Here is a 45424-nt window from a genome sequence, read left to right as displayed (position 1 = left end):
TACTGTTGTATTTATAAGAAAAAGGACGCATGAAAAAACTTTCGTTTTTTCACACGCCCCTTTTTTAGTTCTATTTTTCTCCTGCCTTCCATATACATTCTTTAAAGAGAGGTGGACAAGATGAGAAGAGAAAAGAAAGATCAAATTCTGGCGGTGCTTCCGGAGAAAATCCGAGGGATCCTGTTGAATCATGGACTGGATTTTGAGAAGATTCAGGAGATCCGGCTTCGGGAAGAGCAGCCGCTTGCAGTGAAAAAAGAGGGAAAGGAAGAACTTTTTACCCATCGGGTGACAAAAGAAGAACTGCGTGAAACGATGGAATATGTATCCAATTATTCCCTGTATGCCTATGAAAATGAACTGCGCCAGGGGTTTCTGACGATTGAAGGAGGGCATCGGGTCGGAATTTCCGGGAAAATTATTTCGGAAAAGGAACAGATCCGGAATTTTCAGTATATTACATCGATCAATATCCGAATCTGCCATGAGATTACAGGTTGTGCGAATAAGCTGTTTCCTGTGATCCTTGAAAAAGGAAGACTTTGCCATACCATGATCATTTCCCCACCAGGTGGAGGAAAGACTACACTTTTGCGGGATCTGGTGCGGCAGATTTCGGATGGGAACCGCTGGGTGGAAGGAAGAAATGTGGGTGTGGTGGATGAACGTTCAGAGATTGGAGGATGCTATCGTGGCGTGCCACAGAACCAGCTTGGGATGCGGACAGATATTCTGGACAACTGCCCGAAAGCAGAAGGAATGATGATGCTGGTGCGGTCTATGGCGCCGGAGGTGATCGCGGCAGATGAGATCGGGACAGCGAAGGATGTAGAGGCGATCGAGTACGCCATGCACTGTGGGGCAACCATGCTGACGACGGTGCATGGTTCCAGTATGGATGAGATCCGTGAAAAGCCACTGGTCAGCAATCTGGTAAAGGAAAGATGCTTTGCCAGATATGTTGTGGTGAAATCCGGGAAACATGTAGGAGAAATTGAAGGGATTTATAACGAACGGGGAGAAAAACTGTGTATCTGAAAATGGTCGGATGCCTGGGAATTGTGGCGGCGACATCCGGCTATGGATACAGCAGGGGAATGGAATATCAGAGGCAGATCACGGATACCGGAGAGCTGCAAAGAGTGATAAGGCAGCTTGCGGGAGAAATGGAGTATACTTATGCACCACTCGCCCAGGTATGCGCTTCTGTTTCCCGAAGATGCAGTCAGAACTACAGGATCTGGTTGGAACATCTGGCAAAAGAATTGGAGATGCCGTCAAGAAGTCTTGCAATAATCTGGGAGAGGTGCTGCGAAAGTGATCTTGAATGTCTGCTCCTTGGCAGGGAGGAAAGGGTACGTCTGCATGAGCTTGGGAGGCAGCTTGGCAGCCTGGATAAGAAGCAGGAAACGCAGATTTTCTTGCAGTATGCAGAATTTCTGGAAGAAAAAAGAGGCGGTCTTTTAAAAGAAATTCAGGAAAAACGGAGGCTTTGCAATCTGCTGGGTGTTACAGCAGGGCTTTTCCTGACAATTTTGATTCTGTAAATAGGAGCGAAACATGAGTGTAAATCTGATATTTAAAATTGCGGCAGTCGGGATTCTGGTTTCTGTCCTGGGACAGGTGCTGAAACACAGCGGAAGAGAAGAACAGGCATTTCTCACAAGCCTTGCAGGACTGCTCCTGGTTTTATTCTGGATCCTTCCTTATATTTCAGATCTGTTTGACGATATCAGACGGCTCTTTGCTCTGTAAAGGAGGGAAAAGATGAGTATCCTTAAGGCAGCCTGCATCGGGATTGCAGGAACTTTCCTGGCATTACAATTTCAAAATACCAGAAAAGAGTATGGGATCTATCTGGGGATTGCGGTCAGCATTTTCCTTTTTCTCGGAATGAGCCGGAATCTGTCGGTGATCCGGGAAACTTTGGAATTGGTTGGCAGCTTTGTAAAGATCGATGCGGTATATCTGACGGCAATGCTGAAAATCCTGGGTGTGACCTATCTGGCGGAATTTGCGGCAGCAATCTGCAAGGATGCCGGTTATCAGACGATCGCCGGGCAGATCGAGGTCTTTGCAAGGCTCAGTATACTTGCAATAGGAATGCCGATATTAAAAGCACTGCTTCTTGCAATCCGCGAACTTGGACAGTAAAAGGGAAGAAAAATGAAACATTATTTTCAGAAATATGGCATAGCATGCATGATCGGACTTGTAATCTTCGTACTGATACTGCCGGTACAGGTATTTGCGGCAGGGGAAGATTCCTCTTCGGAAAACAGCCGGACAGAAGATAATATGACAGAAACGGATCTGGAAAAAACACAGGAGGAAACAGAGCAGAAAATCTGGGAGCTGACAGAGGTAAAGGATCTGGATACGGCAATCCGAAAACTGTTCCCGGAAGAAAAACTGCATTTTCAGGATCTTGTTGAGTCTGTGATCCGGCAGGATGAGAACCTGTCTGCCGGACAGATCAGAAACTTTGTGACGGATCAGTTTTTCTATGTGCTGAAGGTCAATAAACCGGTGCTTGCATCTATCATTTTTCTGGTGCTGATCGCAGCGGTTTTTTCCAACTTTTCGGAAATGTTTCAGAACTGTCAGATCTCACAGACCGCCTTTTTTCTGGTATACCTGTCTGTGATTACAGTCGGCATACGGAATTTTCAGGCAGCAGCCGTAGAGGTACAGCATGGACTCGAAAATCTGATCGTCTTTATGCGAGTACTCTGTCCTGTCTACTTTGTCTGTATGGCAGTCGCAGTGGGAAGTATTTCTGCGATCGCATTTTATAATCTGGCGCTTTTCCTGATCTTTCTTGTGGAACTTGTGATTTTGAAATGGATCGTTCCGTTGATCCAGATCGCACTTCTGATGGAAATCTTGAACAATCTGACGGAGGAGGAATTTCTTTCTAAGGCAGCGGAACTTTTGCGACTTGTAATCGGATGGAGTCTGAAAAGTCTGCTTGCCCTGGTGACGGGGATCGGGTTTATCGAGCGGATAATCAGTCCGGCGGCAGATCAGGTGAAAAGGAGTGTCTGGACAAAGGGCGTGGGAATGATTCCAGGAATCGGTGATGTAGTCAGCGGGACAAGCGAAGTCGTGCTTGGAAGTGCGGTCCTTTTAAAAAATGGAGTTGGAATTGCAGGGGCACTGCTTGTAACGGGAGTTGTGATGATCCCGGTCATCAATATGGGAATTCTGACGCTTCTTTACAAAGGAACGGCGGCACTTATCCAGCCGGTGTCTGATAAACGGATTGTGGAGGCCATCAGTTTTACCGGGGAAGGTTATCATATGCTGCTAAAGACGGTGCTTGCGACGGCGGTCCTGTTTCTGGTGACACTTGCAGTTGCGGCATCGGCAGCTTCGTAGGAGGGATAAAATGATACAGCTGGTTTACAGGTGGATGCAGAATCTCGCCGTTTATATGCTTCTTGTAACCGCATTTTTGCAGGCACTTCCAGAGAATAGCTACCGGAAATATGTCCGTTTTTTCTGCGGACTTCTTCTGACAGTTCTGCTTGCCCAGCCGGTTCTGGACCTTATGGGGGAAGCCGGACAGGTAACGGAGCTGTATCGGACGGCGGAGTATGAGCAGATGATAAAAGAGATGGAGTATGCGGCGGATTTGCTCGAAAAGGGCGGTGAATGAAGATGTTTGAAATCCGTAAAATAAAAAAAGACAAGTGGCTGATCATATTACTTGTCGGACTACTTCTGGTTGTGATCGCGATGCCTGTTTCCGATATAAAATCAGACCAGACACAGGATGAACAGCAGATGCAGAAGGCGGAAAATGCATCGGAGGATACTTATGCAGATGCACTGGAAACACGGCTGGAAAATGCACTTGCAAAAGTAGAAGGAGTTGGAAATGTAAAGGTGATGATCACTCTGGCTTCTTCCTCGGAAAAGGTAGTGGAAAAGGATCAGGAGATGACAAGTGAGGTGCAGGAAGGGGAGAACGGAGGAAAAAATACCAGTTCTTCAGAGACGGCAGTTTATGCAAACGGAAATGGAGAAGAAACGCCATATGTGAAACAGGAATTAAGTCCCCGGATAGAAGGTGTTCTCGTAATTGCAGATGGCGGAGATAATGCCATCGTGATTGAAAATATCACAGAGGCTGTGCAGGCATTATTCGGAGTAGACACGCATAAGATAAAAGTAATGAAGCATAACTAAAAAAGAATCTTATAGGAGGAAGGCTAGTGAAAAAAGTATTTAAGAAAAATCAGATTGTGATTGCGGTTCTTGCGGTGATGATCGCTGCGGCAGGATATCTGAACTATTCCGGAAAAATTTTCGGCTCAAAAAACAAAACAGCAGAGACGGGAAGTGAGATGGCAAATAAGGAACTTCTGGATATTTCGGATCAGGATACAGGAGGTGACAGCTCCCTCCAGACAGCGGATAACGATCAGGTGGACGGAAATCCGGGAGAGGCGGTGCTGACAAATGGATCGGTCAGTGCGCTTGTAGCACAGGCAAAAGTGAACCGGGAGCAGGTGCGGGCAAAAAACAAAGAAACCCTGCAGGCGATCATTGATAATGCAGATATCGCAGAAGACCAGAAAGCAGATGCAGTTGCGCAGATGGTGGAGATGACACAGCGCGCCGAACAGGAGGTCGCAATTGAGACTCTGCTTGCCAGCAAAGGCTTTCAGGATGCGGTGGTAAGTCTTACCGAAGAATCCGCAGATGTGGTCGTTGATGTGGCGGATCTGTCGGATGCAAAACGGGCACAGATCGAGGATATTGTCACACGCAAAGCAGAGGTAAATGCTGCAAATGTGGTGATCACACCGATCCATGAAAGTACAAATACGAGTGAATCAGGGGATTGATATTATAGCAAAAATACCATATAATAAGAGTTTGAGTGACATTGAGAAAATAGTAGGAGTAGAATAACATGGCAGATTTTACGAATGAGATAAAGAAAAGAAGAACATTTGCGATCATTTCCCATCCGGATGCAGGTAAGACTACCCTGACAGAGAAGTTTCTGTTATATGGTGGGGCAATCAATCAGGCAGGTTCTGTAAAAGGAAAGGCAACAGCGAAACATGCGGTTTCAGACTGGATGGAGATTGAAAAAGAAAGAGGTATTTCGGTAACATCTTCTGTCCTGCAGTTCCAGTATGACGGTTATTGCATCAATATTCTGGATACACCGGGACATCAGGATTTCTCGGAAGATACTTATCGTACTCTTATGGCGGCCGATTCGGCGGTTATGGTGATCGATGGATCAAAAGGTGTGGAGGCACAGACAAGAAAGCTGTTCAAAGTCTGCGTCATGCGTCATATTCCGATTTTTACATTTATCAATAAAATGGACCGTGAAGCGATGGATACCTTTGAATTACTGGATGATATTGAAAAGGAACTGGGGATCGCTACCTGTCCGATCAACTGGCCGATCGGTTCCGGAAAAGAATTCCGCGGCGTATTTGACCGGAACAGCAGAGAGCTGGAAATTTTCTCAGATACCAAGAAAGGAACCTCGATCGGGGAAGTTGAGAAGGTTTCCATCGACAGTGAGGAAGCAAAGAGCATCGTAAGTGAAGCACAGTTCGCACAGCTGGAAGAAGAGATTGAGCTTCTGGACGGAGCGAGTGCGGAATTTGACCAGGAGATGGTCAGCAAAGGAGAACTCTCTCCGGTATTTTTCGGATCAGCTCTGACCAACTTCGGTGTGGAGACCTTTCTTCAGCATTTCCTTAAAATGACGACTTCGCCGCTTCCGAGAATGTCCGACAAAGGATTGATCGATCCGATGAAAGAAGAAGATTTCTCCGCATTTGTGTTTAAGATCCAGGCAAATATGAATAAGGCACACCGGGACAGAATCGCATTTATGCGTATCTGTTCCGGCGAGTTCAAGGCAGGCATGGATGTCTTCCATATCCAGGGAGGCAGGAAAGTCCGTCTGTCACAGCCACAGCAGATGATGGCGAGTGAACGCCACATGATCGATACTGCTTATGGTGGAGACATCATCGGTGTATTTGATCCTGGTATCTTCTCCATTGGGGATACACTGACCAATTCAGCGGAAAAATTTGCATATGAAGGAATTCCGACTTTCGCACCGGAACATTTTGCCAGAGTGCGTCAGGTGGATACGATGAAGAGAAAGCAGTTCATCAAGGGAATCAACGAGATCGCGCAGGAAGGCGCGATCCAGATTTTCCAGGAATTCAACACTGGTATGGAAGAGATCATCGTCGGTGTAGTCGGTGTCCTGCAATTTGATGTATTAAAATACCGTCTGGAAAATGAATATAACGTGGAGATCCGTCTGGAACCACTTCCATACGAACATATCCGCTGGATCGAGAATGAAGAAATCAATATGGACAAGCTGGTCGGCACATCCGATATGAAGAAGATCAAGGACCTGAAAGGCAGACCGCTTCTTCTGTTTGTCAACAGCTGGAGCATCCGTATGGTGCTGGAACGAAACGAAGGACTGAAACTTTCCGAATTCGGACGTTCCTAAAAAACTTTCCAATAAGGATCTTTTATGTTACAATGAACGCATAGCGACGAGCGCAGGGAAGGGAAGAAAGAGATCGGCTGCTCGCAGACGAATCACTTTCAGCCCAGACCTATGTGAGTGCAACGAACATCGAGGAAGCGAAAGGTTCCGAGATGAGCGCGAGGAGCGGAAGAACCGCAGACAGGAGGACTTATAATGAGTAAAGAAGAGAGAAATACCTATAAGATAGAATCAGATGAGAACCTCGGAGAAGTACAGATTGCTGATGAAGTAGTTGCAATTATCGCAGGGCTTGCAGCAATGGAGGTAGAGGGGGTATCTTCCATGGCAGGAAATGCAACCAGAGAACTGATCGCAAAGCTTGGAATGAAGAGCCTTTCCAAAGGAGTAAAGGTAGACGTGCTGGAAGGTATCGTTACCGTATCCCTTGCCCTAAACCTCAAATATGGTAGCAGTATCAAAGATACTACTTTAAAGGTACAGGAAAAAGTAAAGGCAGCAATCGAGAATATGACAGGTCTTACCGTTGCAGACGTAAACATCCGTGTTGCAGGTGTGGACATGCCGGAAGAAGAATAATTGGAGAGAGAACATGCGAAGAAGTAAAGTCAGAGAACATATATTTAAAATGCTCTTCAGCATCGGATTTGATGCGGCTGATGCAGACGAACAGATCGAACTGTATCTGGAACAGGTAGAAGAAGCAAGTGAGGAAGAACGCGGATATATGCGCAAAAAGGTCAAAGATATCGCAGCACATGAAGAAGAAATCGATGCGATGATCAATGAACATACAACCGGTTGGAAAACCGGACGTATGAATAAAGTGGATCTTTCTGTTCTTCGTCTTGCCGTATATGAGATGAAGTGGGATGACGAAGTGCCGGTCAAAGTAGCGATCAATGAAGCAGTTGAGCTGGCAAAGAATTTTTCAGGAGATGAGGGACCGGCATTTGTCAACGGTGTACTCGGAAAACTTGCATAAGAATCAGAAATCATGCGAAATGTATATACTGTAAAACAGGTCAATGCGTACATTAAGAATATGTTTACGCAAGACTTTATGTTGAATCGAATTTATATCAAAGGGGAAGTGTCAAACTGTAAGTACCATACTTCAGGACATCTGTACTTTTCACTGAAAGATGAGTCCGGAACGATTGCCTGTGTTATGTTTGCCGGGCAGCGCAGCGGGCTTTCTTTTCGTATGCAGGAAGGGCAGCAGGTAATCGTGCTTGGAAGCGTCAGCGTCTATGAAAGAGATGGCAGATATCAGGTTTATGCAAAGGAGATCGTACTGGATGGCGCGGGACTTCTTTATGAAAAATTTGTAAAGCTCAAAAAAGAGCTGGAAGAAATGGGAATGTTTGCGCCGGAATATAAAAAGCCGATTCCGAAATATGTGCGGACAGTTGGTGTTGTAACGGCACCAACCGGAGCGGCAGTGCGCGATATTATCAACATTACCAGGCGGAGAAATCCATATGTGCAGATCCTTCTGTATCCGGCACTGGTACAGGGGGATGGCGCGTCTGAAAGTGTGGTACGGGGAATCCGTGCACTGGAGGAAGCAAAGGTTGATGTGATGATCGTTGGCAGAGGCGGGGGGTCTATTGAAGATCTGTGGGCATTTAACGAGGAAAATGTAGCGCGCGCAGTTTTTGAATGCAGTGTACCGGTTATTTCGGCAGTAGGACATGAGACGGACACGACGATCATAGATTATGTAGCGGATCTTCGTGCACCGACGCCTTCTGCTGCGGCAGAGCTTGCAATCTGTAATTACCGGGAACTTCTGGAAACGATCCGGACAGAACGGGAAAGGATGCACCGAAGTATGAGGAGAAAGTTGGAGGTCGCATCACTTCATACAGCGCGGTATGCAGAAAAATTCCGTTACTTAAGTCCGTCAGGGAAACTTAAGTCCATGCGCCAGCAGCTTGCAGACTATGAGGAGCAGATCCCAAAAGCCATGCATCAGCGGTTGGAACAGGAACAGGAGAGGACTCGGAAAGTGCAGGAGATGCTGCCGCTTCTGATGGAGCGGAATCTGCGGGAAAGCCGTCAGCAGCTTGCAATCCGGATCGAACGGATGAAGGGACTTTCTCCGCTTGCCAAGCTGAACCAGGGCTTTTCCTATGTACAAGGATCGGAAGGGACCGTAAAGAAAGTAGCGGATGTAAAAAAAGGAGACTGGCTTCGGATTTATGTGACAGACGGGCAGATCGAGGCACAGGTAACAGATACCAAGAAGGAGTAGGAAAATGGCAGATAAGAAAAACGAGATTGCAGAAGAAATGCCGGAAGAATCTCTGGAAGAGCTTTTTGCAAAGCTGGATCAGGTGGCAAAAGAGCTGGAATCGGGAGATACTTCGCTGGAAGAGTCCTTCGGACTGTATCAGAAGGGCATGGAAATGCTGAAGCTTTGTAATGAGAAGATTGATACAGTAGAGAAAAAAGTGCAGGTGCTGGAAGAGAATGGAGAAATACATGACTTTTAAAGAAGAAATGAAAGAAAGAACAGAAGTGATTGAAAAGCTTCTTGTAAAATATCTGCCGAAAGCAGAAGGTTACCAGAGCCAGATCATGGAGGCGATGGAGTACAGTGTGATGGCAGGCGGAAAGAGACTCCGCCCAATGCTGATGCAGGAGACATACCGCCTTTTCGGAGGAGAAGGAAAAGAAATCGAGCCGTTTATGGCAGCAATGGAGATGATCCATACTTATTCCCTGGTGCACGATGATCTGCCGGCAATGGACAATGACGAGTACCGTAGAGGAAGAAAGACAACGCATATCGTATACGGGGAAGCAATGGGAATTCTTGCCGGGGATGCACTTCTGAACTATGCGTTTGAGACGGCGGTAAAGGCATTTGAAATCGCACCTGAAAAGAGTCTTCTGATTGGAAAAGCTTTAAAAATCCTTGCAGAAAAAGCCGGTATTTACGGGATGATAGGCGGTCAGGTCGTGGATGTGGCTTCCTGCGGTGTGGGACTTGATGAAGGCATGCTGAACTTTATCTATGAACTGAAAACCGGAGCGCTGATTGAAAGTTCGATGATGATCGGGGCACTTCTTGCAGGTGCAGAGGATGCAGAGCTTGAGAAAGTGCAGAAGATCGCATCGGATGTGGGGATTGCTTTCCAGATCCAGGATGACATCCTGGATGTGACAAGTACTACAGAAGAGCTTGGCAAACCGGTCCACAGCGATGAAAAGAATGAAAAAACAACCTATGTTACATTAAAAGGTCTGGAAAAAGCAACCAGAGATGTGGAAGTTATTTCACAGGAAGCACTGGAGCTGCTTTCCGGGCTGGACAGAGAAAATACGTATCTGACACAGCTGATACAGGAACTGATACACAGGAAAAAATAAGCGGGGTGGATGAAGTGTATCTGGAGCAGATTCACGAAGCGAATGATATTAAAAAATTAAATGAACGGGAACTGGCAGGGCTTGCAGAAGAAATCCGTACCTTTCTTGTTGAGAAGATCAGCAAGACAGGAGGGCATCTTGCGTCCAATCTGGGTGTGGTAGAGCTTACCATGGCAATGCATCTCAGTTTTCAGCTTCCGGAGGATAAGATGATCTGGGATGTAGGGCATCAGTCTTATACGCATAAGATTCTGACCGGAAGGAAAGAAGGATTTGATGGTTTGAGAAAATACGGCGGTATGAGTGGTTTCCCGAAGAGGAAAGAAAGTGACTGTGATGCCTTTGATACCGGTCATAGCTCCACTTCGATTTCGGCCGGACTTGGATATGCCAGAGGGAGGGATATCCTGGGACAGGATTATTCCGTGATCTCTGTTATCGGTGATGGATCACTGACCGGAGGAATGGCTTATGAAGCACTGAATAATGCTGCGGAGATGAAGACGAATTTCATCATCGTACTCAACGATAACCATATGTCTATTTCCAAAAATGTCGGTGGAATGTCCAGTTATCTCGGGGAGCTGCGCACTGCCCAGGCCTATACCAATCTGAAGGATACCGTGGAAAATGTACTTGGCAGTATTCCGTTTGGCGGTGAAAAGATGGTGCGGCATATTAAGCGCACCAAAAGCAGCATCAAGCAGCTTTTGGTTCCGGGAATGTTCTTTGAAGATATGGGAATCAAGTATTTAGGACCGGTGGACGGGCATGACCTGAAGGCGCTGCGCCGTGCGTTTACCGAGGCAAAAAGGGTAAAAGGACCGGTGCTTGTCCATGTACTGACGAAAAAGGGGAAAGGGTATCTCCCGGCAGAAGAAAACCCTTCCCGTTTCCATGGAACAGGTCCGTTTGATATCCAGACAGGAGAGCCGATTTCCAAAAGTGGAAAGGATTCCTGTACAGATGTGTTTTCCAAGGTTATGCTGGATCTGGCAAAAAAAGATGACAGACTGGTAGCAATCACGGCGGCAATGGAAGACGGTACCGGTCTGGCAGCATTTCACAGATACTATCCGGACCGCTTTTTTGATGTGGGGATCGCAGAGGGACATGGCGTGACCTTTGCGGCAGGACTTGCTGCGGCAGGACTGCATCCGGTATTTGCTGTATATTCTTCGTTTTTACAGAGAGGATTTGACCAGATGATCCATGATGTCTGTCTGCAGAAGCTTCCGGTCGTATTTGCTGTGGACAGGGCAGGACTTGTGGGAAGCGACGGGGAGACCCATCAGGGGATCTTTGATCTTTCTTATCTGTCAATGATTCCGAATATGACCGTCCTTTCTCCGAAAAATAAATGGGAACTGGCGGACATGGTGCGGTTTGCGGTGAGACTTGGAGCACCGGCAGCAGTGCGCTATCCAAGAGGCAGCGCATTTGACGGATTCCGTGAATACAGAGCACCGATTGAGTATGGAAAGAGTGAGCCGGTCTATGAAGAAGAGGATATTGCGATCATCAGTGTCGGACATATGTTTGAGCAGGCAGTTCAGGTTCGGAAGCGTTTGAAAGAGATTGGATATAACTGTACCCTGATCAATGCCCGGTTTGTAAAGCCGGTGGATGAGGAGATGCTCCGGAAACTGACGGTGGAACACCGGCTGATCGTGACACTGGAAGAGAATATCCGCAGAGGCGGATTCGGAGAATTTGTGACTGCTTATCTGGCAGGTCTTGAGACAGACACAGAGGTTCTGAATCTGGCACTGCCGGATGACTATATCGAACACGGAAGTGTAGACCTACTTCGCAGTGAGGTGATGCTGGATATTGAATCCTGCGTGGACAGGATTATCACTGCATATATAGCAGAAGAGAGCAGGAGGGATAGATAGAGAATGAAAGAACGGTTGGATGTATTACTTGTAAAGAGAAATCTGGCATCCTCCAGAGAAAAGGCAAAAGCGATCATCATGTCCGGCAATGTATTCGTGGACGGGCAGAGAGAGGATAAAGCGGGAACTTCCTTTTCGGAAGAGGTTCAGATCGAAGTCCGTGGACATGCACTTCCGTATGTCAGCCGCGGAGGACTTAAGCTGGAAAAGGCGATGAAGAATTTTGATGTATCCATGGAAGGAAAGGTATGTACCGATGTGGGATCTTCGACAGGAGGATTTACAGACTGCATGCTGCAAAATGGAGCAGTCAAGGTGTTTGCCATCGATGTGGGACATGGTCAGCTGGACTGGAAATTACGTCAGGATGAAAGAGTGGTCTGCATGGAAAAGACCAACATCCGTTATGTACAGCCGGAAGATCTGGGAGAACCGATTGATTTTTCATCGATTGATGTTTCTTTTATTTCGCTGACGAAGGTACTTCTCCCAATCCGCAATTACCTGAAAGAGAACGGAGAGATCGTTGCGTTGATCAAGCCACAGTTTGAAGCCGGACGTGAGAAGGTTGGGAAAAAAGGTGTGGTAAGGGAAAAGAGTACCCATATCGAGGTCATCGAAAAAGTAACCGATTATGCAGTATCGATCGGCTTTGAAGTAGCAGCACTTGAATTTTCACCGATCAAAGGACCGGAAGGGAATATCGAGTATCTGGTACATCTGAAAAAAAGGTCGGAGGAAGAGGCAAGGATTGTGGAGAGCGTAGACATTCGGGGGACTGTCGATGCTGCTTTTGACACACTTGCAAAAAAGGATCCGGCTGAGGAGAAGAAATAAAAAGACATGGAAAAGTTTTACATTATCACGAATGATATGAAGGATGCAAATCGGAAGATCACCGTGAAAATCAAAAAATGCATTGAATCCTACGGGAAGAAATGTTATCTGGAAGAGCAGCCGGAAGAAGGAAATTTTTCAAAGATCAAGATTCCAAAGGATATTGATTGTGTGTTGACGGTAGGCGGAGACGGAACCTTTATCCAGGCATCCAGACGTCTGTTCGGGCGGGATCTTCCGATGCTTGGAATCAATATGGGCACCCTTGGCTATCTGACCGAGGTAGAGGTGCAGAATGTAGAAGAGGCTGTAAAACAGCTCGTAGAGGGCAATTATACGATTGAAGAGAGAATGATGCTGTATGGATCCGCTGCATACCGCAATGTAAGGGATGTGGCACTCAATGATATTGTCATGACAAGATCCGGCAGCATGAAGATTGTTCATTTTAATCTCTATGTTAACGGAGAGTTTCTGAACTCCTATGATGCGGACGGATTGATCGTGTCCACACCAACGGGTTCTACTGCGTACAATCTGTCTGCAGGAGGACCGATCGTGGAGCCGACAGCGTCATTGATCGTTGTGACACCGATCTGCTCGCATGCACTCAATTCCCGCAGTATCGTTTTCGCGGACAAAGATGAGATCGTGATCGAGATTGGTGCAAAACGGGAAAATCAGATCGAGGAAGCAGTGATTGCATATGATGGTGCGGATGAAGTCACGCTTCATACCGGTGACCGGATCCGGATCAAAAAGGCATGGGAGACAGCGAAAATCGTAAAACTCAGCAAAGTGAGCTTTCTGGAAACATTACGTGAAAAGATGAAAGGAAACTAGAAGATGAAAGTAAACCGACATGCCAAAATTGTAGAATTGATCAACAAATATCAGATTGAGACACAGGATGAGCTTGCCGAGTATCTGAATGAAGCGGGATTTAAAGTGACGCAGGCAACGGTATCCAGAGACATCCGCGACTTAAAGCTCACCAAGGTTCCGGCAGAAAACGGCAGGCAGAAATATGCGGTACTCCAGAGTGCACAGAACGGAATGACTGAAAAATATGTGCGCATTTTGCGGGATGGATTCAGCTCTATGGATATGGCTCAGAACATTCTGGTACTGAAAACGGTATCCGGTATGGCGATGGCAGTGGCTGCGGCACTGGATGCGATGAACTGGAATGAGATCGTTGGCTGTATTGCCGGGGATGATACGATCATGTGCGCTGTGCGGACCGTAGATGATACGATTCTACTGATGGAAAAGATCAAGAAACTACTGGAACAATAGACAGGAGAAAGAATGTTACAAAATTTGCATGTAAAAAATCTGGCGCTAATCGATGAGGCGGAAGTGGATTTCTCTGGTGGACTCAATATCCTGACCGGGGAAACCGGTGCCGGAAAATCAATTATCCTGGGGAGTGTCAGTCTTGCCCTGGGCGGAAGATATTCAGCAGATATGCTTCGTAAGGGAGCCGATAAGGGACTTGTAGAACTGACCTTTTATGTGGAAAATCCGGAAACGGTACGGAAGCTGGAAGAGATGGATCTTTCGCCGGACGGAGGGCAGATCATTATCACCAGACGGTTTAACGGAAACCGAAGTGTGAGCCGGATCAATGGAGAGACTGTGACACTGGGGCGGCTAAAGGAAGCAGCCCAGGTTCTGATCGATATTCACGGACAGCATGAGCATCAGTCACTGTTATATAAAAAAAATCATCTGGCAATTCTGGATGCATTTGCAAAAGAAGCCGGAGAATGGAAGAAAAAAGTGGCGGATTCATACAAGGAATACCGCCGGCTGGAAAAAGAACTTAAGGAAGCCGATAAAGACGAGGCTGAGAGAACCAAAGAGATTTCTTTTCTTGAATTTGAGATTGATGAGATTGAAAATGCAGGAATCACTGCGGCAGAATGCCAGTCGGTAGAAGAAGATTACCGGCGGATGATGCAGGGGAAAAGAATCGCAGAGAATCTGGAAGAGGCGTATCTGTATACAGCAGGAGAAGGCGGTATAAGTGCGGCAGAAGCGATCGGACGGGCAGTGCGTGCGGCGGCTGTGGCGGCAGAACATGATGACAAATCGGGAGAACTGTATGAACAGCTGGTCGAAGTGGAGAATCTGATCGGGGATTCCGGGCGCGAGCTTCGCTGTTATCTGGACAGTCTTTCCTTTGAACCGGAACAGTTCTATGAGACGGAGAGCCGGCTGAACCAGATCAATCATCTGAAGGTCAAATACGGAGATTCGGCAGAGGCAATCCTGCAGCATAAGGCGGATGACGAGGAGCGCCTCCTGATTTTAAAAAATTATGATGAATATTTAAATGAATTAAAGGGAAAACTGAAAAAATCAGAGGAACGTCTGCAAAAAGAATGCGAGGGTCTGTCGGAGATCCGTAAAAAAGAGGCAAAGCTTTTGCAGGCAAAGATCGCAGAAGGACTTCAGGATCTGAATTTCCTGGATGTCTGCTTTGAAATTCGGTTTTCAAAAACCTCCGGGTACACAGTAGAAGGAACGGATGAGGTGGAATTTATGATCTCCATGAATCCGGGTGAACCGACAAGACCGCTTGCAACTGTGGCATCCGGCGGTGAACTTTCCCGCATCATGCTTGCAATCAAGGCAGTCATGGCGGATAAAGATGAGATCGAGACACTGATCTTTGATGAGATTGATGTGGGGATCAGCGGTCGTACCGCACAGAAGGTTTCCGAGAAGATGTGCCTGATCGGCAGGAAACATCAGGTGATCTGCATTACGCATCTGGCACAGATCGCTGCAATGGCAGATACTCATTACCTGATTGAAAAACGGGTGGAAGATCAGATGACAAAGACCAAGATCCGGCAGCTTGACGGGGAAGAATCTGTGCAGGAGCTGGGAAGGATCCTTGGAGGCGCAAAGATTACGGATGCGGTGCTGGAAAACGCACGGGAGATGAAAATTCTGGCATCCGGTTTGAAAAAATAAGATTGAGCACATACTAGAGGCAGGAGAAAAAATCCTGCCTTATTTTTTGCGGAATTTTAGGGAGGAAAAAGGGGTGTGTAATGTCGGTTAGAAGTTATCGGAAAATGTTAAGTGTGTTATTAGCGGTAATCGTGGTTATAGGAGGCGGCTATTGCTACAGGGAATGGCGGGCTGAGAAAGCGGAGAGGGAGGCTTCGGTCAGTGAACTTTCGGGAAACCTTCTGATTCCGGGAGGGATGCCGGTTGGGATCTATATGGAGACGGATGGCGTGATGGTGCTGGGGACGCAGGAAATTAAGGGAAAAGATGGGATCGGTGTGAATCCGGCGAAGCATCTGGTGAAGGAGGGAGATTATATTGTCGGAGTTGATTCTGACAGTATTTATAATAAATCTGAGCTTATCGAACGGGTTAAAAAATTATCGAATAAGTCCGTTATCTTACACATTCGTCGAAAAAAAGTGTATATTGATGTACAACTTCATCCGACAAAAGATGAAGGCGGGGCATATAAACTTGGAATCTGGGTGCGTGATAACGCGCAGGGACTCGGCACAATCACTTTTCTGAATGCGGATAGTGAATACGGTGCGTTGGGACATGGAATACATGATGTAGATACCGGCAAACTGATCGAAATGTCAACGGGAAGATTATATGATACCAGCATTCAGAATATTAAAAAAGGTGAGAACGGAAATCCCGGAGGGATGGAAGGGATCATTGTCTACAATCATTACAATATTTTAGGTTCGATTACTACAAACACAGAGACAGGGATTTATGGGAAATTAGACAGGATTGAGAGAATATTTGACAGCAAAGAAGCTTATCCGGCTGTGGCAAAGGAAGAAATTCAGGTTGGAAAGGCGTATATCCGCTGTGCAGTAAGCGGAAAGACAGAAGATTATACAGTCAGAATCACAAAAGTTGACCTGGATGCCAGGGAGGTGAACAAGGGGATTGAAATTCAGGTTACTGACAAACGGTTACTTAAACTGACCGGTGGGATTGTGCAGGGAATGAGTGGAAGCCCCATCATGCAGAATGGAAAGATTATAGGTGCAGTGACACATGTTTTCGTACAGGATGCGACAAAAGGATACGGAATATTTATCGAAAATATGCTGGAAAATCTGAAAAAAGATTGAAATATGCGAACCTTGTCAGATTTCTGCGACACCATTTGCTTGTATTCGCAGAATACAGAAGGTTATAATAGGTTACATTCCAGTGCAAATTGTCACTTTAAGGAGGGGAAAGGCTTTATGGAAAAACTGAATGTAGCGATTGCTGACGATAACGAAAGAATGTTGAATTTACTAGGAGAAATTGTAGAAAGTGATAAAGATCTCAAACTGGTGGGAAAAGCCAGGAACGGAGAAGATATTTATCACATTATAAGAGATAAACAGCCTGACGTTGTACTTCTTGACCTGATCATGCCGAAAATGGATGGAATCAGTGTGATGGAAATGATAGGCGCAGATAAAACAGTAAAGAAACAGCCGAATTTTATTATTGTAACTGCGATTGGACAGGAGAGGATCACGGAAGATGCCTTCGAAAAAGGAGCAGCCTTCTACATCCTGAAACCATTTCGCAATGAAACAATCCTTCAGCGGATCAAAAGCTCCGGACATGCGGAAAAGAGTGTAGCGCCTTACACAGATTATACCGTATATGCGGAACCTTCTGAGGAGGACCTGGAAACACAGGTGACAGAACTGCTCCATGAAATCGGAATCCCGGCACATATAAAAGGGTATCATTATCTGAGGGATTCCATTCTGATGGCGGTTGACGATATGGAAGTTTTAAATGCGATCACAAAGATCCTGTATCCGACAGTCGCGAAAAAGAACCAGACCACATCGAGCCGTGTTGAACGGGCGATCCGCCATGCGATCGAGGTTGCATGGAGCAGGGGAAAGCTGGATACCTTAGAAGCTCTTTTCGGTTATACAGTAAGTAACGGGAAAGGAAAACCGACCAATTCTGAATTTATTGCTCTGGTCGCAGACACGATCAGACTGAAATCAAAGCGCAGATAATTCTTTTCAAACGAATGAAATTGAGGTATAATTATAAATAAGCCGCGAGAGTAAGGAGGGTGTTAAATGAAAAAAGTATTATTTGTGTCATCTGAAGCAGTTCCGTTTATCAAAACAGGAGGATTAGCCGATGTAGTGGGATCACTACCAAAATATTTTGATAAGAACAAATACGATGTACGTGTTATGCTTCCAAAGTATATGTGCATGAAAGACGAATGGAAAGATAAACTTTCTTATAGACTTCATTTCTATATGGATCTGAACTGGAGACAGCAGTATGTAGGGCTTCTTGAACTTCAGTACGAAGGAATCACTTTTTATTTCATAGACAATGAATATTATTTTAATGGTTCGAAGCCATATGGTGATATTGCATACGATATTGAGAAGTTTGCATTTTTTTCAAAAGCAGCCTTAAGTGCACTGCCACTTCTGGATTTCAGACCGGATATCATTCACTGTCATGACTGGCAGACCGGGCTTGTTCCGATTTATCTGGATAATTTCCGCTATAACAATGAGTTTTTCCGTGGAATCAAGACTGTGATCACCATACATAACCTCAAATTCCAGGGTATCTGGGATAAGAAGACGGTTATGGATATCACCGGACTTCCGGCATACTATTTCTCACCGGATAAGCTGGAAGCATATGACGATGCCAACTATCTGAAAGGCGGAATTGTCTACGCTGACCGTGTGACAACGGTAAGCAGCAGTTACGCGGAAGAGATCAAGACACCGTTTTACGGGGAGAAGCTGGAAGGACTGATGCAGGCAAGATCAAACTGCCTGTCAGGAATTGTCAATGGTATTGATTACGATGATTTTAATCCGGCAACAGATACCAACATTGCAAGAACTTATTCTGTCGAAAACTTCCGCAAGGAGAAAGTGAAAAATAAAATGGCGCTGCAGGAAGAACTCGGACTGGAGAGAGATCCGCACCGTATGATGATCGGTATCGTATCCAGACTGACCGACCAGAAGGGCTTTGACCTGATTGACTGTGTGATGGATGAACTTTGCCAGGATGCGGTTCAGATCGTCGTACTCGGTACCGGAGATGAGAGATACGAGAACATGTTCCGTCATTTCGCATGGAAGTATCCGGATAAGGTATCTGCACAGATCTATTATTCAGAGCCGATGTCTCACAAGATCTATGCATCCTGTGATGCATTCCTGATGCCGTCATTATTTGAACCATGTGGACTGAGCCAGCTGATGAGTCTGAGATATGGTACGGTGCCGATCGTAAGAGAGACAGGCGGACTCAAAGATACTGTAGAAGCTTACAACGAATACGAGAAGACCGGAACCGGATTCAGCTTCACCAATTACAATGCGCATGAGATGCTTGCAACTGTAAGATATGCAGAACAGATTTACTATGACAAGAAGCGTGACTGGAACAAGATCGTAGAGCGTGGTATGGAAAAAGACTTCTCATGGAAGAATTCAGCCAAGCTTTACGAAGAACTTTACGAAAATATGTAAAATGCATTCTGGTAATTTACCGGAAAATATGGTATCATGAAATGAAAAAATTTACAGAGGAGAAACATTCGTTATGAGGATTATAGACAAAATTAAAGCAGACGGAGTACATATTTCCTTTGAAGTGTTTCCACCGAAGACGGATGCGGGCTTTGAATCCGTGTTAAAAGCAACGGATGGGATCGCAGAACTTACCCCGTCATTTATCAGTGTTACCTATGGAGCCGGTGGTGGAACCAGTAAGAATACGGTTAAGATTGCAAGTCATATCAAGAATGACCTGAAGATTCCGGCACTTGCACATCTGACCTGTGTGTCCTCAACCAAGGAAGAGGTACATAAGGTTATCGGACAGCTTCAGAAAGAAGGGATTGAGAATATCCTTGCACTCAGAGGAGATATCCCGCAGGATGGACAGTTTCCGCTTCCGGGACAGTATTCTCATGCCTGTGAACTGATCGAAGACATCAAAAAAATGGGAGACTTCTGCATCGGAGCTGCATGCTATCCGGAAGGACATGTAGAGATGGAACACAAGAAAGATGATATCCGTTATCTCAAAGAAAAGGTAGATTGTGGAGTGGATTTTATTACCACACAGATGTTTTTCAATAATGATATTTTCTATAATTTCCTGTATCGTATCCGTGAACAGGGAATCATGATACCGGTGCTTCCGGGAATCATGCCGATCACAACGAAAAAGCAGCTCGCAAGAAGCTGCGCCCTTTCAGGAACTGCTGTTCCGCAGAGATTCCGTGCGATCGTAGATTATTTTGGAGATGATCCGGCAGCGATGAAGCAGGCGGGAATTGCATATGCGACCGACCAGATCATTGACCTGATCGCAAATGGAGTTCGCAATATCCACGTATATTCGATGAATAAACCGGAAGTAGCTGCTGCAATCATGCAGAACCTTTCAGAAATCGTAAAATAAAGGAACATAAGAAAGATGACAGATGCCAGAACGAAAGAAGCAATTCGTTATCTGGGATATGGAAGACATGCGGTAGATGAACAGACGCTTGCGCTGATCGATGTTTCCTTCGGGGAACTCGATCAGACTACGCAGGCAAAATCCGTCTATCGCATTTTTGACTGTAAAGTTACAGGAGAAGACCAGGTGACGATCGGAAAAATGAATATTAAAAGCAGAAGTCTCGGAAAGAATCTCAGAGGTTGCAAAGAGGCAGTTGTATTTGGCGCAACACTCGGTACCAGTGTCGATATACTGATGAAACGTTATTCACTGACAGATATGGCGAAATCTGTCGTATTGCAGGCATGCGCAGCTGCATATCTGGAGGAGTACTGTGACGATCTGCAGCTTTCGATCGGAGAAGAGTTAAAAGCACAGAATAAATGGCTCAGACCGAGATTCAGTCCGGGGTACGGTGATTTTGATATCCATCATCAGGACGATATCTTACGGATGCTGGATACGGCAAAGAAGATCGGACTTACCATGACAGACAGCTATATGCTCACACCGACAAAATCGGTGACTGCAATCATTGGGATCAGTGATACGCAGGAAAAATGCCACATCAAAGGCTGCGAAGTGTGTGAGAAGAAGGACTGCATTTACAGAAGAAATTAAGGAGCGTAGGGTATGAATATCAGAGAACGTTTGGGAAAAGAACTTTTATTTTTAGATGGAGGAATGGGAACTCTTCTGCAGGCAGAAGGACTTGCACCGGGAGAGCTTCCGGAGACCTGGAACATCGAACATCCGGAAAAGGTGGAAGCGATTCACCGCAGATATTATGAAGCAGGAAGTGATGTGGTTCTTGCAAATACCTTTGGCGCTAATGTCTGCAAATTTCATGATGACAGATATACGGTTGAAGAAGTGATCCGTGCAGGGATTGCAAATGCAAAAAGAGCAGGGGAGCAGATTGGAAAAGAGACTTATGTGGCACTGGATATGGGACCGACCGGAAAGCTATTAAAACCAATGGGAGATCTGGATTTTGATGATGCTTATGAAGCATTTGCAGAAGCCGTCCGCTATGGAGAAAAGTACGGTGCAGACCTGATCCATATCGAGACCATGAGTGACACCTATGAAGTAAAGGCAGCCATTCTTGCAGCAAAAGAAAATTCTTCTCTTCCGGTATTTGTAACCATGATCTTTGATGAAAGAGGAAAGCTTCTGACAGGTGGGGATGTCCCTTCTGTTGTGGCAATGCTGGAAGGACTCCGCGTAGATGCACTGGGGCTGAACTGTGGACTTGGGCCGAAACAGATGCTTCCAATCCTGAACGATTTAAGAAGATATACCTCCCTTCCGATCATTGTGAAGCCAAATGCCGGACTTCCTAAGCAGAAGAACGGGGAAACGTATTACGATGTAGAGCCGGATGAGTTTGCCCGGATCATGCAGGAGGTTGTAAAAGGAGGAGCCTGTGTGATCGGCGGATGCTGCGGAACGACACCGGAGCATATTAAAAAGCTGGTAGAAGAATGCAAAGATCTTCCGCTGCGTGAGATCGAGAAAAAGCATGATACGATCGTATCTTCTTATGGACAGGCTGTGATCCTGGATGATATGCCGCGTATCATCGGAGAAAGAATCAACCCGACCGGAAAGAAAAAATTCAAAGAAGCATTGAAAAATGAAGATATGGACTACATCCTGAAAGAAGCGATCACGCAGCAGGATAAGGGCGCGCACATTCTGGATGTCAATGTAGGACTTCCGGATATTGACGAAGTTGCCATGATGGAAAAAGTTGTAAAAGAACTGCAGAGCGTGACCAGTCTTCCACTTCAGATTGACACAGTAGATGGAAAGGCTATGGAACGTGCAATGCGCATCTACAATGGAAAGCCGATGATCAACTCTGTAAACGGAAAGCAGGTTTCTATGGACGAAGTATTCCCTCTGATCCGGAAATACGGCGGTGTGGTTGTCGGACTGACCATTGATGAAGAGGGGATTCCGAAGGACGCAGAAGGCCGTGTGCGTGTTGCGGGTAAAATCATCAACGAAGCAGCCAAATACGGAATCGACAAGAAAGATATTGTGATCGACGTGCTGACCATGACCATCAGTTCGGAAAAAGACGGGGCAAAGGTTACTCTGGAAGCACTGAAGAGAGTACGGGAAGAATTCGGGGTCAGAACCGTTCTTGGAGTATCGAATATTTCTTTTGGACTTCCAAGGCGCCCGATCGTCAACAGCTATTTCTATGCGATGGCAATGCAGAACGGACTGACGGCAGGAATCATCAATCCATCCTCAGAAGATATGATGAAAGCTTATCGTTCTTATAATGCACTGATGGGCTTTGATGAAAATTGTACGAATTATATCAGTACTTATGCGGGAACCACAGAGACGGTGACAGTCCAGGCATCGCAGGCAGCTGCAGCAGCCGGAAATGCACCAAAAGCTGCAGGCGTTGAGATGACACTCAAATATGCGATCGAGAGAGGGCTGAAAGAAGAGGCACATCATATCACCCGTGACCTGATCGGTACGAGGGAACCGCTGGATATCATCCAGGAGGAACTGATCCCGGCACTCAATGTAGTCGGTGAAGGTTTTGAAAAGGGAACCGTCTTCCTTCCGCAACTTCTGATGAGTGCGGATGCTGCGAAGATTGCCTTTGCAGTTATCAAGGATGTGCTTGCTTCATCCGGACAGGAAGAAGAAAAGAAGGAGAAGATCATCCTTGCTACCGTGAAAGGTGATATCCATGATATCGGAAAGAATATAGTGAAAGTTCTTCTTGAAAATTATGGTTTTGATGTGATCGATCTCGGAAAGGATGTGCCGCCGGAGGCAATCGTAGAAAAAGCAGTTGAGGAGAATGTCACTTTGGTAGGCTTAAGTGCGCTGATGACCACAACTGTAGTCAGCATGGAAGAGACGATCAAACTCTTAAGAGAGAAAAAACCGGACTGCAAAGTCATGGTAGGCGGGGCTGTTCTGAACCAGGATTACGCGGATATGATCGGGGCAGATTTCTATGGAAAAGATGCCATGCAGTCCGTACACTATGCGCAGAAATTTTTTGGCATGGTGGAGTAGGAACTGCAAGGCAGATACAAAAGGTCGAAATTGTATGTGAAAACGCTAAAAAAGTTTGGAAAATTTTTTTGTATATGCTATAATATGCATAAATCAAGGAGAAAAGAAAATGATAGCATGGGAGGCATGACAAGATGGCATTTTTTTCAACACTGATTTCTACGGTATTGAAAATGCTCTTTATCGGAGTGTTTGCAGTCGGAGGGGTTTTTGCAGGCAAGAAGCTTCGCGAAAGAAAAGACGCAAAGAATTCAGAGACTAAGTAGAATGGAAAAAAGAAGGAATCGCAGAAAATGCGGTTCCTTTTTAAATTTCATTATATTGACAAGCCATCAAAATCTCTTTATAATTAGAATTTAGCTGATAGAAGCGAGGAGGATAAAGATGAAAGCTTACGGAGTTAACGAACTTAGACGCATGTTTCTTGACTTTTTTGAGAGCAAAGGTCATTTAAAAATGAAAAGCTTTTCGCTGGTGCCGCACAATGATAACAGCCTTCTGCTGATCAATTCAGGAATGGCACCGCTGAAACCATATTTTACAGGACAGGAGATCCCACCGAGACGCCGTGTGACAACCTGTCAGAAATGTATCCGTACAGGAGATATCGAGAACGTAGGAAAGACTGCACGTCACGGTACTTTCTTTGAAATGCTTGGTAACTTCTCATTCGGTGATTACTTTAAGACAGAAGCAATCCACTGGTCATGGGAATTCCTGACAGAAGTGGTTGGACTGGATCCGGATCGTCTGTACCCGTCCGTATATGAAGACGATGATGAGGCATGGAAGATCTGGAACGAAGAGATTGGTATTGCACCGGAGAGAATTTTCCGTTTTGGAAAAGAAGACAACTTCTGGGAGCATGGATCAGGTCCGTGCGGTCCGTGTTCAGAGATTTACTATGACCGTGGAGAAAAATACGGATGCGGTAAACCGGGATGTACAGTAGGCTGCGAATGTGACCGTTATATGGAGATCTGGAACAACGTATTTTCACAGTTCGACAATGATGGACATGGAAACTACAGCGAACTGAAGCAGAAGAATATTGATACCGGTATGGGACTTGAGAGACTTGCATGTATCGTACAGGATGTAGATTCTATGTTCGATATTGATACTTTAAAAGCACTGCGTGACCAGGTATGTGAGATCGCAGGAGTATCTTATGGAGATAATGAAAGCACAGACGTATCTCTGCGTGTAATCACAGACCATGTGCGTTCTGTATCTTTCATGATCTCTGATGGTATTATGCCGTCTAATGAAGGAAGAGGATATGTTCTTCGCCGTCTTCTCCGCCGTGCATGCCGTCACGGAAGACTTCTGAACGTTGCACCGGGATTCCTTACAGATCTTGCTGCAACTGTGATCGAAGGCTCTAAAGACGGATATCCGGAGCTGGAAGAAAAGAAAGACTTTATCATGAATGTCATCCGCAAGGAAGAAGAGCAGTTTGAGAAGACCATCGACCAGGGGCTTGTCATTCTGAATGAGATGAAAGAAAAGATGGCAGAAGAAGGAACAAAGACTCTGTCCGGAGAAGATGCGTTCAAATTATATGATACCTATGGATTCCCAATCGATCTTACCAAAGAGATCCTGGAAGAAGAAGGTATAGATATTGATGAAGAGGGATTTAAAGCCGCAATGGAAGTTCAGCGTCAGACTGCAAGAAAAGCACGTAAGGCAACGAACTACATGGGAGCAGATGCAACCGTATACGAATCCATCGATCCGTCTGTAACTTCTAAGTTTGTCGGATACGAGCATCTGGAATATGAATCGAAGATTACGGTACTTACCACAGAAGATGAGATCGTAGACGCTCTTTCTGACGGTGAGAGAGGAACCATCTTTGTAGATGAGACTCCGTTCTACGCAACAAGCGGTGGACAGGAAGCCGACCACGGTGTGATCAAATGCGGTGACGGTGAATTTGTTGTGGAAGATGTGAAGAAGATGCTTGGTGGCAAGATCGGTCATATCGGTTATATGGCAAAGGGTATGATGAAGGTTGGAGATCAGGTTACTCTGACCGTTGATTCGCAGAGACGTGTGCTTTGTGCAAGAAACCACAGTGCGACCCATCTGCTTCAGAAAGCACTCCGTACCGTACTTGGTACACATGTAGAACAGTCCGGATCTTATGTAGACGACAAGAGACTTCGTTTCGACTTCTCTCATTTCTCGGCAATGACACCGGAAGAACTGCAGAAAGTAGAAGATATGGTAAATGAAAGCATTTCCAGATCTCTGCCGGTTGTCATTAAGAACATGCCGATCGAAGAAGCAAGAAAGACCGGAGCACAGGCTCTGTTCGGTGAGAAATACGGCGACATTGTCCGTGTTGTAAATATGGGAGATTACTCTATTGAGTTCTGCGGTGGTACACATGTTGCCAATACAAGCGAGATCGGAGCATTCAAGATCCTGTCTGAAAGTGGTGTGGCAGCAGGGGTACGCCGTATCGAAGCACTTACATCCAAAGGACTGATGGATTATTATGGAGAACTGGAACAGTTGCTTCATGAAGCAGCCAAGCTCCTGAAAGCAACTCCGGATACTGTATCTGAGAAGATCGCACACCTTCAGGCTGAGAACAAAGAACTTCACAGTGAAGTAGAAAGCCTGAAGAGCAAGCTTGCAAAAGATGCCATGGGTGATGTGATGGATCAGGTAGAAGAAGTAGCCGGCGTAAAAGTGATTGCTGTCAGCGTAGAAGATATGGACATGAACGGACTGCGTGACCTTGGAGACCAGCTCAAGGAGAAGATCGGAGAAGGCGTGGTCGTGATCGCATCCAGCGCGAACGGCAAGGTAAGCCTGATGGCTACAGCAACAGATGAAGCAATGAAGAAGGGTGCTCACGCAGGCAACCTGATCAAGGCAATCGCTTCCTGTGTAGGTGGCGGCGGCGGTGGACGTCCGAACATGGCACAGGCTGGCGGAAAGAACCCGGCTGGAATCCCGGATGCCCTTGCAAAAGTCAAAGAGGTACTGGCAGAACAGATAAAATAATGCCGGAAAATGACAGATTTATGCATATTTTTCCTATTTTTCAAAAAATTCTTGACTGAGATGAAAAATATGATATAATCTAATGTAGTGCAATAAATATACCCGAACAGTCGTATGATGCACAATACCAGGCTGGAGGGGAGGTTAGGTGTGAGACTATGTCAAATGTAATCGTTAAAGAAAACGAAACGTTAGATAGTGCTTTACGCAGATTCAAAAGAAACTGTGCCAAAGCAGGAATTCAGCAGGAGATTCGCAAAAGAGAACATTACGAAAAACCAAGCGTTAGACGTAAAAAGAAATCTGAAGCTGCTAGAAAACGTAAATATAACTAATATGTGCAGAACAATAATGGAGGGTTTATGATTCATAAACCCTCCATTTTTACAGGAAAATTTTATGTGGTGGAATAGGATAATATTTGGAATAGATGGATATGAGGTTGTGATGTGGTTTCTGACTTACAGCATGATGGGATGGCTGGTGGAATCCATCTATATGTCATTTTGTAATCATAAGATTACGAACAGGGGCTTTGCAAAAGGTCCGTTTTGCCCGATCTACGGGTTTGGTGCTCTTACGGTGTTTTTTATATTACGTCCGTATAGCGACAATAGTATACTGCTGTTTTTCCTGGGATCGTTTCTTGCAACGACGTTGGAATTTCTGACGGCACTTGTGATGAAGCGCATTTTCGGTGAGATCTGGTGGGATTACCATGAGAAGCCATTTAACTACAGGGGGATCATCTGTCTGGAGAGTTCGATCGCATGGGGATTCTATACGTTGTTCCTTTTTATGTTCCTGCAGAACATAGTTGCAGCGTTTGTTGCCATGATACCGGTTCGTGCAGGGCGTGCAATTGGCAATCTGATCCTGATTGGATACATTATGGATTTTTCCGCGACAATTTATCGCCAGAAGAAAGAAAATCTTCGGGAAAGCATGGATGAGGAACAAATACAGCAGATTGAACAAGCAAAAGACAAAATGAAAGATAATTTTTTGACATAATTGTTGTTGACAAAACCATAGACTGTGGTCTATACTGTGTCTTGTAAACGACAAGGACGTCATGTACAGTTAGTACATGGCGTCTTTTTGTTTAGCGGTAAATTCCGAAGGGATTTCCTGCTAAACAAAAGGCACATTCTTTTACACATTTTTATTCGAAGTCCGGAACGAATAGCATGAAGTAGTATATGATCAAAAGAAGGAAAGCGAGGAGATTCTTATGAAACTCAAAGACACAGGACTCACAGCAGAAGAATTAAAGGACATTGTAAAAAAATATATGGTAGAAACCTATGCAAGATATGATTTTATCGCAGAACGTGCAGAAGGTATGTATCTCTACGATGAAAAAGGAGTAGCTTACCTCGACTTTTATGGTGGAGTTGCCGTAAATACACCAGGTAACAGAAATCCGAAGGTTGTCGCAGCAGTAAAAGACCAGCTTGATGACATCATGCATACATTCAATTACCCATACACAATTCCACAGGCACTTCTCGCAAAGAAGATCTGTGACACGATCGGAATGGATAAGATTTTCTTCCAGAACTCAGGAACAGAAGCCAACGAATGTATGATCAAGATGGCAAGAAAATACGGCGTTGAAAAATATGGCCCGGAACATTACCATATCGTAACAGCAATCAATGGTTTCCACGGAAGAACATACGGAGCACTTTCCGCAACAGGACAGCCGGATAATGCATGCCAGCTTGGATTCAAACCGATGCTTCCGGGATTCTCCTACGCAGAATATAACAACCTTGAAGATTTCAAGTCAAAAGTAACAGATAACACGATCGCGATCATGATCGAGCCGGTACAGGGCGAAGGTGGTGTACATCCGGCAACACAGGAATTTATCGAAGGACTTCGTAAACTCTGTAATGAAAGAGGTATGCTTCTCCTTCTCGATGAAGTACAGACCGGATGGGGACGTACAGGATCTCCAATGGCATTCATGGGATATGGTGTAAAACCTGACTGTGTAACGATGGCAAAAGCTATGGGAGGCGGAATGCCGATCGGTGCATGCTGCGCAAGCGAAGAAGTAGCTGCAGTATTTACATCAGGAACACATGGCTCTACATACGGTGGACATCCACTTGCATGTGCCGCATCTCTTGCTTCCATTTCTGAAATCCTCGACAAAGATTTAAGTGGAAATGCAAAAGTAATGGGTGAATACATGAAAGAAAAACTTGCAGAGCTTCCACATGTAAAAGAAGCAAGAGGAAAAGGACTTCTGGTAGGATGCGAATACGATATTCCGATCGCTCTTGAAGTAAAATGGGCATGCTTCAGAAGAAGACTTCTGATCACAGCGATCGGCGACAGCGTAAACCGTATGATCCCGCCGCTGATCCTTGCAAAAGAACACGTAGATCAGGCAATCGAGATCATGAGAGATGCAATCAACGAAGTTGCTGCAAAATATGAGGCAGATCAGAAGACTGCATAGTATAGACATTCCTCCGACTTATTGATATAATTGTATAAAAAATAGAGTACCGGCACAGAAATCCCCCAGTTTCTGTGCCGGTTTTTGAGGTGAAAAATATGTTAGAAAGAATGCAGCTTTTTCCGCTGAATTTTTATAAAAAAGCGAAATTTAACGGAAGTATGGGAAAAATGAACTATCGCCTGGCGAAAGAAGAAAAAAAGACCGATGAGGAAAATTCAGAAACGATTCTTGTCGGAAGTATCTGGGAAGGACCGTTTATTTATGATAAGATTCCACAGGAAAAGATCACAAAGAGAGAATTCCCATTTGCAGAAGAAGGAATCTGTCAGGCAATGGACTGGTTCAATGAGGAAGGCGAAAAAATGAACCGGGAAGTGTAAAGAAAGGTTCTATTTTCCTGTCAGAAGGCTTATTTATATAGTATCGATGGATGGAAAAAAGGAGTCTTATGATGCGCAAATTTCTGGCAGGTCTGCTTGGCATGGTTCTGTGCGTGCAGACCGTATATGGGATCCCGGTCCGGGCGGCAGATGTTTTCGAGCCGGGAGAAAGACCGAAAGCTATGCAGGATGTGATCCGGCAGGAGGATCCGGAGCAGACGAACAGAGACAATTCGGGCAATCTGACCGATCTGGAACTATCTGCTGAGTCTGCAGTTATTATGGAAGCTTCCGGAGGTCAGGTTCTCTTAGAAAAAAATGCGGATGAGAAAAGGCCCCCGGCGAGTGTGACAAAGGTTATGACGCTGCTTCTGATCTTTGATGCACTGGCAGACGGAACGATCACGCCGGATACCGAAGTCACAACTTCTGAGTACGCTGCATCGATGGGCGGATCCCAGGTATTTCTGGAAGCTGGTGAGAAGCAGACTGTGGATACAATGATCAAGTGCATTGCTGTGGCAAGTGCCAATGATGCCTGCGTGGCGATGGCAGAAAAGATTGCCGGGAATGAACCGGCTTTTGTGGAAAAGATGAATCAGAGATCGGCAGGGCTTGGAATGACGAATACCCATTTTGTCAACTGCAATGGACTGGACACGGAAGGGCATCTGACGACAGCGAGAGACATTGCACTGATGTCACGGGAACTGATCACGAAGTATCCACAGATCGAGAACTACTCAACGATCTGGATGGAAAATATTACCCACACTACGGCAAAGGGCAGCAGTGAATTCGGACTGAGTAATACCAACAAACTGATCCGGCAGTATGAATACGCAACCGGACTGAAGACCGGATCCACAAGCGGTGCGAAGTTCTGCCTGTCTGCAACGGCAAGAAAAGACGGGGTCAATATGATTGCGGTTGTGATGGCAGAGCCGGATTCTAAGACACGGATAAAGGATGCCATTGCCATGTTAAACTATGGCTTTGGGAAATGCAGTATTTACCAGGATGAAAAGGCACTGGAAAAAATTGTGTATGCCGAAGTGAAACATGGAATGCAGGAGAAGGCAAAGGGAGAGACGCTGGAGGGCTTCCGGTATGTGGATACCAGTGGATCAGATCTGTCTGCCGTGGAAAAAGAGGTACAGATACAGAAACAGACTGCCCCGGTAAAGAAAGGCGACCAGATCGGAGAAGTCATTTACCGGCTGAATGAGAAAACCATCGGAAGCGTTCCGGTTTATGCGACAGAAGGTGTCGGGGAGTTGACATTTGGGGGCGCATTCCTTAAAATTCTGGAAGAAATGATGGTATAACGAAAGAGGGAAGAGATGAAGACAACAGGGATTATCGTATTGATACTGGTGATTTTTGCAGCAGCAGTTCTTGCAGAAGTATGGCGGGAGCTGCACTGCTTCAAGATTACAAGATACCGGATCAGAACCAGTAAAATAAAGGGAGATGCCGGAAAAGTACGGATTGCTTTCTTAAGTGATCTGCATAATCATGTCTATGGAAAAGAGAATGAGGAGCTGCTTTTGGCGATCAGGGAAGCAAAGCCGGATCTGATCCTGGCAGGCGGCGATATGCTGGTCGGGAAAGCCGGAAGAGACTGGACACCGGCAGCGGATTTGATGAAAAAACTTCCACAGATCGCACCGGTCTGGTGCTGTAATGGCAATCATGAGCAGAGAATGCATGAGCAGCCGGAGATTTACGGCAAAGAATATGGATATTATGAGAATGAACTGAAAAAGGCAGGGATTCATGTCCTGGTGAATGGATCAGAAGAGATCCCGGTAAACGGGATGAAGCTGCGCTTATATGGGATGGAGCTTCCATTTGGATGCTATAAAAAAGGATGGAAGGTGTGTCCGCTTACGACTGGCGAGATGGAAGAACGGATTGGCAGTGCAGAGACGGACGCATACTGCATTTTAATGGCACATCATCCGCTTTACGCAGAAACCTATTGGAAGTGGGGAGCAGATCTGGTGCTGTCCGGACATTTACATGGCGGGATTGCCAGACTTCCACTGCTTGGCGGTGTGATCAGTCCGCAGTTCCGTCTGTTTCCACGCTACAGCGGGGACTGTTATGAAAAAGACGGGAAATATATTGTGGTCAGCAAAGGGCTCGGAACCCACACGATCAATTTCCGCTTCTGGAATCCGGCAGAGTTAGTCGTACTTGATATCATCCCGGCTTTCCTGTATAATAAATAAGGTTATCGACAATTTGACTGGAAAGGATATCTATGGGAAAAGGAATACCGGTAAAGCTGCAGGTTTTTGAGGGACCTCTGGATCTGCTCTTACATTTGATCGATAAAAATAAAATAGACATCTACGATATTCCGATCGTAGAGATCACCAACCAGTATATGGAATATATCCAGGCGATGGACAGAGCAGACCTGAATGTCATGAGTGAATTTCTGGTCATGGCGGCGACACTTCTGGACATCAAATGCAAGATGCTTCTTCCAAAGGAAGTCAATGAAGAGGGCGAGGAAGAAGATCCGCGTCAGGAACTGGTAGAGCAGCTTTTGCAGTACAAGATGTACAAATACATGTCTTATGAACTGCGTGACCGCCAGGTGGACGGAGAAAAGCTGTTCTATAAGGGAGCGACTATTCCGGATGAAGTAAAGAAATACGAAGAACCGGTAGATCTGGATACGCTTCTTGACGGGCTGACCCTGACGAAGCTGAATGATATTTTTCAGGATATCCTGAAAAGACAGGCAGATAAGACGGATCCGATCCGAAGTAAGTTCGGCAAGATCGAGAAAGAAGAGGTTACGCTTCCGGAGAAACTGGAATATGTTTATGAGTATGCAAAGGTACATCACAGATTCAGTTTTCGGGATCTCCTGAAAAAGCAGGCATCCAAGGTACAGATCATTGTCACCTTCCTGGCGGTGCTGGAGCTGATGAAGACAGGAGAGATACAGGTATATCAGGAACATACGTTTGATGATATCATCATTACATCGGACGAGGGACTGCGGCAAGGAGTATAGAAGAAAATGAGAACAAAACAGTTGGAGAGTATCATAGAGGCAATCCTGTTCACTATGGGAGATTCGGTCGAGGTGAGTAAGATCGCATCCGCGATCGAGCAGGATGTGCCGACGACGGAGAAACTTATCCATAATATGATGGACAAGTATCAGAAAGAGGAGCGTGGCATCCGGATCATCGAACTGGATCATGCATATCAGCTCTGTAGCAAACCGGAGATGTATGAGTATCTGATCCGGATCGCAAAGCAGCCGAAAAAGTATGTTCTGACAGATGTCATGCTGGAGACGCTTTCAATCATTGCTTACCGTCAGCCGATCACCAAGCTGGAGATTGAGAAGATTCGCGGAGTCAAATCGGATCATGCGGTAAACAAGCTGATCGAGTACAATCTGGTCTGCGAGCTTGGGCGCCTTGATGCACCGGGACGTCCGCTGCTTTTTGGAACAACCGAAGAATTTCTGCGCAGATTCAGTGTGCAGTCTTTAGATGATCTCCCGGGCATTGAACCGGAGAAGCTGGAGACATTCAAAGAAGAAGCGGAAGATGAGGCACAGATCCGGCTGAATATTTAAAATGGAATCCATAGTATAAACGCCCGTCCCTGTTCATAAAATGGAACAGAAAAGAGCAGGAGGGAGACCGGGGCGCATGAAAAAGAATGAAAAGAAGAGGAATGGAATACCGGCACGGACCAGAAGAGGGATTCTGGCAGCGTGCATGGTATTCTTTTTTAGTTTGCAGATTTTTCAAGGAAAGATGCTATGGAGAGAATCCACAGGAGAAAGTCCGAGTAAGGTCTTATCCGGGAAAGTGCCTGCGGAAGAAAATGAACGGACACAGATAATGGAGACTACGCAGCAAAAGGAACCGGTCTCGGATGCGCAGACTGCACAGGAAAAAGAAACCCGTGAGCAGGAAAGGGAGCAGCTTCTTACCCGACTCTATGCCCGTTCCGCTGCGCTGGTGGATGCGGACAGCGGCAGGGTTCTGCTCGGAAAAGAAGAGCATGTAATGCGCCCGATGGCAAGTACAACGAAGATCATGACCTGCATTCTTGCGCTGGAAAAGGGAAATCCGAAGGACCTGGTGACAGCCTCTGCAAATGCGGTCGCGCAGCCGAAGGTTCATCTGGGAATGCACGAAGGGGAAGCGTTTTATCTGGGGGATCTTCTATATTCCCTGATGCTGGAATCCCATAATGATTCTGCAGTGGCGATCGCGGAACACCTTGCAGGATCCGTTCCGCAATTTGCCGGGTGGATGAATGAAAAGGCAGAAGAGATCGGATGCACTGAGGCACATTTTGTTACGCCAAACGGATTGGATGGAGAGGATGTGGGCGGTGTGCACAGCATTTCAGCTGCAGATCTGGCAAAAATCATGAGCTACTGTGTCCTGCGTTCTCCCAAAGCTGCAGAATTTCTTGCGATCACGCAAATGCCGGCATACAGCTTTTCTGATGCTGAGGGAAAGGAGAATTTTAGCTGCAGCAACCACAATGCATTTCTTCAGATGATGGATGGCGCGATTTCCGGGAAAACAGGGTTTACCGGGGATGCCGGATATTGCTATGTAGGGGCTTTACAGAGTGAGGATCGTACATTTGTAGTGGCACTGCTTGCCTGTGGCTGGCCAAACAACAAGAATTATAAATGGACAGATACCAGAAAACTGATGGAGTACGGAATGGCACACTATCGTTACGATGAGGTGTGGAAAATACCGGAGCTTTCGAAAATACCCGTGGAAAACGGTGTTTCCCAAAATGGTTTGTTTGGAAAAGCAGCAGTGGAAGTGGAAATCAAAGGAAAAGAAAGTCCGGGTAAGATTCTGGTCGGAGATGATGATGTGGCAGAAGAAAAGACAGAAGTACCGGAAAAACTGGATGCGCCGGTGAAAAGCGGAACACCGGTCGGACAGATCACGTATCTCTTAAACGGGGAGAAATGGGGGAGCTGCCAGGCTGTTGTAAAAGAAACAGTCAGACGGAGAACATTTACCTGGATAGCCATGAAAATGTGTGAAATGTTTTACCAATTTAATTTTTAAAACACGAGAAGAATAAAATAGATCAAGAAAATTGCTTAAATTCATCAATGGACTTTCGCGATAAGATATGTTAGCATTAGCTAGACAACAAAATAAGACAAGAAAGTTGACGGATATTTGTGAAAAGTCAGGAATTAGGCAAATTGTGTGATTTTTATGAAAAATTTCTTGTTTTTTCATATGAACAGAAGAAAAAGCAGATGCCGCCCTTTCCAATTAAATAAAAGGAGAGAAACAAAATGGAAAATTGTAAAAAATACGAGAGACAATATTTTATGCCTCCGAAATTTGAATATGATTGGGTGAAAAAAGATTATGTAGACGCACCGCCGATCTGGTGCAGCGTTGACCTGCGTGATGGAAACCAGGCACTGATCGAGCCGATGAGTCTGGATGAAAAGCTGGAATTCTTCCAGTTATTGGTTGATGTGGGATTCAAAGAGATCGAAGTCGGATTCCCGGCAGCATCTGAGACAGAGTACCAGTTCATGCGTACCCTGATCGAGAAAGACATGATTCCGGATGACGTGACTGTCCAGGTACTGACACAGGCAAGAGAGCACATCATCAAACGTACCTTTGAAGCCGTACAGGGAGCACCACATGCTGTGATCCACGTGTACAACTCAACCTCTGTTGCACAGAGAGAACAGGTTTTCAAAAAAGACAAAGAACAGGTAAAACAAATCGCCATCGACGGAGCAAAGCTGTTAAAACAGCTTGCTGATCAGACAGAAGGAAACTTTACTTTCGAGTACAGTCCGGAAAGCTTTTCAGGAACAGAGGTGGACTATGCAGTGGATGTCTGCAATGCAGTACTGGATGTATGGCAGCCGACAAAAGATAAAAAAGTAATCATCAACATTCCGACAACCGTAGAAAACGCAATGCCGCATGTATTTGCAGGACAGGTGGAATATGTAGATAAGAATCTGAAATACCGTGATGGCGTGGTACTCAGCCTTCACCCACACAACGACCGTGGATGCGGTGTGGCAACTGCTGAAATGGGTATTCTTGCAGGTGCAGACCGTATCGAAGGAACCTTATTTGGAAATGGAGAACGTACCGGTAACGTGGATATCGTGACACTGGCACTCAATATGTTCTCACAGGGTGTAGATCCGGGACTGGATTTCACTGACATTCCAAAGATCCGTGAAATCTACGAACGCCTGACCAGAATGCATGTCTATGAAAGACAGCCATATGCAGGAGATCTGGTATTTACCGCATTCTCCGGCTCCCATCAGGATGCCATCGCAAAAGGTATGGCATGGCGTGAAGCGGAAGAAAGAGATCACTGGACCGTACCGTATCTGCCGATTGATCCGAAGGACATCGGAAGAACTTACGATAAAGATGTTATCCGTATCAACAGCCAGTCAGGAAAAGGCGGTGTAAGCTACATTCTGAAACAGAACTTTGGCATCAGCGTTCCGAAAGAAATGCGTGAAGAAGTCGGCTACATGGTAAAAGATGTATCCGATAAAGCACACAAGGAGCTGACTCCGGACTGGGTATACCACATTTTTGAAGATCATTATGTAAATTACAAAGGAATCTTCTCTATCGATGAATGCCACTTCAAACAGGAAGATGGAATTATAGCAGATGCAACCATTTCCCATGCAAATGGAAAACGTGTGGTAACAGCAGGCGGTAACGGACGTCTTGACGCAGTCAGCAATGCGATCAAACAGTACTTTGGTATCAGCTATGAACTGAGCTTCTACGAAGAACATTCCCTGACACGTGGTTCTTCTTCCAAGGCATGTGCTTATGTAGGTGTCATCTGCAATGGAAAGACCTACTGGGGAGTCGGAATTGATGCCGATATCATCAAAGCTTCTATTGAGGCATTGACAGTTGCTGTCAATAAGATCGATGAACTGAAGAATGTGAATGAATGTAAAGATGAAAGAATGGTAGAGATCATGAACTATATCCAGGCAAATTATCTGGATGTATCTTTAGATGATCTGGCAGAAAAATTCTTCCTGTCCAAACCGTATCTTTCTAAATATATCAAAGAAAAATCCGGAATGACTTTCGGGGATATTGTCAAAAAAGTCAGAATGAAAAAGGCACGTGCCCTGTTAAAGAGCAGCAGCATGACCGTTGAAAATATTGCACTGACCGTTGGATATCAGAATGTAGAGCATTTCAACAGACTTTTCAAGAAGGCGTACAATATCACACCGGTACAGTTCCGCAACCAGAAATAAATAATACATAAAAATGACGAAAAAAGGGCGCAAAAAACGGGGAAAAGACGTTTTTTGCGTTCTTTTTTTGTCAATGTTTATGAATGTGAACAAAAATTCATATTTACAGACGAAAATATTGACAAAGTGAACAAAAAAAAGTAAGATACTTGTATGTTCAAAATAAAAAACAAAAGTTAAAAATTATGAAACAAGGAGGAGTGAAGACATCTGAGGATGGGGAAAAATTAACGATTGTTTTTTGTTGAATGAATTGAATACAAAAGGTTATTTTGGAGGGAAAAATAATGAACGAACATGATGAGGCGTTAAGAAAACAAACCGCCTTTTTAGGACAGCCAAAGGGTGTGGGAACCCTGAGCTTTATGCAGCTTTGTAACTCTTTTGCAAACTATGCGATGAGTGCGGTACTGATTTACTACTTATACGCAAATGCACCGGAAGGACTTGGATTCAGCAAGGCAAATGCAGCACAGCTGATCTCTTTATATTCAACAGTTGTCGTACTGACAGGTATTGTCGGAAGCTTTGTCTGCGACCGTATCTTAGGATGTCGGAAGTCTTTATTTATAGCAAGATCACTTTCATTTATTGGATATGTATGCCTTGCATTACCACTTGGTGTTCCTGGCTATGGAATCGCTATGGGATGTCTGGCAATCGGACCGATGTTCGGTGGCAGATGTCTGGATGCTCTTCTTGGAAAATTCTATGATGAATCCGATGGAAGACGTGACAGCGCTTACACGATTTCTTACGTAATTTCCAACATTGGTGCAGCAGCTCCGGTACTTTCCGGTGCAATCGCAGCAGCACTCGGATACCATGCAGCATTCGCGGCATGTGCAGTCCTTGCATTCCTGGGTATCGTTGTATATGCAGTTACATACAAACCGTTCTTCGGTAATATCGGTATTGAACCGGATGATCCGCTTCCGGATGATAAGAAACGTTCTTTCATCACAAAGATGATCATTGTACTTGTTATCTGCGCAGTTGTTCTTGCAACGCTTTTTGCAACAGGAACATTAAGTATTTCTGTATTCTCAAATGTAATCAGTACTGTATCGATCATTATCCCGATCGTATACCTGGTAGTTATTTACAAAAGTAAAAAGACAGAGCCACATGAGAAGAAGAAAATTCTCTGCCTGGTTCCGCCGTTCATCTGTAACGCAGTTACCCTGCTGATCTGGACACAGACAATTTCAATCCTTGCAATCTTCTATGAAGAAAAGGTTAACCGTGTACTGTTCGGAATTGAAGTGCCTGCAGCATCTATGCAGACAATCCCAGCAGTATTTGCAGTTATCATCGGAAGTATCCTGACAGCAGTATGGACAAAACTCGGAAAGAAACAGCCATACGGAACCACAAAGATGGGTATCGGAACAATCTTCTGGGGATTTGGAGCTTTAATCATTGCACTCCTCTATGTAATCTATCCTGGAGATGCAAAAGTCAGCGCATGGTGGATCGTATTATTCTATGCAATCCTGATGCTTGGTGAAGGATTTACCTGCCCGATCGGTTACTCAATCACGGCTGTTGCAGCACCGAAGGCATTCATGACACAGATGATGACAATCTGGTCAATGTCACAGTCTACAGGAGCTGCTCTTAACACGCTGCTTACAAACTTCTACAAAGAAGGAAGCGAAATTCCGTTCTTCGTAGCAATCGGTTTGGGTGTATGTGCAGTCGGTGCGGTTGTAGCAATCTTCAGTAAAAAGCTTGCAGTCGGAATGGGACTGGACAAGAACGCAGAAGCATAAAAGATCAGGAAATAAGTTTATGTTTCAGGAGGATGAAAAATAAATGTCAGAGAATTGTAATTATGCACCGGTCGAAAAAGTCATTCTGATCGATGACAGAAGAATTGAGATTTATTGGGGCGAACAGATGCGCCGTGCTGATAATGAAAACGATTATCTGGTAAAATACAAAGGGGAAGTACAGGAACTGGTACACTGGACCAGTGATATGACATGGGATTATGGTACGGTATACCAGAAAGAATCCATGCGTACCACACTTTCCCTGGTTCATCCGGTTGATCCGGAATGTGCAGGAGAGGTTACCGTACAGGTTGTCGGAAAGCTGACTGATGTAAAAGACAGACCGGCAGACAATGAAAAGGTCTACCAGACCGTGTATCAGCCATATTATGTAGTCCGCAAAAAAGGAACCTCCGGTATTGTAGTAAAAGCCGGAGAAAAAACAACACCGGTCGTAGTGGATAAAGCACTTGCAATTATTGATATGATGCTTGAAAAGATCCCGGAAGTAGCAGAAGAGCTCGTCCGCAGAGGCGCAGAGGTATCTGTGTTCGGACTGCTTGAGAATGCTTATGATGTCCCGGAACACAGAATGGGATATCTGCTTGCAACCCGCCACGTGGCAGGTTACGGCGGTGAGATGACGAATCCGGCATCCTCTATTTCAGAGGCAAATGTGATCCGTCTCAGAACCGGAAGATATGCAACCAGTTATCCAAATGAGATGATCCTTGTGCATGAATTCGGACATGCGATCCATCTGGTTGGAATGAATGGTCTGAAAGACCAGACGCTTGCAGACATGATCCGGAAAGCATATCAGCATGCCAGCGACAATGGTTTGTGGCCGGACACTTATGCGATCAGCAATTACGAAGAGTATTTTGCAACCTTAAGTACTGTCTGGTTCAATGTCATGCAGGAAGGTGTTGACGGACGATGGGATGGTATCCGCGGACCGGTCAACACAAGAGAGGAACTGAAGGTCTATGATCCGGAAGGATATGAGCTGATGAAGCACATTTATCCGGAGAAGACACTTCCGGAACCTTGGCATTATAATGTAAACATCTATGATATTGATGGAAAACCATACAAATCATATGATGAAAATATGAAATTCAACTTGGATTTCATTCAGTAGGAGATGGAACAATGAATACACGCATACAGAAAATTGTAGATGCTGTAAAGAAAAATGGTCATGACGGAATTGTGATCAGCAAAGGCAGCGACATCAAGTATCTGACCGGCTTTACCGGAGAATATGGAGTTGCAGTCCTGCTTTTGACAGAAAAGAAAAACTATTTTGTAACCGACGGACGGTTTGAATTCCAGGCCGCACAGGAAACAGAAGGATTTGAAGTTGTTGTCTACGGTGAAGGACTGAATTACTTCAGCCAGACCGGTAAATTGGCGGCAGAAGCAGGGGTAAAACAGTGTGCAATCTGTGGAGCAGATCTTACGTTTGATGATTATCAGGATCTGGTAAGTCAGGCGCCTGATACCAAATTCGTTTCCGAAGGGTCTTATGTAGAACCTTTACGTGCGATCAAGACACCGGAAGAAATCGAGACGATCGAACAGGCATGCCGGATTTCAGAGAGATCTTTCTATGCACTGCTTGATGTGATCAAACCGGGCGTTACGGAGATTGATATTGCAAATGAACTGGAATATCAGTTCAGAAGCCGTGGCGGCTCCGGATTCTGCTTCGAGACGATCGTAGCATCTGGTCCGGATAACGGAGCAAACTGTCATGCGACAGCATCCGATAGAAAAATCCAGCTTGGTGATTTTGTGACGATTGATTTCGGGACTTATTATCACGGATACTGCTCGGATATTACCCGTACTGTTGCAGTAGGGAAAGCCAAAAATCCGGAGCTTTACAAGATGTTTGACGTAGTCAGAAAAGCAAAGGATGCTGGTCAGAACAGCCTGAAACCGGGAATGGTTATGGGCGAGCTCAGAGATATCATCGTGAAGGTAGTAGAAGATGCAGGCTATCATATTCCACATGGTCCGGGACACAACTTCGGACTGGATATTCATGAACAGCCGTATATCTGTACCGGCAGTAAAGTGACCCTTCAGCCGGGAATGGTTCATACGATCGAACCTGGAATTTACATTCCGGGAATCGGTGGCGTCCGTCAGGAAGATGATTTCCTGATCACAGAAGATGGATACCGCAGAATTACAAATATTACAGATGCTCTGATCACATTGTAATAAAAATGTTGTCATCCTAAAAAAGTATAAAGAATGGAGGAAATCCTTATCTGGTGGTTTGCCGGATAAGGGTTTTCTTTTTTTTGCGGGGACGGTCTGCGAGGGGGAGGTAGTGGGGCAGATTTAGAAAAATATGGGGGTGAAGTCCATTGTGCAAAACATTGCGATGAGCCTCTGAAAGCGAAAATTGTGTCAGCAGAGGCTTCCACAATTGCAAAAATTTTAACAGATTTTGTTTGAAATGGTTGCGCCTTTTAGGAAAAACAAGTATAATACACTTCAAAATGGTTGCACTTTAAAATATTAAAGAATGAATGCGACGAGCGAGGCAGCATGAAAGGGCTGCGTGTATTTGAAAAAATAAAAGAATAAAAGAGGGACCAAGGGATGATTATCAGTACGAAATATCTGATTACAGGAGATGGAAAGACCGTTCTTACGGATAAGGCAGTCTATATTGGAGAGGACGGCAAGATCGGAAAAATCGCACCAAAAGAAGAGCTGCTGAAAGAATTTCCGCAGGAGGAAGTTAAGGAATATGGTGATGCGACACTTCTTCCGGGACTTATGGATATGCATGCGCATCTTGCATACGGCTATTCCCAGCCGGACAGCTTTAATTATGGGGCACAGCTGATCATGTTATATGCGTTGCAGCATGCGCAGGCTGCATTTGAAAGAGGGATCACCACGGTGCGGGATATGTCTTCAGCACATGGTGTATGCAAGAATCTGAAACTGGCAGAAAAGAAGGGATTTATCGTGATCCCGAGAATCGTGCATACGGATACCGGAATCTGCATGACGGGCGGACATGCCTGGGATGAAGTCGAGGAAGCGGACGGTCCGTGGGCAATCCGTAAAGAAATCCGTAAGCAGGTTCGCGATGGTGCGGAATGGGTGAAGATCCTGACCACCAACCGCGAATCGTATCCGGAGCTTACCCAGGAAGAACTGGATGCGGCGGTGGATGAATGCCACAGAAGAGGAATCAAGTGTGGCGTGCATGCCGGAACCAATCCGGGGATTCAGATGTGTATTGATGCCGGATTTGACACGATCGAACATGGAACCTTTATGACGCTGGATCATGCAAAGCAGATGGCAGAAAAAGGTATTGCCTGGACACCGACTATCATGGCATATACTTATCTCTATGAACTGTGCAAGGAAAATATCGAGAAGAATGGCGATGCACCGGTTAGTGATCCGGTCATGCAAAAAGAAATGGCAAATTATGAATTCTTTGAACCGGCATACAAAGCGTACAGGGATCATTTTAAAGAATTTTATGATACGGGTGTGACGGTTCTTGCCGGCACCGATATGGTGATGTATCATTCTCCGCTCTTACCGCTTCCGAGAGAACTGCAATATATGGTGGAATACGGAATTACACCGGTGCAGGCAGTACAGGTGGCAACTTCCAATCCGGCAAAGGTTCTGGGTGTGGAAAAAGAACGCGGACTTGTTGCCGAAGGACTGGATGCAGATCTTCTGGTAGTTGGCGGTGACTTAAGCAAGGATATCACCAGATTAAAAGATGTAAAATTTGTTACACTTGGCGGAAAAAGAGTCTTTGAAGACGGCATCCGTTATGTCGGAACAGGGAATATGTTTATGTAAAAAAAAGGCTTCTGCGTTGCAGAGGCTTTTTTTACACGTGAAAATTACTTGTCGAAAAATTAACAAAATAAGAGAAAACTTATCAAAAACAGTTGCGTATTGCATAGAAAGCAAGTATAATATACACGGCAGAAAATTTGATTTAATTATTAAATTTATAAAAATGGAGGGCTAGATTTATGAGCAACACAACATCATCAAACCCGGCGAGCTTAAGAATTGCCAATTTGCTCGATGAGGGAAGCTTTGTTGAAATCGGTGGACAGGTAACTGCAAGAGCAACAGATTTCAACATGCAGGAGAAAAAAGCTCCGACAGATGGCGTCATCACAGGTTACGGTGTGATCGATGGAAACCTGGTATATGTATACAGCCAGGACGCATCTGTACTGAACGGAACCATCGGTGAGATGCACGCAAAGAAGATTGCGAACATTTATGATATGGCAATGAAGATGGGCGCACCGGTGATCGGTCTGATCGACTGCGCAGGACTTCGTCTTCAGGAAGCAACTGACGCACTGAACGCATTCGGAAGCTTCTATTACAAACAGGCTATGGCTTCTGGCGTAATTCCACAGATCACAGCAGTATTCGGCAATTGTGGTGGTGGACTGGCAGCGGCAGCAGCACTTTCTGATTTTACATTTATGGCAGAGAACGGAAAATTATTCGTAAACTCTCCGAACACCATTCCGGGCAACACTGCGGACAAATGCGATACAGCAAGCGCAAAATTCCAGAGTGAAGAATCCGGAATCGTTGACGGCGTAGGAAGCGAAGAAGAAATTCTTGACGAGATCCGCTCACTCGTAGCAATTCTTCCGGCTAACAACGAAGACAACGATGCATATGATGAATGCACAGATGATCTGAACAGAGTATGTGCAGATCTTGAGAATGCAGCAGAAGATGCAGCACTTGCTCTTTCTATGATCTCTGACAATGGTGTATTCATTGAGACAAAGAAAGCTTATGCAAAAGATATGGTAACAGGATTCATCCGCCTGAACGGAATGACAGTAGGTGCTGTTGCCAACCGCTCAAAAGTATACGATGAAGAAGGCAACACAGCAGAAGAATTCGACGGCACACTCTCAGCAATGGGATGCAAGAAAGCAGCAGCTTTCGTTAAATTCTGTGATGCATTCGGAATTCCGGTACTCACACTTACAAACGTAAAGGGACTCAAGGCAACTGCATGCTCAGAAAAGAACCTTGCAAGAGAGATGGCAGCTCTCACTTATGCATTTGCAGATGCAACTGTACCAAAAGTCAATGTGATCACAGGTAAAGCATTCGGAAGCGCATATGTGACAATGAACAGCAAAGCAATCGGAGCAGACATGGTATACGCATGGCCGGAAGCTGAGATCGGAATGATGGCAGCAGACATGGCTGCGAAGATCATGTACACAGATGCAGATGCAGATACATTAAAAGCAAAGACAGAAGAATACAAAGCATTTCAGTCAAGCCCGCTTTCCGCAGCTGGAAGAGGATATGTAGATACCATCATCGAACCGGCAGATACCAGAAAATATGTGATCGGTGCATTTGAGATGTTATTTACAAAAAGGGAAGAAAGACCATCCAAAAAACACGGAACAATTTAGCGAGGTGAAGCAAAGTGAAGAAAAAGATTAGTTTAGTAGTCGCAGTTCTGGTACTTGTGCTCGGCCTTGCAGGCTGCGGGAATGCCAAGACCGTCAGCTATGACAAAGATACACTGATCCAGTCTTGTGATGCTGTTTTTGATATCATTGAGAGCGGATCCATCACAAGCGACCAGATCACAGAGATGTCAGACTGGAATCAGGGATATCTGATGGCACAGTTTGAAAACCAGACCGGTGTGCAGATGGAAGCAGACACTTTTGCAACTGCACTGGAAGGATGGAAAGCATCCCTGGAAGAATGCGGCGATTATGAAAGCCATAAAGACTATGAATTCGAGGCATCTTCTACAGGTGTTACGGTAACTGCACCGGCAACATTTTCTGACAGAAGTGCAGACCTGGAATTCGTATTCGATGAGAATATGACTCTGGAATCATTTACAGTCAATGCTCATTACGGCATGAGCGAAATCCTTGAAAAAGCGGGACTTAACACATTACTTGGTATGGGAACTGTATTCGTAATGCTTATTTTCATGAGCTTTATCATTTCCCTGATCAAATACGTTCCTGCATTACTTAACGGTACATCCAAGAAGAAAAAAGCAGAAGCTCCGAAGGCAGCACCGGCTCCGGCAGTGGCAGCAGCTGTAGAAGAGGCAGAAGAAATGGATGATACCGAACTTGTTGCAGTTATCGCAGCAGCGATCGCAGCAGCAGAAGGAACTACTACAGACGGATTTGTAGTACGTTCTATCAAGAGAAGAAAATCAAACAAATGGAATGCATAGTGCGAATAGAATCAGGAGGATTTAAAGATGAAAAACTATACAATCACAGTTAACGGCAACGTATATGATGTTACAGTAGAAGAAAACGGAAACGGAGCAGCTGCAGCACCAGTAGCAGCACCAAAGGCAGCTCCGAAAGCAGCACCGAAGGCAGCTCCAAAAGCAGCAGCCGGAGCTGGAAGCATCAAGGTAGAAGCAGGTGCAGCCGGAAAAGTATTTAAGATCGAAGCAAGCGTAGGACAGAAAGTATCCCGCGGTGATGCAGTTCTTATCGTAGAAGCAATGAAGATGGAAATTCCTGTTGTAGCTCCGGAAGACGGAACAGTTGCAAGTATCGATGTAGCAGTAGGTGATGCAGTAGAAGCAGGACAGACACTGGCTACATTGAACTAAGGAGCAACATCCTTTTGAAAAACAGGAGGTTATAACATGGAATATATCACTAACACACTGGGAAACCTCGTGCAGCAGACTGCGTTCCTCAACCTGACTTGGGGTAACTACATTATGATCGCAGTTGCATGTTTTTTCCTTTATCTTGCAATCAAGCATGGGTTTGAACCGCTTCTGCTTGTACCGATTGCATTTGGTATGCTCCTGGTAAATATTTACCCGGATATCATGCTTCATGCAGAAGATTCGGCTAACGGAACGGGCGGACTTTTGTATTACTTCTTCCAGCTGGATGAGTGGTCTATTCTCCCGTCACTTATTTTCATGGGTGTCGGTGCGATGACTGACTTCGGACCGCTCATTGCCAACCCGGCGAGCTTCCTCCTCGGTGCGGCAGCACAGTTTGGTATTTTCGCAGCTTATCTTGGTGCGATGGCTCTTGGTTTCTCTGATAAGGCAGCAGCTGCTATCTCCATCATCGGTGGAGCAGACGGACCGACATCCATCTTCCTTGCAGGTAAGCTTCAGCAGACGGCTCTGATGGGACCGATCGCCGTGGCG

45 protein-coding genes (1 of these 45 running past the window's edge) are annotated in these 45424 nt (G+C 45.4%); all 45 read left to right on the top strand.

What is annotated here, in order from left to right; translation table 11 throughout:
- Window positions 1–120 precede the first annotated feature (120 nt).
- A complete protein-coding gene (gene spoIIIAA, locus PGQ33_RS02220) occupies window positions 121–1038 on the top strand; it encodes a stage III sporulation protein AA (RefSeq protein WP_270205167.1) in 918 nt (305 codons plus the stop codon).
- Window positions 1029–1547: a stage III sporulation protein AB gene (locus tag PGQ33_RS02215; RefSeq protein WP_117823786.1), complete on the top strand. Its 519-nt coding sequence runs from the start codon at window positions 1029–1031 to the stop codon at window positions 1545–1547. Before spoIIIAA ends, PGQ33_RS02215 begins: the two co-directional genes overlap by 10 nt.
- A gap of 13 nt (window positions 1548–1560) precedes the next feature.
- Window positions 1561–1755 (top strand): stage III sporulation protein AC, encoded by a 195-nt coding sequence (spoIIIAC, locus tag PGQ33_RS02210; protein WP_008369289.1) that lies wholly within the window; start codon window positions 1561–1563, stop codon window positions 1753–1755.
- A gap of 12 nt (window positions 1756–1767) precedes the next feature.
- A complete protein-coding gene (locus PGQ33_RS02205; RefSeq protein ID WP_008369287.1) occupies window positions 1768–2154 on the top strand; it encodes a SpoIIIAC/SpoIIIAD family protein in 387 nt (128 codons plus the stop codon).
- A gap of 12 nt (window positions 2155–2166) precedes the next feature.
- Window positions 2167–3381 (top strand): stage III sporulation protein AE, encoded by a 1215-nt coding sequence (locus PGQ33_RS02200; protein WP_270205166.1) that lies wholly within the window; start codon window positions 2167–2169, stop codon window positions 3379–3381.
- A 10-nt stretch (window positions 3382–3391) separates the two neighbouring features.
- Window positions 3392–3661, top strand: coding sequence for a stage III sporulation protein AF (locus PGQ33_RS02195; RefSeq protein WP_055155880.1), 270 nt, complete (start codon window positions 3392–3394; stop codon window positions 3659–3661).
- Window positions 3658–4194, top strand: a complete 537-nt coding sequence (locus tag PGQ33_RS02190; protein ID WP_270205165.1) for a stage III sporulation protein AG — start codon at window positions 3658–3660, stop codon at window positions 4192–4194. Before PGQ33_RS02195 ends, PGQ33_RS02190 begins: the two co-directional genes overlap by 4 nt.
- 26 nt (window positions 4195–4220) lie before the next feature.
- A complete protein-coding gene (locus PGQ33_RS02185; RefSeq protein WP_008369281.1) occupies window positions 4221–4856 on the top strand; it encodes a SpoIIIAH-like family protein in 636 nt (211 codons plus the stop codon).
- Window positions 4857–4924: 68 nt separating this feature from the next.
- Window positions 4925–6517: a peptide chain release factor 3 gene (locus PGQ33_RS02180; RefSeq protein WP_195601651.1), complete on the top strand. Its 1593-nt coding sequence runs from the start codon at window positions 4925–4927 to the stop codon at window positions 6515–6517.
- Window positions 6518–6712: 195 nt separating this feature from the next.
- The gene (locus PGQ33_RS02175) at window positions 6713–7096 is read left to right on the top strand and encodes an Asp23/Gls24 family envelope stress response protein (RefSeq protein WP_008369274.1); all 384 of its coding nucleotides are present in this window, start codon (window positions 6713–6715) and stop codon (window positions 7094–7096) included.
- 13 nt (window positions 7097–7109) lie between these two features.
- Window positions 7110–7502, top strand: a complete 393-nt coding sequence (gene nusB / locus PGQ33_RS02170; RefSeq protein ID WP_008369272.1) for a transcription antitermination factor NusB — start codon at window positions 7110–7112, stop codon at window positions 7500–7502.
- A 12-nt stretch (window positions 7503–7514) separates the two neighbouring features.
- Window positions 7515–8777 carry an exodeoxyribonuclease VII large subunit gene (xseA, locus tag PGQ33_RS02165; RefSeq protein WP_270205164.1) on the top strand — a complete coding sequence of 421 codons (1263 nt, stop codon included), beginning with the start codon at window positions 7515–7517 and terminating at the stop codon, window positions 8775–8777.
- Between the two features lie 4 nt (window positions 8778–8781).
- Window positions 8782–9018, top strand: coding sequence for an exodeoxyribonuclease VII small subunit (gene xseB / locus PGQ33_RS02160; protein WP_008369268.1), 237 nt, complete (start codon window positions 8782–8784; stop codon window positions 9016–9018).
- Complete coding sequence (locus PGQ33_RS02155) at window positions 9008–9898, top strand: polyprenyl synthetase family protein (protein WP_117556523.1); 891 nt, start codon at window positions 9008–9010, stop codon at window positions 9896–9898. Before xseB ends, PGQ33_RS02155 begins: the two co-directional genes overlap by 11 nt.
- Window positions 9899–9912: 14 nt before the next feature.
- A complete protein-coding gene (gene dxs, locus PGQ33_RS02150) occupies window positions 9913–11796 on the top strand; it encodes a 1-deoxy-D-xylulose-5-phosphate synthase (protein ID WP_270205178.1) in 1884 nt (627 codons plus the stop codon).
- A gap of 3 nt (window positions 11797–11799) precedes the next feature.
- Window positions 11800–12633, top strand: coding sequence for a TlyA family RNA methyltransferase (locus PGQ33_RS02145; protein WP_270205163.1), 834 nt, complete (start codon window positions 11800–11802; stop codon window positions 12631–12633).
- 6 nt (window positions 12634–12639) lie between these two features.
- On the top strand, window positions 12640–13476 hold the full coding sequence (locus PGQ33_RS02140) for an NAD(+)/NADH kinase (RefSeq protein WP_055260777.1): 837 nt from the start codon (window positions 12640–12642) through the stop codon (window positions 13474–13476).
- A gap of 3 nt (window positions 13477–13479) precedes the next feature.
- Window positions 13480–13932: an arginine repressor gene (argR, locus tag PGQ33_RS02135; RefSeq protein ID WP_008369259.1), complete on the top strand. Its 453-nt coding sequence runs from the start codon at window positions 13480–13482 to the stop codon at window positions 13930–13932.
- 12 nt (window positions 13933–13944) lie between these two features.
- On the top strand, window positions 13945–15621 hold the full coding sequence (gene recN, locus PGQ33_RS02130) for a DNA repair protein RecN (RefSeq protein ID WP_270205162.1): 1677 nt from the start codon (window positions 13945–13947) through the stop codon (window positions 15619–15621).
- An 80-nt stretch (window positions 15622–15701) separates the two neighbouring features.
- Complete coding sequence (spoIVB, locus tag PGQ33_RS02125; RefSeq protein ID WP_022220248.1) at window positions 15702–16772, top strand: SpoIVB peptidase; 1071 nt, start codon at window positions 15702–15704, stop codon at window positions 16770–16772.
- A gap of 117 nt (window positions 16773–16889) precedes the next feature.
- Window positions 16890–17675: a sporulation transcription factor Spo0A gene (gene spo0A / locus PGQ33_RS02120; protein WP_055247075.1), complete on the top strand. Its 786-nt coding sequence runs from the start codon at window positions 16890–16892 to the stop codon at window positions 17673–17675.
- Between the two features lie 66 nt (window positions 17676–17741).
- Complete coding sequence (gene glgA, locus PGQ33_RS02115) at window positions 17742–19178, top strand: glycogen synthase GlgA (protein ID WP_270205161.1); 1437 nt, start codon at window positions 17742–17744, stop codon at window positions 19176–19178.
- 73 nt (window positions 19179–19251) lie between these two features.
- Complete coding sequence (metF, locus tag PGQ33_RS02110) at window positions 19252–20118, top strand: methylenetetrahydrofolate reductase [NAD(P)H] (protein ID WP_008369248.1); 867 nt, start codon at window positions 19252–19254, stop codon at window positions 20116–20118.
- Window positions 20119–20133: 15 nt separating this feature from the next.
- Complete coding sequence (locus PGQ33_RS02105; protein ID WP_055155914.1) at window positions 20134–20781, top strand: vitamin B12 dependent-methionine synthase activation domain-containing protein; 648 nt, start codon at window positions 20134–20136, stop codon at window positions 20779–20781.
- Between the two features lie 12 nt (window positions 20782–20793).
- On the top strand, window positions 20794–23220 hold the full coding sequence (locus tag PGQ33_RS02100; RefSeq protein WP_117556535.1) for a homocysteine S-methyltransferase family protein: 2427 nt from the start codon (window positions 20794–20796) through the stop codon (window positions 23218–23220).
- 134 nt (window positions 23221–23354) lie between these two features.
- Complete coding sequence (locus PGQ33_RS02095) at window positions 23355–23486, top strand: vanadium nitrogenase (protein ID WP_195249974.1); 132 nt, start codon at window positions 23355–23357, stop codon at window positions 23484–23486.
- 118 nt (window positions 23487–23604) lie between these two features.
- Window positions 23605–26244, top strand: a complete 2640-nt coding sequence (alaS, locus tag PGQ33_RS02090) for an alanine--tRNA ligase (protein WP_055247083.1) — start codon at window positions 23605–23607, stop codon at window positions 26242–26244.
- A gap of 158 nt (window positions 26245–26402) precedes the next feature.
- A complete protein-coding gene (gene rpsU / locus PGQ33_RS02085) occupies window positions 26403–26579 on the top strand; it encodes a 30S ribosomal protein S21 (protein WP_004054229.1) in 177 nt (58 codons plus the stop codon).
- Window positions 26580–26643: 64 nt separating this feature from the next.
- Entirely contained in the window at window positions 26644–27258 is a 615-nt protein-coding gene (locus PGQ33_RS02080; protein WP_008369238.1) for a putative ABC transporter permease, read from the top strand.
- A 220-nt stretch (window positions 27259–27478) separates the two neighbouring features.
- Window positions 27479–28720, top strand: a complete 1242-nt coding sequence (locus PGQ33_RS02075; RefSeq protein WP_270205160.1) for an aspartate aminotransferase family protein — start codon at window positions 27479–27481, stop codon at window positions 28718–28720.
- Between the two features lie 98 nt (window positions 28721–28818).
- Entirely contained in the window at window positions 28819–29103 is a 285-nt protein-coding gene (locus PGQ33_RS02070; protein WP_022219906.1) for a hypothetical protein, read from the top strand.
- A 71-nt stretch (window positions 29104–29174) separates the two neighbouring features.
- Window positions 29175–30431, top strand: a complete 1257-nt coding sequence (locus PGQ33_RS02065; RefSeq protein WP_270205177.1) for a D-alanyl-D-alanine carboxypeptidase family protein — start codon at window positions 29175–29177, stop codon at window positions 30429–30431.
- 15 nt (window positions 30432–30446) lie between these two features.
- Window positions 30447–31340, top strand: a complete 894-nt coding sequence (locus tag PGQ33_RS02060) for a metallophosphoesterase (RefSeq protein ID WP_195502052.1) — start codon at window positions 30447–30449, stop codon at window positions 31338–31340.
- A gap of 32 nt (window positions 31341–31372) precedes the next feature.
- Window positions 31373–32140 carry a segregation and condensation protein A gene (locus PGQ33_RS02055; RefSeq protein ID WP_173685147.1) on the top strand — a complete coding sequence of 256 codons (768 nt, stop codon included), beginning with the start codon at window positions 31373–31375 and terminating at the stop codon, window positions 32138–32140.
- Window positions 32141–32146: 6 nt separating this feature from the next.
- Entirely contained in the window at window positions 32147–32716 is a 570-nt protein-coding gene (gene scpB, locus PGQ33_RS02050; RefSeq protein ID WP_055155895.1) for an SMC-Scp complex subunit ScpB, read from the top strand.
- Window positions 32717–32792: 76 nt separating this feature from the next.
- Window positions 32793–34193 carry a D-alanyl-D-alanine carboxypeptidase family protein gene (locus PGQ33_RS02045; protein ID WP_270205159.1) on the top strand — a complete coding sequence of 467 codons (1401 nt, stop codon included), beginning with the start codon at window positions 32793–32795 and terminating at the stop codon, window positions 34191–34193.
- Window positions 34194–34432: 239 nt separating this feature from the next.
- Complete coding sequence (locus PGQ33_RS02040; protein ID WP_008369222.1) at window positions 34433–36421, top strand: 2-isopropylmalate synthase; 1989 nt, start codon at window positions 34433–34435, stop codon at window positions 36419–36421.
- A gap of 287 nt (window positions 36422–36708) precedes the next feature.
- Entirely contained in the window at window positions 36709–38196 is a 1488-nt protein-coding gene (locus PGQ33_RS02035; protein WP_270205158.1) for a peptide MFS transporter, read from the top strand.
- Between the two features lie 43 nt (window positions 38197–38239).
- On the top strand, window positions 38240–39343 hold the full coding sequence (locus PGQ33_RS02030; RefSeq protein ID WP_270205157.1) for a hypothetical protein: 1104 nt from the start codon (window positions 38240–38242) through the stop codon (window positions 39341–39343).
- A gap of 11 nt (window positions 39344–39354) precedes the next feature.
- Window positions 39355–40434 (top strand): M24 family metallopeptidase, encoded by a 1080-nt coding sequence (locus PGQ33_RS02025; RefSeq protein WP_055247096.1) that lies wholly within the window; start codon window positions 39355–39357, stop codon window positions 40432–40434.
- Between the two features lie 387 nt (window positions 40435–40821).
- Window positions 40822–42060, top strand: a complete 1239-nt coding sequence (locus PGQ33_RS02020; protein ID WP_270205156.1) for an amidohydrolase family protein — start codon at window positions 40822–40824, stop codon at window positions 42058–42060.
- Window positions 42061–42239: 179 nt separating this feature from the next.
- Window positions 42240–43676 carry an acyl-CoA carboxylase subunit beta gene (locus PGQ33_RS02015; protein WP_270205155.1) on the top strand — a complete coding sequence of 479 codons (1437 nt, stop codon included), beginning with the start codon at window positions 42240–42242 and terminating at the stop codon, window positions 43674–43676.
- A 14-nt stretch (window positions 43677–43690) separates the two neighbouring features.
- Window positions 43691–44470 (top strand): OadG family transporter subunit, encoded by a 780-nt coding sequence (locus tag PGQ33_RS02010; RefSeq protein WP_270205154.1) that lies wholly within the window; start codon window positions 43691–43693, stop codon window positions 44468–44470.
- A 27-nt stretch (window positions 44471–44497) separates the two neighbouring features.
- Window positions 44498–44863, top strand: a complete 366-nt coding sequence (locus PGQ33_RS02005; RefSeq protein ID WP_008369209.1) for a biotin/lipoyl-containing protein — start codon at window positions 44498–44500, stop codon at window positions 44861–44863.
- 36 nt (window positions 44864–44899) lie between these two features.
- A protein-coding gene (locus tag PGQ33_RS02000; protein WP_008369207.1) for a sodium ion-translocating decarboxylase subunit beta crosses the window boundary here: on the top strand, window positions 44900–45424 show its start. Its footprint extends 627 nt past the window's final position; the window shows 525 of its 1152 coding nt (coding positions 1–525); its start codon is at window positions 44900–44902; its stop codon lies beyond the right edge, outside the window.

This window comes from Coprococcus sp. AM100_B19A (assembly GCF_027662015.1).
Classification (GTDB): domain Bacteria; phylum Bacillota; class Clostridia; order Lachnospirales; family Lachnospiraceae; genus Allocoprococcus; species Allocoprococcus comes.
Note: the sequence above shows the minus strand (reverse complement) of the source record. Positions and strands in the feature narration are given on the sequence as shown.

Coding starts and splice junctions, on each gene's coding strand:
- spoIIIAA (WP_270205167.1), top strand. CDS start 121: ATGAGAAGAGAAAAGAAAGATCAAATTCTGGCGGTGCTTCCGGAGAAA.
- spoIIIAC (WP_008369289.1), top strand. CDS start 1,561: ATGAGTGTAAATCTGATATTTAAAATTGCGGCAGTCGGGATTCTGGTT.
- PGQ33_RS02205 (WP_008369287.1), top strand. CDS start 1,768: ATGAGTATCCTTAAGGCAGCCTGCATCGGGATTGCAGGAACTTTCCTG.
- PGQ33_RS02200 (WP_270205166.1), top strand. CDS start 2,167: ATGAAACATTATTTTCAGAAATATGGCATAGCATGCATGATCGGACTT.
- PGQ33_RS02195 (WP_055155880.1), top strand. CDS start 3,392: ATGATACAGCTGGTTTACAGGTGGATGCAGAATCTCGCCGTTTATATG.
- PGQ33_RS02190 (WP_270205165.1), top strand. CDS start 3,658: ATGAAGATGTTTGAAATCCGTAAAATAAAAAAAGACAAGTGGCTGATC.
- PGQ33_RS02180 (WP_195601651.1), top strand. CDS start 4,925: ATGGCAGATTTTACGAATGAGATAAAGAAAAGAAGAACATTTGCGATC.
- PGQ33_RS02175 (WP_008369274.1), top strand. CDS start 6,713: ATGAGTAAAGAAGAGAGAAATACCTATAAGATAGAATCAGATGAGAAC.
- nusB (WP_008369272.1), top strand. CDS start 7,110: ATGCGAAGAAGTAAAGTCAGAGAACATATATTTAAAATGCTCTTCAGC.
- xseA (WP_270205164.1), top strand. CDS start 7,515: ATGCGAAATGTATATACTGTAAAACAGGTCAATGCGTACATTAAGAAT.
- xseB (WP_008369268.1), top strand. CDS start 8,782: ATGGCAGATAAGAAAAACGAGATTGCAGAAGAAATGCCGGAAGAATCT.
- PGQ33_RS02155 (WP_117556523.1), top strand. CDS start 9,008: ATGACTTTTAAAGAAGAAATGAAAGAAAGAACAGAAGTGATTGAAAAG.
- PGQ33_RS02145 (WP_270205163.1), top strand. CDS start 11,800: ATGAAAGAACGGTTGGATGTATTACTTGTAAAGAGAAATCTGGCATCC.
- PGQ33_RS02140 (WP_055260777.1), top strand. CDS start 12,640: ATGGAAAAGTTTTACATTATCACGAATGATATGAAGGATGCAAATCGG.
- argR (WP_008369259.1), top strand. CDS start 13,480: ATGAAAGTAAACCGACATGCCAAAATTGTAGAATTGATCAACAAATAT.
- recN (WP_270205162.1), top strand. CDS start 13,945: ATGTTACAAAATTTGCATGTAAAAAATCTGGCGCTAATCGATGAGGCG.
- spoIVB (WP_022220248.1), top strand. CDS start 15,702: ATGTCGGTTAGAAGTTATCGGAAAATGTTAAGTGTGTTATTAGCGGTA.
- spo0A (WP_055247075.1), top strand. CDS start 16,890: ATGGAAAAACTGAATGTAGCGATTGCTGACGATAACGAAAGAATGTTG.
- glgA (WP_270205161.1), top strand. CDS start 17,742: ATGAAAAAAGTATTATTTGTGTCATCTGAAGCAGTTCCGTTTATCAAA.
- metF (WP_008369248.1), top strand. CDS start 19,252: ATGAGGATTATAGACAAAATTAAAGCAGACGGAGTACATATTTCCTTT.
- PGQ33_RS02105 (WP_055155914.1), top strand. CDS start 20,134: ATGACAGATGCCAGAACGAAAGAAGCAATTCGTTATCTGGGATATGGA.
- PGQ33_RS02100 (WP_117556535.1), top strand. CDS start 20,794: ATGAATATCAGAGAACGTTTGGGAAAAGAACTTTTATTTTTAGATGGA.
- PGQ33_RS02095 (WP_195249974.1), top strand. CDS start 23,355: ATGGCATTTTTTTCAACACTGATTTCTACGGTATTGAAAATGCTCTTT.
- alaS (WP_055247083.1), top strand. CDS start 23,605: ATGAAAGCTTACGGAGTTAACGAACTTAGACGCATGTTTCTTGACTTT.
- rpsU (WP_004054229.1), top strand. CDS start 26,403: ATGTCAAATGTAATCGTTAAAGAAAACGAAACGTTAGATAGTGCTTTA.
- PGQ33_RS02080 (WP_008369238.1), top strand. CDS start 26,644: ATGTGGTGGAATAGGATAATATTTGGAATAGATGGATATGAGGTTGTG.
- PGQ33_RS02075 (WP_270205160.1), top strand. CDS start 27,479: ATGAAACTCAAAGACACAGGACTCACAGCAGAAGAATTAAAGGACATT.
- PGQ33_RS02070 (WP_022219906.1), top strand. CDS start 28,819: ATGTTAGAAAGAATGCAGCTTTTTCCGCTGAATTTTTATAAAAAAGCG.
- PGQ33_RS02065 (WP_270205177.1), top strand. CDS start 29,175: ATGCGCAAATTTCTGGCAGGTCTGCTTGGCATGGTTCTGTGCGTGCAG.
- PGQ33_RS02060 (WP_195502052.1), top strand. CDS start 30,447: ATGAAGACAACAGGGATTATCGTATTGATACTGGTGATTTTTGCAGCA.
- PGQ33_RS02055 (WP_173685147.1), top strand. CDS start 31,373: ATGGGAAAAGGAATACCGGTAAAGCTGCAGGTTTTTGAGGGACCTCTG.
- scpB (WP_055155895.1), top strand. CDS start 32,147: ATGAGAACAAAACAGTTGGAGAGTATCATAGAGGCAATCCTGTTCACT.
- PGQ33_RS02045 (WP_270205159.1), top strand. CDS start 32,793: ATGAAAAAGAATGAAAAGAAGAGGAATGGAATACCGGCACGGACCAGA.
- PGQ33_RS02040 (WP_008369222.1), top strand. CDS start 34,433: ATGGAAAATTGTAAAAAATACGAGAGACAATATTTTATGCCTCCGAAA.
- PGQ33_RS02035 (WP_270205158.1), top strand. CDS start 36,709: ATGAACGAACATGATGAGGCGTTAAGAAAACAAACCGCCTTTTTAGGA.
- PGQ33_RS02030 (WP_270205157.1), top strand. CDS start 38,240: ATGTCAGAGAATTGTAATTATGCACCGGTCGAAAAAGTCATTCTGATC.
- PGQ33_RS02025 (WP_055247096.1), top strand. CDS start 39,355: ATGAATACACGCATACAGAAAATTGTAGATGCTGTAAAGAAAAATGGT.
- PGQ33_RS02020 (WP_270205156.1), top strand. CDS start 40,822: ATGATTATCAGTACGAAATATCTGATTACAGGAGATGGAAAGACCGTT.
- PGQ33_RS02015 (WP_270205155.1), top strand. CDS start 42,240: ATGAGCAACACAACATCATCAAACCCGGCGAGCTTAAGAATTGCCAAT.
- PGQ33_RS02005 (WP_008369209.1), top strand. CDS start 44,498: ATGAAAAACTATACAATCACAGTTAACGGCAACGTATATGATGTTACA.